53 protein-coding genes, 2 tRNA genes, 1 pseudogene and 1 other annotated feature (1 of these 57 running past the window's edge) are annotated in these 57,671 nt (G+C 41.0%); of the genes and pseudogenes, 10 read left to right on the forward strand and 46 right to left on the reverse strand.

The genetic code is table 11. From position 1 onward, the window contains the following. Positions 1-104 precede the first annotated feature (104 nt). From T356_RS0107670 to T356_RS0107705, 8 genes are all read right to left on the reverse strand, one after another. Positions 105-1,124, reverse strand: coding sequence for a hypothetical protein (locus tag T356_RS0107670; protein WP_026514000.1), 1,020 nt, complete (start codon positions 1,122-1,124; stop codon positions 105-107). An 18-nt stretch (positions 1,125-1,142) separates the two neighbouring features. Then, positions 1,143-2,102 carry a 4Fe-4S binding protein gene (locus tag T356_RS18760; protein ID WP_242846575.1) on the reverse strand — a complete coding sequence of 320 codons (960 nt, stop codon included), beginning with the start codon at positions 2,100-2,102 and terminating at the stop codon, positions 1,143-1,145. Between the two features lie 22 nt (positions 2,103-2,124). Further along, positions 2,125-2,778, reverse strand: a complete 654-nt coding sequence (locus T356_RS18765) for a TlpA family protein disulfide reductase (RefSeq protein ID WP_051563260.1) — start codon at positions 2,776-2,778, stop codon at positions 2,125-2,127. A gap of 19 nt (positions 2,779-2,797) precedes the next feature. Next, positions 2,798-3,748 (reverse strand): hypothetical protein, encoded by a 951-nt coding sequence (locus tag T356_RS0107685; protein WP_026514001.1) that lies wholly within the window; start codon positions 3,746-3,748, stop codon positions 2,798-2,800. 45 nt (positions 3,749-3,793) lie between these two features. Next, positions 3,794-4,810 carry a lysozyme inhibitor LprI family protein gene (locus tag T356_RS0107690; RefSeq protein WP_026514002.1) on the reverse strand — a complete coding sequence of 339 codons (1,017 nt, stop codon included), beginning with the start codon at positions 4,808-4,810 and terminating at the stop codon, positions 3,794-3,796. Positions 4,811-4,954: 144 nt separating this feature from the next. Then, the gene (locus tag T356_RS0107695) at positions 4,955-5,773 is read right to left on the reverse strand and encodes a helix-turn-helix domain-containing protein (protein ID WP_026514003.1); all 819 of its coding nucleotides are present in this window, start codon (positions 5,771-5,773) and stop codon (positions 4,955-4,957) included. A 141-nt stretch (positions 5,774-5,914) separates the two neighbouring features. Next, the gene (locus T356_RS0107700) at positions 5,915-6,601 is read right to left on the reverse strand and encodes an SdpI family protein (protein WP_026514004.1); all 687 of its coding nucleotides are present in this window, start codon (positions 6,599-6,601) and stop codon (positions 5,915-5,917) included. Beyond that, entirely contained in the window at positions 6,598-6,867 is a 270-nt protein-coding gene (locus T356_RS0107705) for an autorepressor SdpR family transcription factor (protein ID WP_026514005.1), read from the reverse strand. The genes T356_RS0107700 and T356_RS0107705 overlap by 4 nt, the downstream gene beginning before the upstream one ends. Before the next feature lie 273 nt (positions 6,868-7,140). On the opposite strand from T356_RS0107705, the gene T356_RS20285 reads away from it, so the two are divergent. Next, complete coding sequence (locus T356_RS20285) at positions 7,141-8,028, forward strand: helix-turn-helix domain-containing protein (RefSeq protein ID WP_051563262.1); 888 nt, start codon at positions 7,141-7,143, stop codon at positions 8,026-8,028. Here the strand turns inward: T356_RS20285 and T356_RS0107715 are convergent. The 5 genes from T356_RS0107715 to T356_RS0107735 all read right to left on the reverse strand — a co-directional run bounded on the left by T356_RS0107715 (position 8,025) and on the right by T356_RS0107735 (position 11,048). Beyond that, entirely contained in the window at positions 8,025-8,471 is a 447-nt protein-coding gene (locus T356_RS0107715; RefSeq protein ID WP_026514006.1) for a hypothetical protein, read from the reverse strand. The genes T356_RS20285 and T356_RS0107715 overlap by 4 nt on opposite strands. Further along, entirely contained in the window at positions 8,449-8,673 is a 225-nt protein-coding gene (locus T356_RS0107720) for a helix-turn-helix transcriptional regulator (protein WP_026514007.1), read from the reverse strand. The genes T356_RS0107715 and T356_RS0107720 overlap by 23 nt, the downstream gene beginning before the upstream one ends. Positions 8,674-9,027: 354 nt before the next feature. Continuing rightward, the gene (locus T356_RS0107725) at positions 9,028-9,975 is read right to left on the reverse strand and encodes a hypothetical protein (RefSeq protein ID WP_026514008.1); all 948 of its coding nucleotides are present in this window, start codon (positions 9,973-9,975) and stop codon (positions 9,028-9,030) included. Continuing rightward, positions 9,968-10,810, reverse strand: coding sequence for a DNA damage-inducible protein D (gene dinD, locus T356_RS0107730; protein ID WP_026514009.1), 843 nt, complete (start codon positions 10,808-10,810; stop codon positions 9,968-9,970). Before dinD ends, T356_RS0107725 begins: the two co-directional genes overlap by 8 nt. After that, positions 10,782-11,048 (reverse strand): hypothetical protein, encoded by a 267-nt coding sequence (locus T356_RS0107735; RefSeq protein ID WP_155838995.1) that lies wholly within the window; start codon positions 11,046-11,048, stop codon positions 10,782-10,784. Before T356_RS0107735 ends, dinD begins: the two co-directional genes overlap by 29 nt. A gap of 113 nt (positions 11,049-11,161) precedes the next feature. Here T356_RS0107735 and T356_RS0107740 point away from each other — a divergent pair, with 113 nt between their 5' ends. Next, positions 11,162-11,518, forward strand: coding sequence for a helix-turn-helix domain-containing protein (locus tag T356_RS0107740; protein WP_035780716.1), 357 nt, complete (start codon positions 11,162-11,164; stop codon positions 11,516-11,518). A gap of 462 nt (positions 11,519-11,980) precedes the next feature. Here the strand turns inward: T356_RS0107740 and T356_RS0107750 are convergent, their stop codons facing one another. From T356_RS0107750 to T356_RS0107780, 7 genes are all read right to left on the reverse strand, one after another. Beyond that, positions 11,981-12,415 (reverse strand): helix-turn-helix domain-containing protein, encoded by a 435-nt coding sequence (locus T356_RS0107750; RefSeq protein WP_026514012.1) that lies wholly within the window; start codon positions 12,413-12,415, stop codon positions 11,981-11,983. Beyond that, entirely contained in the window at positions 12,412-13,488 is a 1,077-nt protein-coding gene (locus tag T356_RS0107755) for an acyltransferase family protein (RefSeq protein ID WP_026514013.1), read from the reverse strand. The genes T356_RS0107750 and T356_RS0107755 overlap by 4 nt, the downstream gene beginning before the upstream one ends. A 102-nt stretch (positions 13,489-13,590) precedes the next feature. Further along, on the reverse strand, positions 13,591-15,093 hold the full coding sequence (gene rlmD, locus T356_RS18775) for a 23S rRNA (uracil(1939)-C(5))-methyltransferase RlmD (protein WP_051563264.1): 1,503 nt from the start codon (positions 15,091-15,093) through the stop codon (positions 13,591-13,593). A gap of 15 nt (positions 15,094-15,108) precedes the next feature. Next, positions 15,109-15,600 carry a tRNA (cytidine(34)-2'-O)-methyltransferase gene (locus T356_RS0107765; protein WP_026514014.1) on the reverse strand — a complete coding sequence of 164 codons (492 nt, stop codon included), beginning with the start codon at positions 15,598-15,600 and terminating at the stop codon, positions 15,109-15,111. A gap of 9 nt (positions 15,601-15,609) precedes the next feature. Continuing rightward, positions 15,610-17,046 carry a HAMP domain-containing sensor histidine kinase gene (locus T356_RS0107770; RefSeq protein WP_026514015.1) on the reverse strand — a complete coding sequence of 479 codons (1,437 nt, stop codon included), beginning with the start codon at positions 17,044-17,046 and terminating at the stop codon, positions 15,610-15,612. Beyond that, positions 17,047-17,748, reverse strand: a complete 702-nt coding sequence (locus tag T356_RS0107775; RefSeq protein WP_026514016.1) for a response regulator transcription factor — start codon at positions 17,746-17,748, stop codon at positions 17,047-17,049. A 15-nt stretch (positions 17,749-17,763) separates the two neighbouring features. Next, complete coding sequence (locus tag T356_RS0107780) at positions 17,764-20,157, reverse strand: endonuclease MutS2 (protein ID WP_026514017.1); 2,394 nt, start codon at positions 20,155-20,157, stop codon at positions 17,764-17,766. A 139-nt stretch (positions 20,158-20,296) separates the two neighbouring features. Here T356_RS0107780 and T356_RS18780 point away from each other — a divergent pair, with 139 nt between their 5' ends. Next, a complete protein-coding gene (locus T356_RS18780; RefSeq protein WP_051563266.1) occupies positions 20,297-21,655 on the forward strand; it encodes a S1C family serine protease in 1,359 nt (452 codons plus the stop codon). A 24-nt stretch (positions 21,656-21,679) separates the two neighbouring features. After that, positions 21,680-22,627, forward strand: coding sequence for a 3'-5' exoribonuclease YhaM family protein (locus T356_RS0107790; RefSeq protein WP_026514018.1), 948 nt, complete (start codon positions 21,680-21,682; stop codon positions 22,625-22,627). A 48-nt stretch (positions 22,628-22,675) separates the two neighbouring features. Here the strand turns inward: T356_RS0107790 and T356_RS0107795 are convergent, their stop codons facing one another. The 4 genes from T356_RS0107795 to T356_RS18785 form a co-directional block, all read right to left on the reverse strand. Then, entirely contained in the window at positions 22,676-23,833 is a 1,158-nt protein-coding gene (locus tag T356_RS0107795) for a pyridoxal phosphate-dependent aminotransferase (protein ID WP_026514019.1), read from the reverse strand. Continuing rightward, a complete protein-coding gene (locus T356_RS0107800) occupies positions 23,830-24,312 on the reverse strand; it encodes an Lrp/AsnC family transcriptional regulator (RefSeq protein WP_026514020.1) in 483 nt (160 codons plus the stop codon). The genes T356_RS0107795 and T356_RS0107800 overlap by 4 nt, the downstream gene beginning before the upstream one ends. A 65-nt stretch (positions 24,313-24,377) precedes the next feature. Next, on the reverse strand, positions 24,378-25,358 hold the full coding sequence (locus T356_RS0107805; RefSeq protein ID WP_026514021.1) for an AIR synthase-related protein: 981 nt from the start codon (positions 25,356-25,358) through the stop codon (positions 24,378-24,380). A 25-nt stretch (positions 25,359-25,383) separates the two neighbouring features. Further along, a complete protein-coding gene (locus T356_RS18785) occupies positions 25,384-27,276 on the reverse strand; it encodes a VanW family protein (protein ID WP_051563267.1) in 1,893 nt (630 codons plus the stop codon). Between the two features lie 101 nt (positions 27,277-27,377). On the opposite strand from T356_RS18785, the gene T356_RS0107815 reads away from it, so the two are divergent. Further along, positions 27,378-28,031: a hypothetical protein gene (locus T356_RS0107815; RefSeq protein WP_026514022.1), complete on the forward strand. Its 654-nt coding sequence runs from the start codon at positions 27,378-27,380 to the stop codon at positions 28,029-28,031. A gap of 259 nt (positions 28,032-28,290) precedes the next feature. Here T356_RS0107815 and T356_RS0107820 read toward each other — a convergent pair whose 3' ends face one another. The 11 genes and pseudogenes from T356_RS0107820 to T356_RS0107865 form a co-directional block, all read right to left on the reverse strand. Then, positions 28,291-29,439, reverse strand: a complete 1,149-nt coding sequence (locus tag T356_RS0107820; protein ID WP_026514023.1) for a toxic anion resistance protein — start codon at positions 29,437-29,439, stop codon at positions 28,291-28,293. Between the two features lie 23 nt (positions 29,440-29,462). Continuing rightward, positions 29,463-30,668: a 5-bromo-4-chloroindolyl phosphate hydrolysis family protein gene (locus tag T356_RS20290; protein WP_051563269.1), complete on the reverse strand. Its 1,206-nt coding sequence runs from the start codon at positions 30,666-30,668 to the stop codon at positions 29,463-29,465. Positions 30,669-30,817: 149 nt separating this feature from the next. Next, positions 30,818-33,298, reverse strand: a complete 2,481-nt coding sequence (locus T356_RS0107830; RefSeq protein WP_026514024.1) for a glycogen/starch/alpha-glucan phosphorylase — start codon at positions 33,296-33,298, stop codon at positions 30,818-30,820. A 152-nt stretch (positions 33,299-33,450) separates the two neighbouring features. Further along, entirely contained in the window at positions 33,451-35,037 is a 1,587-nt protein-coding gene (locus T356_RS20805) for a flagellinolysin (protein ID WP_242846578.1), read from the reverse strand. Next, positions 35,014-35,337, reverse strand: a pseudogene (locus T356_RS21840) (flagellin N-terminal helical domain-containing protein); the annotation flags it as partial. The gene T356_RS20805 and the pseudogene T356_RS21840, both read right to left, overlap by 24 nt. 50 nt (positions 35,338-35,387) lie before the next feature. Continuing rightward, entirely contained in the window at positions 35,388-36,770 is a 1,383-nt protein-coding gene (locus T356_RS21680; RefSeq protein WP_026514025.1) for a flagellin N-terminal helical domain-containing protein, read from the reverse strand. Further along, positions 36,764-36,916, reverse strand: coding sequence for a hypothetical protein (locus T356_RS21085; protein ID WP_155838997.1), 153 nt, complete (start codon positions 36,914-36,916; stop codon positions 36,764-36,766). Before T356_RS21085 ends, T356_RS21680 begins: the two co-directional genes overlap by 7 nt. Before the next feature lie 68 nt (positions 36,917-36,984). Next, entirely contained in the window at positions 36,985-40,176 is a 3,192-nt protein-coding gene (gene ileS, locus T356_RS0107850) for an isoleucine--tRNA ligase (protein WP_026514026.1), read from the reverse strand. A 43-nt stretch (positions 40,177-40,219) separates the two neighbouring features. Next, positions 40,220-40,470, reverse strand: a binding site (T-box leader). A gap of 77 nt (positions 40,471-40,547) precedes the next feature. Continuing rightward, a complete protein-coding gene (locus T356_RS0107855; RefSeq protein WP_026514027.1) occupies positions 40,548-41,618 on the reverse strand; it encodes a threonine aldolase family protein in 1,071 nt (356 codons plus the stop codon). A gap of 18 nt (positions 41,619-41,636) precedes the next feature. Then, positions 41,637-42,107, reverse strand: a complete 471-nt coding sequence (locus tag T356_RS0107860; RefSeq protein WP_026514028.1) for a GAF domain-containing protein — start codon at positions 42,105-42,107, stop codon at positions 41,637-41,639. Between the two features lie 369 nt (positions 42,108-42,476). Beyond that, positions 42,477-42,549: transfer RNA gene (locus T356_RS0107865), tRNA-Gly, on the reverse strand. A gap of 153 nt (positions 42,550-42,702) precedes the next feature. Here T356_RS0107865 and T356_RS0107870 point away from each other — a divergent pair. Then, the gene (locus tag T356_RS0107870) at positions 42,703-43,956 is read left to right on the forward strand and encodes a class I SAM-dependent rRNA methyltransferase (protein WP_026514029.1); all 1,254 of its coding nucleotides are present in this window, start codon (positions 42,703-42,705) and stop codon (positions 43,954-43,956) included. A 73-nt stretch (positions 43,957-44,029) separates the two neighbouring features. Here the strand turns inward: T356_RS0107870 and T356_RS0107875 are convergent, their stop codons facing one another. Continuing rightward, positions 44,030-44,701: a DUF5680 domain-containing protein gene (locus T356_RS0107875; RefSeq protein ID WP_026514030.1), complete on the reverse strand. Its 672-nt coding sequence runs from the start codon at positions 44,699-44,701 to the stop codon at positions 44,030-44,032. 242 nt (positions 44,702-44,943) lie between these two features. On the opposite strand from T356_RS0107875, the gene T356_RS0107880 reads away from it, so the two are divergent. Beyond that, positions 44,944-45,016, forward strand: a tRNA-Gly gene (locus T356_RS0107880). Between the two features lie 66 nt (positions 45,017-45,082). On the opposite strand, the gene T356_RS0107885 is transcribed toward T356_RS0107880, so the two are convergent. Continuing rightward, positions 45,083-45,295 (reverse strand): hypothetical protein, encoded by a 213-nt coding sequence (locus T356_RS0107885; protein WP_026514031.1) that lies wholly within the window; start codon positions 45,293-45,295, stop codon positions 45,083-45,085. Further along, entirely contained in the window at positions 45,285-46,535 is a 1,251-nt protein-coding gene (locus tag T356_RS0107890; protein ID WP_026514032.1) for a MerR family transcriptional regulator, read from the reverse strand. The genes T356_RS0107885 and T356_RS0107890 overlap by 11 nt, the downstream gene beginning before the upstream one ends. 127 nt (positions 46,536-46,662) lie before the next feature. On the opposite strand from T356_RS0107890, the gene T356_RS0107895 reads away from it, so the two are divergent. Both T356_RS0107895 and T356_RS0107900 read left to right on the forward strand, forming a co-directional pair. Further along, on the forward strand, positions 46,663-47,301 hold the full coding sequence (locus tag T356_RS0107895) for an HD domain-containing protein (protein ID WP_026514033.1): 639 nt from the start codon (positions 46,663-46,665) through the stop codon (positions 47,299-47,301). A 79-nt stretch (positions 47,302-47,380) separates the two neighbouring features. After that, positions 47,381-47,923, forward strand: coding sequence for an NUDIX hydrolase (locus T356_RS0107900; protein WP_026514034.1), 543 nt, complete (start codon positions 47,381-47,383; stop codon positions 47,921-47,923). 199 nt (positions 47,924-48,122) lie between these two features. Here the strand turns inward: T356_RS0107900 and T356_RS0107905 are convergent, their stop codons facing one another. Beyond that, complete coding sequence (locus T356_RS0107905; protein WP_026514035.1) at positions 48,123-49,076, reverse strand: Abi family protein; 954 nt, start codon at positions 49,074-49,076, stop codon at positions 48,123-48,125. A gap of 435 nt (positions 49,077-49,511) precedes the next feature. On the opposite strand from T356_RS0107905, the gene T356_RS0107910 reads away from it, so the two are divergent. After that, positions 49,512-51,200: a hypothetical protein gene (locus T356_RS0107910; RefSeq protein WP_026514036.1), complete on the forward strand. Its 1,689-nt coding sequence runs from the start codon at positions 49,512-49,514 to the stop codon at positions 51,198-51,200. Positions 51,201-51,249: 49 nt separating this feature from the next. On the opposite strand, the gene T356_RS0107915 is transcribed toward T356_RS0107910, so the two are convergent. From T356_RS0107915 to T356_RS0107945, 7 genes are all read right to left on the reverse strand, one after another. Next, positions 51,250-52,395, reverse strand: coding sequence for an ABC transporter permease subunit (locus T356_RS0107915; protein ID WP_026514037.1), 1,146 nt, complete (start codon positions 52,393-52,395; stop codon positions 51,250-51,252). Between the two features lie 15 nt (positions 52,396-52,410). Continuing rightward, entirely contained in the window at positions 52,411-53,103 is a 693-nt protein-coding gene (locus tag T356_RS0107920) for an ABC transporter ATP-binding protein (RefSeq protein WP_026514038.1), read from the reverse strand. Then, on the reverse strand, positions 53,094-53,828 hold the full coding sequence (locus T356_RS0107925) for a hypothetical protein (protein WP_026514039.1): 735 nt from the start codon (positions 53,826-53,828) through the stop codon (positions 53,094-53,096). The genes T356_RS0107920 and T356_RS0107925 overlap by 10 nt, the downstream gene beginning before the upstream one ends. Further along, positions 53,785-54,279: an RNA polymerase sigma factor gene (locus T356_RS18805; protein ID WP_035780719.1), complete on the reverse strand. Its 495-nt coding sequence runs from the start codon at positions 54,277-54,279 to the stop codon at positions 53,785-53,787. The genes T356_RS0107925 and T356_RS18805 overlap by 44 nt, the downstream gene beginning before the upstream one ends. A gap of 105 nt (positions 54,280-54,384) precedes the next feature. Further along, the gene (locus tag T356_RS0107935) at positions 54,385-56,667 is read right to left on the reverse strand and encodes a transglutaminase-like domain-containing protein (protein WP_026514040.1); all 2,283 of its coding nucleotides are present in this window, start codon (positions 56,665-56,667) and stop codon (positions 54,385-54,387) included. Then, entirely contained in the window at positions 56,594-57,664 is a 1,071-nt protein-coding gene (locus tag T356_RS0107940; RefSeq protein ID WP_026514041.1) for a DUF58 domain-containing protein, read from the reverse strand. Before T356_RS0107940 ends, T356_RS0107935 begins: the two co-directional genes overlap by 74 nt. Continuing rightward, positions 57,661-57,671 carry the 3' portion of an AAA family ATPase gene (locus tag T356_RS0107945; RefSeq protein ID WP_026514042.1) on the reverse strand. The gene runs 913 nt beyond the window's last position, so the window shows 11 of its 924 coding nt (coding positions 914-924); its start codon lies beyond the right edge, outside the window — the gene reads right to left on this strand; its stop codon occupies positions 57,661-57,663. The genes T356_RS0107940 and T356_RS0107945 overlap by 4 nt, the downstream gene beginning before the upstream one ends.

The following is a 57,671-nucleotide window of genomic DNA, read 5'->3' on the forward strand; positions in this document are numbered from 1 at the left end:
AAAACGCTCCGCTATGGATGCGACCGATGCGCAGATGAATTATGCAAGCTAAAGCTTGCGCGCATCGGCGCGCAAAGAGTTGCAAAGCAACTCTTTGTTCTTTATTATTTTATTTTTACTTCAGTGTATTCCGGTATTTCTCCGTTCTTTATCTGCTCGGTTACACCAATTTTCTCGAGTTTCTCTTCTTCCTTTTGCATTAATTCATCCATTGTAATAAACTTTATGTCCTTAAATGAATCCGCTATAGTCTTATAAGGGCTGTCCGTGTAAAGGCCCGGAACATTCATCTCCTCAAATGTTTCGGAATCATATACAGCATAAGAATAATACTCTTCATTTGTAGAATTTTCATCATAGGGTTCCATTCTCAATGTATAGAAACACAGATGGCCTTTGTATTCGGGCGTTTCATTTCCTTCACGTGTAAAGCTCATCTCAAACTGTTCGATATCTGATTCTTCTTCCTCGTAATATCCATAATCACATCTTCCGTCAGCATTTATATATTGAACATAATATCCGTGGTTTGTGGCTCCATTGCTATCTCTGCCGGTAATATATCCATACTCGTTGATATCCGGCGAACTGCGTGACCACCCAGCGTAAGCATAAACAACCTGAAGCTGCGAATTCATTTCTTTAATCACAAATGTCATTGAACTGCCCGGTTCAACAAACGGACCTTGGATCCTAAGAGCCATCTCTTTTTCTCCGTCTGCGCCACAATCAATGTATGCATACTCAAACGTTCCAACGCCGTCTCCATAGTATTTGTTAAGAGAATCCTTCATATCGCGAAGAGTATACTCTTTTCCCGAAAAACAATTCTTTACCGTTTCATCTTCATAAAATAATAATTCTTGTTCAACAAAAATATTGTTCATGTAATAATCAAAGCTCAAAGTACCGCTGCCTGCAAGGAAAGCCTCAAACAATTCGCTTCCTTCAGAGTCTTTTTCGCCATTCTGATCAGCTGAATTATCAGCACTCTCTGCGACTTCCTGATCATCCTGCGCAGCTTCAGAAGACTCGAGCATCCCCTTCGCCTCCTCGACGGATGTGCATCCCATCATTGCGACCGACAATACTCCGGCCATAATAAGCAAATTAACCTTTTTCATTTTTTACTCCTTAAAACTTTATCCTATCCCCATACATTCATAGCACAAGCGAATCGCTTTGCTCATAACATCATGAAATCCTTTGTTTTTTATTCCGACGACAATAAGGATCAGAGCTGCCATCAACACCACTGACCATATTAATTTCTTTTTCTTATCTGTCTTCCTGACACCAATATTTATCGCATCTACAGGGCAATGCTGTATACACTCTCCGCACTGTATGCATTCTCTGTCGCAGACTTTTTTCACATCCATCTTGCAATTTCTGATACAAGCGTCGCAATGAATACATTTTGTCTCATCAACCTGCACTCCAAAGAATGAAACGGGTTGAAAAAAAGAATATATAGCCCCAAGCGGACACAAAAACCTGCAAAAACCGCGATATGCAAATACACAGATTGTCACTGTAACAATGAGCATCGCAACTTTCCAGGAAAACAACGCCCCAATGAGAGGACGCAACTTCTCCTGCATTATCGTAAGCGGTATTCCCGCCTCAAGCGTTCCGGCCGGACAGATATATTTACAAAAGCCCGGTGCGCCGATAAATACCGGTATCATAACCGCAAATATGACAAGCAAAACATATTTTATAAGTGTCAGCCCTCTTGTAAACTTACTTTTTTCCAGCTTTGGTGTAGGTATCTTGTGTAAAAGTTCCTGAATCAATCCAAAAGGACACAGAAAGCCGCAGATAAAACGCCCAAGAAACAAGCCCATAAGTAAAAGCGTTCCGAGGACATAATACGGGAACTTGTACTTTGAAGAGACAAGCGCTGACTGCAGACTTCCCAAAGGGCAGGAAATAACTGCCCCCGGACACGAATAACAGTTAAGTCCGGGAGCACACATTCCTTTGCTGTTTCCCTTCCAGATCTTGCCGCTTGCAAAACCTTTTACATTACAGTTATACAGAACTGCGGATATTAGCTGCACATAACGTCTTGAAAACTTTTTAAAATGCTCTCTCACTTTCATGTGCCTCCGTTCGTCATCACTTCATGCAAGCATCGATGGCATCTTTGTACTCCTTGTACTGGGTTTCGGCATCCGCTGCTCCGACATATATTTTCTCGATCACGCCGTTTTTGATCACAAGTGTGTAAGGAATACCATCGGTAGGATAGTATGCTTCAATCGCACCATCTTCATCATAAGCAATAGGGAAAGTAAATCCTTCGTCCTTAACAAGCGCATCGACAGTTTCTTTATCTTCCATGCAGTTTACGCACAATATCGCAAGGTTAGAAATATTGTCATCCTTGAGCATCTGGAAGGCAGGCATCTCACCCATGCACGGACCACACCATGACGCAAAGAAATTAAGGAGCACAACATCATCTTTGTGTTCTGACATTTTGAACTCGGTTCCGTCAACAAGTTTAGCTGTAAAGCTCGGAGCCTCATCGCCTTCTTTGAGGTCTTTTATTGCAACATTCGCTTCGGCAACTTCGACGCCCGCATCTTCATCAGAATCATCCACTAAAGCCTCAGTGTCGACGCTATCAGTGTTTGAAGCATCCTCAGCATTCTCCTGAGCTTCTCCATTCTGACTGTCGGCATCGCATCCATCCGCACATGCCGTAAATGCCGACAAACATAAACTCATGCCTAAAATAACGGCCAGTAATTTTTTACATCTGCTCATAGTTCAATCCTCCTTCAGATCATCCAACATACAGATTGTTTACAAACAAATCGTCCTCGCACACTCCGTCAATGTACTGCTTATAATCCGTTTCATTGTAATCACATATGAGATATCCCAAAAACTCTCCGCTTTCCGAATTAAATCCAACACAGTTCTGGTATATATCACAAGGATATATCTTCTCACCGGCCTTGGCTGTTTTGGGTTCTTCGCCGGAATCATCGGTAAATGTCACATCTTTTTTCAATTCCAGACCGGCATCTGCGCCCTCAATAAGCGGCTCTATAGGATGATGTTTCCAATCAAGGGTATCAAATCCATTGTCTCCGTAGGTAAACTCTTTCTTGCACTTCCAGCTTCCCAAAATATCAAACCTTGTTTCTATAATAACTTCTTTAGCAGTTATGGCATAGGTCTTTGTACCATTCTTATCATCGAACTGCAGTCTGGACGGTCCTTCATTAATTTTATCCACAAACTCCAACGAACCGTCATTCCACTTATACAGTTCTACTCTTCCATAGTCTGATTCTCCGCCTTCAGTTTCATGTAAAAAATAATCTCCGTCAGATCTGTGAACAAAAATAACGCTTGAATCTCCATACAGCGCACCGCCTTCTACAGGAATTTTAAACTCAACAGCCTTATCATTCACCTTAAACTGGCCTTCCCCATCTTCATTAATTTCCAAAAGAAGCGTGTCCATCTTACCGTCATTTCCAATATCTGCTTCTTTCTTCTCATTCTTTTCCAATACCTCAAAAAAGAATTCACCATCTTCGACAGCATTGTCCGCCTCTGCAGAATCACCCTCAGATGCAGCTTCTGACGTCTCCTCAGAAGCCTCAGCTGTGCTGTCAGCCTGCTGCTCTCCGGCTCCCAGCTTGCTAATGTCAATCGGGGTACATGCCACAAAAAGCATTGAAACCACCGGAAGAGCCATACATACCAATTTCTTCATTTTCATAACTATCCTCTCTTTCTCCCTAAAGAAGCTCGTTCCCACCTCTGCTTACATTGCAGTCGGGAAGTTAATTGTTGTCCCTACAGGCAAATCCTTATCTCCGGACTCAGTTATGGTCAGCGTAGCACCGTCCCAACCATATGTGATTTTTCCTGCAATAGGTTTATCTCCATCATTTGTATTGATCTTCTCTCCGCCATCTGTAAATGTAGTCTCAAAAACAATGGTATTGTCATTGATAAGCGGATCATAACAAAGAAGCTCTGATTCTGTCTTTCTGTTCACTACTGTTATCGCTATAGATCCGCCTTCCATTCCTTCAGATATATCCAGCATACCATCATCGCCTACATAAGTGTTTTCCATAAAAAATCTTTTTGGCAATTCATAATTTTCGCCTCTGATATCAGAAAGCGTCTTCGCCAGGATATAGCATCGATTCCTAAGAAATCTTGCGTTTAATACACTGTTCTGCATATCCGCCCATGAACCTTCATCATACTCAAGGACCTTGAAGCAACGGTCAAAATAAGCTTTCCAAGCATCCTGTTCAGATTGAATACTCTCCTTCTTTGACGCATCTGCCTCTTCAAGCGCTCTTTTCAAAAGACTATCCATTTCAGTTTCCCAAGCGTAAGGCTCAAATGCGCTTGCATTATTCATATCCTGTTGCTTTAAATCTTCATTTCGATATCCATTCAAACTATTTACAATATTTTCTATACCTTCAATTTCCTCAGCAATTGATTTGCTGTTTTTTATCACTTCATCAACTTTGGACTTAACAGCACTCTCATCATACTGCATTGCATCGTAGTCTGCTTTAGCCTCTTCTCCACCCATGATTTCTGTCCAGTGTTCTTCCCACTCATCAATAGGCATTAAAGATGACTCTTCCGATGCCACAGGTGTCGAATATTCCGCAGCCGCTTCCTCAGAAACCATTTCCGCTTCCGTCGTTTCAGCCGGACTTGCGTTCACCGCATCCGACGCAGCCGCTCCACATCCTGTCGCCCCAAAACAAATGCACAATAACAATGTTGCCGATAATACTTTTTTCTTCATAAAACTACTCCTGTTAAAACTATGTGTACTAGTTCTGTTAGTACAGTATAATTCTAAAATGTATTTTTGTCAAAATTTTTCGCATGAAAAAGGAGCCAAGCGTGAAATTTAAGGCATTTTCGCGTTTGGCTCCTTTATGTATTTTTATTTTAAATAGCCATTTTTCTTAGCATAATCTCCGAAGAAAAATGCTGCCGCTACTATCAGCAGGACAAAACCTGACATAACGTCAAATACATCAATTGCCGGTTCACCTACCATCTTGGACAATGTTATATTCACTACAAGAGTGAACGGAATCGCCAGTAAAACGGCAAGTCCCGCGGATAACATCTTCCTTCCTACAAAACGTTTGAACAGAATATAGACACCCCACAAAAAGGCTAGTGCAATTATTGCCATCACCGCGCCGATACTGAATACTTCACGCACTTTTATAAGCGCTCCAAGTATATAGAGAAATGGAAAAACAAAAATGCTGCAAACGATAAGCGCTATCAGAACACCTTTTTTCCCAAGTAATATCACCGGAAAAGATATTATCCATGCAAACATTATCGAATTTAAAGTTATAAGCGACCACGTCAATGTCCCTGTGATAGCGACATCGCATATAAAGCAGACCATTATTCCAATCGCCATAGTTATCGTATAGATAATTGATATCACTACATTTTTGTTTATATTGTTCTCATCTTTCTTCTTAAGCTCAATGAGATTTTCACTGGCTTTCTCTTCGTAGTTATTCACTTCTATCCTCTCTCCGCTCAATAATTCGTTGACTGTTACACCCAGGATATTGCAAAGCTCAAGCATTATAGAAGAATCAGGCATACTCTTTCCGGTCTCCCATTTAGAAACTGCTCTGTCAGTTATATTTAGCTTTTCTGCTAATTGAGCCTGTGTCATACCCTTTTCTTTTCTGCAAGCTGCGATAAATTTCCCGGTCTCTATCTGATTCATCAAATTGTCTCCTTTCATACCGGACTTTACATTTTCTGTAAGCGGATGTACACGAATTATAGGTTGAATTAGGCAACTCAACCGGTGGTTGAGTATCTTTTCATTGCAAGAAGGCAAAGGGCCGGTTCATCCAAGCTCTTTTCATTTTACTTCAGCTTTGTAAACTTTATACGCATAAGCAAAAGTTACAATTGATGCCACGCATATATATCCTATCGAAAGCATTAACGAACCAAACGAACTTTTCATTATAAATGCAGTGATAATCGTAAGAACTCCGGCGATAACAAATGCAACACCTCCGAAGCGATTGCTCTTTTTCCAAGTTGTGTCATTATACATGCTCCAGCTTATCTTTACCCCAACCGTCGTATTCATTCGTGTTTTGGGCATGATATTCCCAAGCCATATATATAGTCCTCCCATCATAATTACTGATATTTTCCCAATATCAACAACTTCCTTTGTCGCTCCCGAAATAGCCCCTTTATATTCTCCCAATAATATAAATCCCTGCATTACAGTGTACATTAATGCCATTCCCACACCCACATAGCCAATCACTTTGGCATTTGATCTAGCGCCGGCACTCTCCTTTTCATCATTGGATTTCAAAGCCTTTTTCTCATAATAAGCCATGCAACATGTCCAGACGAGTGCCACAACCAAAGTCATAATCGGAAAAATCAGATTTTCATTTTTAGAGCCCCACCGTGTAACATTTCCTGCCGCATCATAATGCATAGGAACACTCTCCGGTAAAAATTGAATCGCGATAATTGTTCCTATCAACATAATAAAAGAGATGCTCCACATTATCTTTTTCATTTTCTCCCTCCTCCAAACTGTCCAATCCACAAAATCAGCTCCTCAAATACTGTTGTGTTGATCTCATAATAGATAAAGTTTTTCTGCTTATACTCCATGATGAGGTCTGCACCTTTAAGAAGCTTTAGATGATAAGACAGAGCCGCCGGGGTTATTTCAAGCTTTTCCGCAATCTCTCCGGCATTCATCCTGCCATCCTTAAGCATTACAAGAATATCGCGCCGCTGTTTATCGGCAAGCACCTTGAATATATTTGTTTCGCCCATACGATACACTCTTTTCCGAAACTATTTAAAAAATATTTTAAATACCATAATCATCATATGGCTACATACCTTTCTTCGTCAAGAGGCATATAAAATTTGTTATGTCATGCTGTTCATAATCTTAAAAAGACGGTTCTGCTACCATGCTTCCATTCATGTCAAAAATGACAGACATGACAGCTGAACCGTCCCTTTGACTTGTTCTCGTTACAATAGATTGATAACAGGCATTCCTACTGATACACTTAAAGTGCAAAAAAGGAGGCTGAGCACATGGATAAAATGAAAACCGGCGCTCTGATTAAAGAAGCAAGAATTAAAAAGAACTATACGCAAAGTGAACTGGGCGCTTTACTTGGTGTTAGTAATAAAGCTGTTTCCAGATGGGAAAAAGGAGAAAGTTTCCCTGACGTTGGATTGTTGGAGAATCTGGCAACAACTCTAGATCTACACATACAAGACATTGTTACCGGAAACAAATGCAGCTTCGATGAAACTGCATTGATTGAGATTGTCAGAGCTGCAAAGCTTCAACAACGTGAGAATAAAAGAAAAATTATCAGGCACTGTTTACAAATTTTGCCCATTATTTGTTGCATAATATCTGGATTTTCAGCGCTTGGAAATAACAGTTTTATCTTTGACAGCAAGCCTGTTTGGGTTTATTTGATGTTGATGATAATTACATTTGGCATGACAGCACTCGTCTGCTCCTCAAATAAACAATTAAATACAAATTCAAATAAGTTTTCCACAATTTCAAAGCTAATTTCAACACTTACACTCATAGGAAGCACTTTATCAACGTGGATTATCATGTTAAAGACCGCAAATGGCTCAATCCCTTTCGGAATGGAGCCATCATCAATAGGACCATTTATGAATAACATCTTGATATTTGCCTTCACTGTGAACCTGATATTACTTATCATCCAAATGTATAAATACGAAAAACATGACGAAGCCATCCATTGGGGATGGTTCATTTCCATCGCCTCAATTTATATAGCTACGTTATACGGAGATTGTATGCATAACATGAACTCTTTTCAGGGCATGACAAAAGATCTCATCATTAGAACCGCGATTGTAGCTATTGTTGCAGGGATTTCTGTGATAGCTACAACAATATGCAGCACTAGTGTCTTGCCAAGACACTAGCAATACTTTTTTCTCAACTGATTAAATACAACGCATCCCAACACAACCTGTGCAACAAGAAGCGCAAACAGATACATTACAATAATCTTGTACTCTTTTATTACCCCCATTGCTCCTAGAATAGAAAAAGCCGGCATAGAAAGGCAAAGTATCCAAAAATTAATTTTATAAACTATCCTACATGATTGATCACGTAGTTTTATATTTAATTCATCGTGAACCGCAATATCTTTTTGTTCTTCAATTTTACGATACTTTTCTGCATTTTGAGGCGACAGCCAACGGAAATACTTGATGATTATCGCAATTCCAACGCCCAAAGCCCCTCCGGCAAATCCTGAAAAAATTCCGTCTAATACGCTCTCTGTTAAAAAGGCTGCCAACATTAGAACAACGCCTACTGCAACAAATATAATGCCTTCAGTCAGTTTTTTCTTTTCCATCCTCGGTACCCCCCTTATGAATAAAGATTTCTTCAATAGTTTTGCCAAAAAAATCCGCTATCGTAAATGCCAGCTCAAGCGAAGGATTATACTTTCCTCTTTCGATAGAGCTGACCGTCTGCCTGGAAACACGGATTGCTTCCGCAAACTCATCTTGATTTAAGCCGCGCTCTTTACGCAGTTTCTCTACAAGGTTTTCCACTTCATTACCTCCATGTCATTATGACAAGGTTCCTTTACATTTTTAATATAACAGTCATTTTTATTTTTGACAAGTTCCCTTTACATCTTTGATCAAAAAAATTCCGATACGTAATATACACACGCATCGGATTATCTATGTCTTTTCACAATTTTAATACAGCAATAAGCTCTTCGCCGTCCTTTTCTAAGGAAGTTCTGCTCTCGCACTTCGCGCTCGCCAGAACAACTCGTATTCTCTAGATTCAGTCTGCGCTACCGCTTGCCTTCGTCAAGAGAACTACGGTTTCGACTGTTGTTTACTTGAGCGACCAAATATCATAATGACATAGAGTGGCTACCTCAACAACATTCTTTATTCTATAAAAGACTCTTTTGTAATTGTTTTTGAATAAGCAAAATCCATGTCACCATCTATAAGTACTATATCTCTGTACATATTAGTGTTAAGGAGTTTTATCACTTCAGCCTGTGAGATATAAAAACTAATCCCCGGCGCATTGCAACTCATAAGATTTACACCCGCGTCTTCAACATCTTTATGTGTAATTAAATACAAAATATTCTCCAGACAGCTATACTCTCTGTAGTCTCTCAAACCCGGATCATGACCATAATTCTTATTTGGATCATCCTCCTCATAATCATATGTTGGTACAATAAGGTCCTTGTTCTCAATTCTCAATTCGTCAAACGCATAGCCATCATCATATACAGAAAAAAATATGCCCCGTCCAACAATAAAACTCTCAAGATAAGGAGTACCATTATTGATGTGGATATACTGTTGAATTTGAAGATTATTCTTGTCAAGGACATCAGCGTCAATCAATTCGGAAGGCTTAACTCTGCTTAAACTTATACTCTCTATCAAATCCCTCCTTGAAATCAGTTTTTCTTTTTCGTTATTGATTTCCTTAACATAGTCAACCTCTTCCATATACTCGTTAACATTCTGATAACCGGCCATCATAGCTTCACTCTCAAACATTTTTCCAGCTACCATAAACTTGAGCGGATAGATACTCTTTATCGCTTCTGTGTTATTTCGCAAAGTCTCAACGCGCGTAATCTCTATATGTTTAAGCTTTTTCATCGCTTCTATGTCGGACGTTAAGATAGTATTAAAATCGCTTTCCAAAACCAAGGCTGGTAAATCTTTAATATGTTTAACTATTTCAGGATATTCACCTTGTAACTGTTCTATGCTTTTGCATCCAAGTGCTTTCCTAACATCCTTTGCTAATAAGTATACCTTGTCGTCAATCACTATTCTGGTTCTAAACAGGCTGATTCTATTCATGAAGTTTCCCCGATTTCTTAGCAAGTTGCTTATCTTCCTTTTGTACTCTTCTTTCCAGTTTTCTAATATCCTCAGAAGGAGGAAGATTCTCCGGTTTGATTCCCCTTTGCCCCAGCATCTCTCTTACTGAACTGTTGTTGTCAACATGTTCAACCGTTATCGCAGACTCCCCTTGTAAATCCTTTTCTTCAACATTGTAATTTGTCATCTCTGTTGCAAGATTCTTGGCTGCTATTGTAAGTGTCGGCAAAAAATCCGCCAACGGCCTTGAGTCCTTGACACCAAGACGTTCTTTCATTTCTTTGGTGGTATATCCTCCAAATAAAGCCTCATCACCTTTTGAGCGTATTCTTGCAAACCCGGCATCGTCAACACCACGCTCATAGATATTCTGAGATAGTCGCTTTTCCGACTCCCTAAGCTTACCACGCGCTTCTGTTCTTTCCATATATGCAATTCGTTCTTCAATAAGTTCCTGCTTTCTTGTTTGCACCGCAAAATAACTCTGCGCGAATGCGATCTGTTCCTTACGGGGATCTCCATTCTCAGCAATGAGATAGCAGGCATACCGAGTGAGCATATAATCATCAACTTCTCGATTACCGCCTTTACCGATTTTTATCATTTTGCTGACATCAGCAAAATGATCCGTTACAGTTATCCCATTGTTTTCACAAGAAGTCTTTGCCTTTTCTATGGTCTTCTCAAAATTTCTCCATTGAGCATATTCAAGCAGTTCCATCAACTCTCTTGCATACCAGAATTCAATGCCATTCTCTTCATGCCTGATATCATCAAATCTCTTCTTATACTGTATTATTGCTTTTTTCTCCAAATCTTTCCCCTCCTGCTACCTCCAACTTTTCCAAAATGCGAACCCGCATAAGCGGTTCGGTTCCACCGTGGTATGGTTCGGAAGCTCTCACATCATAAAGACTCTTATCAATATTGTCAGAAATATTATATTGAATATGCCTGAGAACACGCCAAATATCAATGAGGTCCCGGCAGGTGTCGCTTTTATAGGAGTCATGAAACATTACGTTCAGCGCCATTCTCAGCTTCTCCGTCATTTCATCTCTATCTTTAATCCGTCACCTTCCTTGACATTCAAAGTCTGGATTTATACAATATTGCCAATGGTAATATTGTAGTGTTGCCATTGGTAATTGTCAAGGAGGTTATTATGAACCATACGAATAATACTCTTATTCCTGAACGCCTCAAATCTGCAAGAGAAAGGCTTAACCTTTCTAAAGCTGAAGCTGCACGGCGGATTGGATTAACGGCTGCATCCTACGTTAGATATGAAGCAGGTGACCGCAGGCCTTCTCCACAGGTCATACTATCGATAGCGGAGAAAATGAATACATCAGTTGCCTATTTATCAGGAGAAACAGATGATATTTCCCCTGATGTAATAAACATCCATAAAAATAGTGATCCTATCTTATTTGAACTGATAAAGAACACTCAAAGCGCAGATGACACAACTTTGCAACGCTTGCTTAGTTATTACCATCAGCTGACCAAATACGATTAGTTTGTATTATCGTTTTTCTTTATCTGCCTCTGCGTCCTTAATCCGATAATAGTCTTCCATATCAAGCGTAAACGTGACATGATTCTTTGCCACCCCGATATCCTTCAATGCCGGCAGTTCTCCTGAAAAGGAAGTTCCCTTGTGACCTGTCTGTTTCCTTCCATCCGAACCTGTCGGATTTTCCGACAGGTTGAATTATCATCTAATTCACCCTCTTCGTAAATATTCTTAATGTGATCAACTACGTTTGTTCTGGCTTTGTTTTCTTATTACAGAACTTCATATACGCTTTATAAGATTCATATATATATCTTTTGTCTGGGATTTATTCCTGTATTTTCATGCAAAAAGAAAAAGCTCCGGCACTTTCACCGAAGCTTAAACGTACATTATTCTAAAATTTATCGCTCAATCCCCAATATGTAGCAACTCTTATTTCCATCATCTTTCACCTACATTCTTTTAGTCAGTTATACTTTCTTTCGCACTGTTGATAAGACCTAGAAGGCCCGTCTCCTTAATAAGAGCTATACCCTGGAATTCATCTCCGAGGACAATCAGATTGTCGCCTGTTTTAATATCGAAGATCTTTCTTGCTTTGGCAGGAATGACGATCTGACCCTTATCTCCCACTTTGACCATTCCAAAGATATGTTTTCCTTTCGGCGGTATAGCATATCCCAGGTTGTCCGAATCATTCTTTTCATATGAGATAAGGTCGTCCATGGATACACCAAAGAGGTCAGCCAGCATCTTACATCTCTTTATGTCCGGTAGCGACTCTCCGGTCTCATACTTTGAAATCGTCTGCCTGGATACGCCTATCTTCTCTGCAATTTCCTCCTGTGACAGGTTATTAAGCTTTCTTAATTCCATAAGATTGTCTGCAAAACTCATTCTTTCTTCTCCTTTTTTATTCCCAGAACACACCACCTTATGAAAGGTATGCGGCTCATGATTTCATACAGAAGGTAGGAGCCTGCGAATGCTGCTATTGCAACCAACAGGTATACGATGACAGGGGCAAGGAACGGACATAATGTATGCAGATACCATCCGCTGACCGCTATCATCAGATAATGGAATACGTAGAGGCCCCATGATTTTCGGCACATCCACTTTGAGAAAGCATTCGTGAAATTTCCCCATTTTTTCATGAATGCAAGTATACCGAGAGTTCCAAACCATGCGTATACATTGCACATGATTGTGTCCAGAACTACGTGATCCGGATAAGGCTGACCTTTATATAAAATCACAAAGGCTATGCAGGATGCGAAGGCAAGGATGCTTAATAACAGCCAGTTTTTACCAAGTCGATCCATCACTTCGTCATGGGACAATACAAAGTAGCCAATCATAAAGCCCAATCCGTAGATACCGAATCTGTATACCACAATTATCGGTGTATTAAGTATCTGCGCCGCTCCATATACGGGTATAACAAGAAGTATAAGTGTCAAAAGATTTGCTTTACCACAGATATTATAGAATCTGTCTTTTTCAATCCTTCTGATCAGTACCGGTATCAGGCTGAAGAGCCAAAGCATCTGAATGTACCACAGAGGGCCTGAGCCGCTGACTGCCATTATCAGGAAAAGGATTGGCCCCGGTACGTTGTTCATGGAATTAAATGCACCAGACATCAGCATGTTGTAATAGCCAAGAATCCAGCCGAAAACCAGAAGACCGATTGTTGATGGTACAAGATACTTTCTCGTCCTTACGCTGATAAATTCCTTTTCTGTTCGTTTACTTAGTTCATAGCGGGCTGACATGCCGGATACCACAAACAGAAGTAACATGAACCAAGGATATACAATGTACTGATATGTATCCTGGGGCTGATGTTTACTGAAAGGTCCGATGATGCCACGTTGTGTTACACCGTTGAATATGTAGATTACATGATAGATGACAACCAGCACTACTGTTATCCAGCGAATATTATCCAAGTACACCTTCCTCATATTTCTACCACCTTTGCCAAATATTTTAACATTTTTCTCAATCATAAAAAAGTAAGCTCCACCTGTCTACCAAGCGAAGCTTACATATTTTGCTATTTTTTGTTAAATTTGGTTGCGAGCGCATAGTTTTATATGATCATCCGGTTTTTGTTGGGACAGAAGAACTACAGTCTCTACATGCACAGTCCAAGGGAACATATCGCATGGCCTTATCGCCTTGAGCGAATAACCTCCGTCTGCAAGAATGCGAAGGTCTCTTGCGAGTGTTGCGGAGTCACAACTTACGTACACGATCCTCTCAGGCTGCATCTTAAGCATTGTTTCAAGGCAGACCAAGTCGCAGCCTTTTCTGGGAGGATCGACTACGATCACGTCAGGGTGAAGGCTGGAGCCGTCGTCTCCGCCGGATACAGTCTTTCTCTTTTTTTCATAGAACTCGGGAAGGACTTCTTCTGCTTTGCCGCAGTAGAACTCCGCGTTAGTTATTCCGTTTCGCCCGGCGTTCCTTTTGGCATCCTCTATTGCTTCAGGAATTACCTCGATACCGTAGACTCTGCCTGCAGTCTTTGCCATAGACAAGGTAATCGTGCCTATTCCGCAGTAGAGATCCCACACAGTCTCTTTTCCCGAAAGCGCAGCGTATTCGATTGCCTGCTCGTACAGTTTCTTGGTCTGCACAGGATTCACCTGATAGAACGAAAGCGGCGAAATTTCAAACTTAAGTCCGCACAAAGTATCACTTATTGTATCTTTTCCCCAGACAGTATGCACTTCAAGGCCCATGATCACGTTGGTCTTCTCGGTATTGATACTTACTGAGATACTGCTCATACCTTTAACTTTAGAAAGCTTTTCAACAAGCCCTTTCTGCGCAGCAATATATTCAACAGACGCGCCACCGTCTCCCGCTCTGTAATTGATAACAAGGCATACCATTATCTCGCCGCTCGTAAATCCCTTTCGGATCAGAACATGGCGCACAAGGCCTTTTCCGGAAACTTCATCATACGGGCGCACACGATTATCGACCATGTGAGATCTGATAATCTCCATGATCTCTTCATTCTCTTTAACTCCGATACAGCAGGACGTCATTGGAATGATATTGTGCGATCTTCCCGCATAAAAGCCCGTAACAACCTTGCCCTCTTTGTCACAGCCGACAGGGAACTGTGCTTTATTTCTATACTCCCACGGTTCATCCATTCTGATGATCGGATTCATCACACTATCAACAAATTCCGCATCAAATCCGCCGAGCCTTACGATATTGTTTCTTACTTTATTCTGCTTGAATTCAAGCTGCCTCTCATAGGACATGCTCTGTATCTGACATCCGCCGCACTGTCTTGCAACAGGGCACTTTGGCGCTATACGATGCTTAGAAGGCTCAATAACTTCTTCAAGATGCGCATAAGCATAGTTCTTCTTCGCCTTCATTATCTTCACTTTGACTTTATCGCCGATAACTGCGTCCTTAATAAAAAGGGTATAGCCATTTATTTTGCCTATGCCCTCTCCATCATTTCCAATATCGGTTATATCGACTGTCAGGACGTCATCCTTTTTGTAGCCTGCAGTCGCAATATCTTTTTTACCACTCATATATCCCACCTGATATTACTTCCAGTGAAGCCTGTGAAGTTCGCCTTCTTTCTCAAGCCCCTCAAAATCATTCTGTCTCAGCGCCTCGTACAAAACAATCGCCACAGAATTGGACAGATTCAAAGATCTGATATCATTTCCCATAGGAATTCTGATACAGTTCTCCTCGTTTTCCACAAGAATCTCCTCGGGAATCCCGGCGCTCTCTTTTCCAAACATGATGAAATCATCCATGCCAAAAGAAACTTCGGTATAGGAACGCTTTGCCTTCGTGGTAGCCATCCAGATCTTTGCCCCGGGGTGCTTTTCCTTGAAATCATTAAAGTCCATGTACCTTGTAACGTCGAGCCTTTCCCAGTAGTCCATTCCCGCGCGCTTTAGCTCTTTTTCATTGAGCCTGAATCCAAGCGGCTCTATAAGATGCAGCGAAGTTCCCGTAGCAACACATGTCCTTCCGATATTTCCTGTATTCTGCGGTATCTCCGGCTGATGTAAAACTATATGCATATCTTTCTATTACTCCTCATCATCCGCATCCATGGATTTTGCCTTCGGAAGGGAAAAGATAAATTCCGTTCCGACACCCTCTGTGCTGATGACATTTATATTTTCTTCGTGTGCTTTAATTATCTCTTTTACAATGGCAAGGCCAAGACCTGTACCCTTCTTATCCTTACCTCTGGAAAGATCCGACTTGTAGAATCTGTCAAAAATAAGCTTCTGATCGTCCTTCGGTATTCCTATTCCGCTGTCTTTTACCGAAACAAAAACCTTGTTGTGCTTCTCTGTAGTCTCAATCTTGATGGCGGAATTCTTGTTGCTGAACTTGATAGCGTTATCCACAAGATTGTAAAGAACCTGCTGTATCTTGCTCATGTCCGCACTTACAAACATCTTGTCATCGGTAAGGACCAGATTGATCGCGATATTCTTGTTAAGGCACGTTCCCTCAAAAGATTCCGCAACCGTCCTGATAATACTGTTTATATCAAAGTCGCTCTTATCAAGGAGCATTCCCTTTGTATTCAGATTGTTGAGCGTAAGCATCTCATTTGTGAGCTTTGTAAGCCTGTCGGTCTCATTAATTACAATTCCCAAATACCTGTCATGCATCTCAGGCGGAATAGTCCCGTCCTGCATGGCAACCAGATATCCTTTTATGGATGTAAGCGGCGATCTGAAATCATGCGAAACATTTGCGATAAATTTCCTCTGATCGTCCTCCTGCCTTGCTATCTCACCCGCCATATACGCAAGCGAAGCAGCAAGATATCCCATCTCATCCTCAGATTCAACCGAGAACTCGTAGCTCATGTTTCCCACAGCATACTGCTCTGTCGCGGTCGTGATCTTTCTAAGCGGCATATACACGAGCTCAGTGAAGAAGATAAGGATTATCAGGGACAAAAGAAATAACACAAGCAACATCAGATATGATATATCCAAAAAAGTATTTGCAGACGCTTTTATCGCTGATATAGGCTCATGAATTATCACATATGCCTGCACCTTGTAATTGGCTGTTATCGGAGCAAAAACACTCAGATTCTCCTCACTTAACTGTCCCCAGAAATCACCCGTCGTGTAGTAGGAAGTACCGATAACCGTAGGATCGAAGTCCTTTATCACAATTTCTTCCCCCTGCTTGAAAACTCTTGAAGAATCAAGAACAAGTCTTCCCGAAGGGTTAACTATCCAAATCACGGAATTATCCATGTACATGGACAACGAAACCAGCTGCTGGTGAACCGTTTCAAGCGAAGTCTCACTGTTGTAAAGATCTGCGGCGTATGTATTTGCTATCTGCGTTGCAACCCTGTACATGTTATCGGCCTTATCACGCCTAAGGCGCTCATAAGTCATCCCATACACGAAGGTCGCCACAACAATAAACCCGAAAATTCCAAACAGCAGATACGCCAAAAGAAATTTTAGGTAAAGTGTACGTTTCATTTACTGTTGCACCTCGAATTTGTATCCGATTCCCCAGATTGTTGCTATTCTCCAGTTATCATGGTCATTTATCTTCTCACGAAGCCTCTTTATATGCACATCGACAGTTCTGGTATCACCAACGTACTCATATCCCCAGATCTGATCAAGAAGCTGCTCTCTTGTAAAAACATGGTTCGGAGAAGCTGCAAGGAAGTAAAGAAGCTCCATCTCCTTGGGCGGCATATCAACCCTGTCTCCCATGTATGTAACCGAATAATTTGTCATATTGATCTCAAGATCCGGATATCTTACAACCTTATCGTCAGACTCCGCAGGCTCCTGCGTCTGCGGCTTGTATCTTCGAAGAACCGCCTTTACTCTGGCAACAAGCTCTTTTGAATCAAAGGGCTTTTCCATGTAATCATCAGCCCCCATCTCAAGTCCCAGAACCTTATCAAAGACCTCTCCTTTGGCGGAAAGCATGATTATCGGCACCTGAGATACCGTTCTTAATTCTCTGCACACCTGATATCCGTCTATTCCCGGAAGCATCAGGTCAAGAAGCACCAGATTAGGCTTAAAACTGTCAAATGTATTTATTGCCGACTCACCATCGTTACATATCCTGGTCTCAAAACACTCTTTTACAAGATACAAAGAGATGAGTTCCGCAATATTATTGTCATCATCTACTATCAGTATTTTCTGTTTACTCACCATATCTTATCTTTATCCTCACTTTATAAACGTCACTATAGTAACTCCGGCATCTCCCTCGCCAAATTCGCCCAGCTTAAAAGACTTAACATAGGGCACTGACTTAAGATGCGCATGAACTGCCTGTCTCAATATACCCGCACCTTTTCCATGCACAACCCGCACGTTATTAAGATGTGCCATATAAGCATCATCCAGGTATTTATCAAGCGCAGCGATCGCATCATCACTATTCTTGCCGATCAGGTTTACTTCTGTTCTTATGTTGGCAGCTCTTGAAAGATCCATCTTATTACTTCCCGACGACCTTCCGTAAAACTTCTTCATAGCTGCTTTGCCATCCTCGTCCTTTATAAGTACAAGGTCGCGGATATTTGCTTTGGTTCGCATTATTCCGCACTGAATATAAAGATTTCCATCCTTATCGGGCTTCGAACTGATCGTTCCCTTAAGCCCCATGGAAACTATCTTTACGGATTCTCCAAGCTTAAGCTGCGATTCCTTCAGGATAGGATGTGTCTCTTTTGTCTTCTCCTTCTTTGCAGAAATAGCCTTATTCTTGTCGGAGATTTTCTGTCCCACTCCGGTTCTGGCTCTCTCAAGATCCTGCATTGATGCTCCGGGACCGGCTTTTCTAAATGCCCTTATGGTCTCATCCGCAACATTTTTGGCCTCCTGAAGTATATCTCTGGCCTGCTCGTTAGCCTCCCTCAGAATATCCTCCCGCTGTTTATCAAGCTTGTCGGATTTTTCCTCAAGGCGCTTCTTAAGATCCTCAACTTCTTTTTTGTACTCGGCGATCTCAAGCCTCTCGCTCTCGATTGTCTTTCTGCTCACCTCAAGATCCGCAAGAAGATCCTCAAACTTCTTATCCTCCGTGCTTATCTGCTCTTTGGCCGCATTAATGATATCCTCAGAAAGACCAAGCTTTGAAGAAATTGCAAAAGCATTACTCTTTCCGGGAATTCCGATAAGAAGCCTGTACGTAGGCCTTAATGACTCCACATCAAACTCACAGCTTGCATTCTGCACACCCTCAGTATTGAGCGCATAAACCTTGAGCTCGCTGTAGTGCGTTGTCGCAAGCGTCCTGATATTTCTCTTATGAAGATCGTTAAGTATTGAAATAGCAAGAGCCGCTCCCTCTGTAGGATCGGTTCCCGCACCGAGCTCATCAAAAAGACACAGCGAATTCTCGTCTGCATTCTTAAGAATCGACACCGTATTTGTCATATGCGACGAAAATGTTGAAAGCGACTGCTCAATACTCTGCTCGTCTCCGATATCCGCATAGACTTCATCAAATACCGAAAGTTCCGACCTGTCACCTGCAGGTATCGCAAGGCCCGCCTGTCCCATTATGGTCAAAAGACCTACTGTCTTAAGCGTTACAGTCTTACCACCGGTATTTGGTCCCGTGATTATCAGCATTCCAAAATCTTTTCCCGCATAAACATCTATCGGGACAACCTTATTCTTGTCAATTAAGGGATGTCTGCCCTTTCTGATATCAAAATAATGGCGGTCGTTAAACACAGGCGGAATCGCATTTATCTCAAGTGCGTAAGAAGCCTTCGCAAAAACAAAATCAAGATCCGTCATTATCTCTGCGTTATACTTTATCTCATTTACATGCTCGGAAACCTTCATGCTAAGCTCTGCAAGAATCTTCTCAATCTCAGCGCTCTCCTGAAGCATGAGCTCTTTCAGCTTGTTATTTAACTCAACAACAGCCGCAGGCTCAATGAAAAGAGTCGATCCCGACGAAGACTGGTCATGCACTAGTCCGTTTATCTGTGACTTGTATTCAGCTTTTACAGGAATACAGTATCTGTCGCCCCTCATCGTAACAACCGCATCCTGAAGGTATGTCCTCATGGATCCGTTTATCATTCGCATGAGCTGATCGTGTATACGGTCGTTTGTAAGCATCATGTCTCGTCTGATATGCTTAAGCGCAGGGCTTGCATCAGAACTGATCTCGTCTTCCGAAACGATGCACCTTCTGATTTCCTGAGACACAAAAGTTAAAGGCTCCAAAAGCTCAAAGCTCTCAGACAACGAATCCCTTGATTCATCCTCTCTCTGCGGTCTTCCGTACGACTTAACCCTGTTTACATTTTCCAAAAAAGCCGCCAGTCTCAAGAAGTTCGCAGCATCCAAAGAGCTGCCTATTTTGAGCGCCTTAAGAACACCGGAAAAATCTCTGTTGTCGCCAAAAGAAATAGAACCTTTCTTAAATATCCTGTCGATTCCGTCTTTTGTCTTCTGCTGATTTTTTCTGATCTCTTTTATGTCAGAAGATGGAACAAGCTCTCTGCAGAGTTTCTTTCCCGGCTCTGAACTTGCATGTTCCGTAAGTTTTTCTGTTATCTTATCGTACTCAAGTACGTGAAGTGCTTTCTGATTCATTTTTTAAATCCTTAATGCCACCTTTTCACACAATTATCCAAAGTACAGTTTATCATTTATAACCCCCTGTGGCTAGTGTTATGACTGGTATTCATCTTTAAAAGCGGCTATAATTGGATAGTAAAACGGAGGAAAAAATATGCCTTTTAACGATCAGGATGAAAACAAGAAAGATACCTCGTTTATAAGTGAAAAGATAAAGCAGCGCCCCATAAACAGAAAAAAGCTTTTGCGCAGAACGATAATAACCGCCTCAATGGCTGTAGTATTCGGACTGGTGGCCTGCCTTACATTCCTTTTGCTCCAGCCGCTTTTAAGCGACAAGCTCTATCCCGAAAGTCAGCCTGAAAAAGTTTCTTTTCCGGAAGAATCGGCAAGCGATGAGTTGACTCCCGAGGAAATGTTCGCTGATGATAATGAGATTGCCGAAAGCGAAGCTATGAATGAGGAAAGCCAAAAGAATCAGATAGATGAGGCTATTGCTTCTTACGCATACAATGAATCAGACTATGCCAGAATAGTGGCTTCACTTAAAGATGTTGCAGACGAAGCATCAAGGAGCATTGTAAGAGTTACAGGTATTACCAACAGCACCAACTGGTTTAGTGATTCCTTTGAAAACGGCGGTGCTTCCGGCGTTATCGTAGCAGACAACGGAACCGCTCTATTTATCCTTGTACCGTCATCTGCGGTAAAAAACGCCAAAAGTATCAAGGTGAAATTTTGTGACAATTCGTCGGCTGATGCCGAAATGTGTCTTGCCGATACAGTGACCAGCCTTTGTGTTATCAGCGTAAAACTCTCAAATCTTCAGGAAAGCACCAGAACCAGTATAAAACTGGCAGATTTTGCCAATACAAACTTTTCGAATTTGACCGGAGTTCCGGTGATTGCAGTCGGAAGTCCCATCGGTATACAGAACTCAATATCCATCGGGATGATCACATCTGATAAATCTCCGCTTAATCTTGCCGACTCAAATTACAAGTATATTACGACAGATATGCTCGGAAACAGCGACAGCACAGGAGCAATCGTCGGATTAAACGGCAAGCTTCTCGGAATAATTGACATGAACTGCACTTCCAAAGATAAGGACAAAAAAAGTCGCGAAGGTATTCCAAATCATATCTCAGCAATTGCTATCACTGAACTAAAAGACCTTATCACAGACCTTTCAAACAAAGAGACTCGTGTTTTATTCGGAATCCGCGGCACAACTGTACCTGTGGATATCCAAAATGAAATGAACATGCCCGCCGGCGCATACGTAATTTCTACGGTTCAGTCCTCTCCCGCTATGAACGCAGGGATTCAGAGCGGCGACATTATAACGAAAATCGATGATGACGAGATAATCTCTTTTGACCAATTTATAAAAAAACTTGCTGATTATTCTCCGGATGATATAATATCAGTTACTGTAATGAGACAGTCCAATAAAGACTATACACAGCTTAAAACCAAGGTTACGCTTGAAAGCGCAACACATGACTAATATATTTTTAGAAAGAGGATCTTGATGAAATTTTTAAAAGACTTAAAACCTGGCGACAGGATCGCCGACATCTACATGTGCAAACACAAACTCAGTGCAACAACAAAGAACGGTAAAGAGTACTTCTCCGTTACACTTCAGGATAAAACGGGAACTGTTGATGCCAAGATCTGGGAACCCAACAGCGAAGGAATCGATGACTTCGACGACGCAGATTATCTTGATATCTTCGGTGAAGTGACAAGCTTTAACGGTGCAATACAGATCAATGTGAAGCGTGCAAGAAAGTGCCACGAAGGCGAATATGACCCTTCGCTCTATCTTCCCGTCTCATCAAAAGATAACAACGAAATGTACAAAGAGCTTCTTGGAATAATCGGAAGCATCGAGAATCCTTACCTCAAGAAGCTTCTTGAAGAATTCTTTGTTCAGGACGAAGATTTTATAAGCAAATTCCGCAAATCAAGCGCAGCCAAGACTGTGCATCACGGTTTTATCGGCGGATTGTTGGAACACACATTGAGTGTAACAAAGCTTTGCGATTATTACTGTAAATCATATCCGGTTCTCAAAAGAGATCTTCTCCTTGCTGCGGCAATGTTCCACGACATCGGAAAAACCAGGGAGCTTAGCCTCTTCCCAACAAACGATTACACCGATGAAGGACAGTTCCTCGGACATATCGTTATTGGAGCCGAAATGGTCAGCGATAAAGCCAAAAACATCGAAGGTTTCCCGACATTGTTAAAACAGGAGCTCATTCACTGCATTCTCGCTCACCATGGCGAATACGAATACGGTTCTCCCAAAAAGCCTTCAATTGTCGAGGCTGTAGCCCTTAACCTCGCAGACAACACAGATGCCAAAATGGAGACTTTCACAGAGATCATAAACAATATCACTGAGCCCGGATGGCAGGGATTTAACAGATTATTCGAAACAAATCTTTTTGATTCAAAATTAGATTTTTAATCTTGTGAAACAGAAAGCCCCGAAGGATTCTTCCTTCGGGGTACTTTTTTACAATCTTGATATAAAGTTCTCAAGTCTCTCCATAGCAGCTTTCAGATTTTCAAGTGAATATGCATAAGATATTCTGATATATCCTTCTCCGCAATCACCAAAAGCTGTTCCGGGAACAACAGCAAGCTTCTCTTCTTTCAAAAGCCTTGTACAGAAATCATCACTTGCCATTCCGAATTTCTTTATGCAAGGGAACACATAAAATGCTCCATAAGGCTCAAAACAAGGAAGTCCGATACGCTTAAACTCATTCAGAAGATATCTTCTTCTGTGGTTGTACTGCTCACGCATCATCTTGACATCATCATCACCGTTCTTAAGTGCCTCTACAGCAGCATACTGACTGGTAGTAGGTGCGCACATGATAGCAAACTGATGAATCTTGACCATCTGCTCCATAATCGCTTTCGGTCCGCATGCATACCCCAGTCTCCATCCTGTCATGGCATAAGCTTTAGAGAATCCATTGATCAAAATAGTTCTCTCTTTCATTCCGGGAAGTGAAACAATAGAGACATGCTTTCCCTTGTATGTGAGCTCTCCGTAAATCTCGTCGGAGATAATGTAAAGATCTTTTTCTCTGACAACTGCTGCGATCTTCTCGAGATCTTCTTTCTCCATAACGGCTCCTGTCGGATTGTTAGGGAAAGGAAGTACCAATATCTTTGTCTTATCGGTTACCTTCTCGAGAACTTCTTCAGCAGTAAGTCTGAATTCATTTTCTTCCTTAAGTTCGATTATAACCGGCTTAGCATCAGCAAGTATTGCACATGGCTCATATGATACATAACTGGGCTGAGGAATAAGTACTTCATCCCCGGGATCTACCATAGCTCTGAGTGCCAGATCGATTGCCTCAGATCCGCCGACTGTTATAAATATCTCTTTTACAGGGTCATACTCTACCCCCTGAGTTCTCTTGATATACTCTGAAACTTCTGTCCTGAGCTCTTTTAGTCCGGAGTTGGAAGTATAGAATGTTCTTCCTTTCTCCAGTGAGTATATGCCTTCATCTCTTATGTGCCAAGGTGTGTCAAAATCAGGTTCTCCCACACCCAATGATATTGCCCCCTCTGTCTCCTGAACAATGTCAAAAAACTTTCTTATACCCGAGGGCTTTATATCAACAATCTTCTTTCCTATCGGATTTCTCATGGTGTTATCTTCTCCCTTGTGTCTTCGTACTTTCTGGTCAGTATTGTTCCGTGATCTTTATACTTCTTGAGAATAAAGTGTGTCGCGGTACTGAGCACAGTGTCAAGTGTAGCAAGCTTGTTGTTTACAAATCCCGCTACTTCCTGCAAAGTTTTGCCCTCAAGGATTACCATGAGATCAAAACCTCCACTCATAAGATAGACACTTTTTACTTCAGGGTATTTGTATATTCTCTCAGCAATGCTGTCAAAACCAATTCCTCTCTGAGGTGTTACTTTCACTTCAATAAGGGCATTCACTTTATCAATAGTTGTCTTGGACCAATCGACCATTGTATGATAACCGCAGATTACACCCTCGTCCTCAAGAGCTTTAAGTTCGTTCGCAACTGTTATCTCTTCAGATCCGATAAGAACACTAAGTTCATGTACATCTATACGGCTGTTTTTCTCAATAATAGTTAATATTTCTTCTCTGATGCTCATTTGTATCTCCATCCTCCTGTTATTCATCCCGATATATATAATACTACAATTCCGGATACTTATCCCAGTATTTTATGAATTTGGTCACATCCCGGCATATCCAGATACCTTGTTTCATCAGCATTTGTAATGATCTTATCATTTCCGCTCTTAAGATATCCGACAACCTTTGCAGGAATTCCCTCTTTTTCAAGTTCCGCAACAAGCCTGTCTCCGTCCTCACATGCAAAAAGAAGTGATCCTCCCGACAAAAGCTGATAAGGATTAATTTCATAAAACTCGCAGATTTCAACAGTTTCCTGTCTTATCGGAATGCTCTTTAAATCCACTTCTAGTCCGGTTCTCGCTTTTTCTGCCATATCCCAAAGAGAAGCAAATACTCCTCCATTCGAAATATCGGTTACAGCGACCGCCCCGGACTTCATGGCGACTGCGGCCTCTTTTTCCACATTCATGTAATTCTTAAAATCAATCGCATCCCGAATAAACGGAACAGGATACTTGGAACTTAACGCTTCTTTTCCTTTCTCTGCTATCATTGCCGTCCCCTCAAGACCGATCCACTTTGTAATAACAAGAGCCTGTCCGGCTTTCAGATTATCATTCTTACCAATATCGAAGCCACCATTCTTCGCGGTTCCTACGCAATTCGCAGTTATAACAGGTCTCGTAACAGCGCTTGTCACTTCCGTATGCCCGCCGGCATAATCAACTCCATATTCCTTACACGCTGAAATGGAATCTTTTACAATTTCCTTTAGCTGTTTCTCTTCAGTTTCTTCCGGAAGAAGAACAGATACCGTGACATGTGTAGGCGTTATTCCATGAATCACAAGATTTCCGATTGCCTTCATGACCGCATAATATCCGCCATCTTTGATATCTACCGTAACAGGACATACTGCGGAAAACACTTTTTCATATTGAGAAAAAGCGCAGTCTGCCCCTGCAACTGCGCTCTCATTGTTTTTATATTCTGTTTTTATCAACTTCAAAACGGATCTCTTAAGAATGTTCTCTGAAATTTTACCTGTTTTCATTTCTTCTCCGGGTCTTGATCAGTTTTTAGCCTTCACTTAATTCTTGCTTCCTGCCATTCCTACCGGATTCTTTCTCCTTATCCGAAGAATGGTCGTCATTTCTGGCCTCTGCACTCTCATCAGAATCTGACTTTCTCTCTGAATTAGCTGTAGATGTTGATTCTGTTTTTGGCTCATCATTGGTTGTAACAGTAGTTTCTGTCGTCTTCTCTGTAACTACTGTACCGCCGGAAGTTGTCTTCTTCTCAGTTGTAATTGTTGTAGTAGAAGTTGACTTCTTATCAGCAGACTCTGTCTTATCAGAACTCTTAGCAGCAGACTCTGTCTTCTTCTCACCTGTAGTTACCGGTGAAGAAGGACCTGATTTCTTCGGGGCATCTGTAGAAGCTGCCTTAGAATCAGACTCTGAATCTGTTGTAGTAGCTGACTTCTTAAGACCAAGCTGTGATGCAACCGATCTGATTGTACTGATATCCTTTGATTCCATAGCTGTCTTAAGCTCAGCCATAGCCTTCTCATCAGCACCCTTTGTTCCAACTGTGATAATTCTGGGAACCATGTTATATGTGCTGGTATTGATTATCTTTGTAGCGGCCTCAACACCGTCTTCCTCAACAACTTTGCAGAGCTGAGACTTGTATCCAAGGTGTGCAGACTGCATTCCTACATAACCGAGAGCCTGTGACGGATCTGTCATATACTTATCTTCTGAAGCAGGAGTCTTGTCAAGAATAATGCTCTTGTAAGTAACCTTTCTTCCTGCAGGTCTCTTGTCATGTCCGTAAATTGTAAATGTAATATGCTTATCAGGTGTGCAGATACCCTCGATGTAGATCGGAGAATCTGTGTTATTTCTGAACTTGAAGTCCTTACCGCCTGATTGTGCAATAGCTGCATCGGCAGAAGGCTCAACATAAGACACGATCATTGAATGATTATGTCTCTCAGTAACGTCAAGCTCAGCTAAAAGAACTGCGTTATAAAGAGTTGATGATACCTGGCAGATACCACCACCGATACTCTCAACAACAAGACCGTTCAGGTATGAACCGGCCGGATAATATCCATTCTCCTCAGTAAAAGGAGTGATTGTATCAAGAATTGAAAGCTCTTCGCCGGGATCAAGCGTAATTCCGTTAAGGTGAGCGCATCCGTTCTCAACGTTTGCACATCTTGCAGCACCGGATGTCTTATAACTTGTAGTATATGTTCCAAGAACATCACTCATCTTCTGCAATGCCTCTTCGTTCTTGAAGGCATCAACAGTCCTTACTGCAATCTCAACCTCAGTGTTATCTTCAGCCCATGAATTCTCGATGAAATCTTTAAGGATTTCCTTCGACTCATCTATGTTTACAAGATAACCTTTTATTCCCGTTGCCTGCTCAGATTCGCCCTCTTTCAGAGCTTTCTCTCTGTTTGCTTTTTTGCCTTTTTTATCTTTTTCTTTTTCTTCTGCAAGGTTAATGGTTTCTAAGTCCTTATTGAACTCCGTACTACATTTGCGGATTACAGTTGAAAGCGCCTCATCGTCAATATTGTACTCAATATTGAACTCGCGACTGCTCTGCTCAACGTCCTTGCCTTCCTTGTATCTCTGAACTACATTTCCTTCATGTCCGACGGCATAAGCCTCTTTGACAACATCAGGATTACTCCATGACAACCCCAAATCTGTTCCATGAACTGTTACTTTTTTTCCATTACCGCCTGTAAGAACTATCTCACCTGTAACAACATTTTCAACTTTGTTTTTTACAGCCTCCTTAGCCTCTGCGACCGTCATTCCAGACGCATCAATGTCCCCGATTTTTACGCCCTTTACGATTGTGTTGTTAGCTGCCGCCGATACCCTAATTGAAGGCGCAGCTGTCAAAGCAAGTACCGAAAGAGCGAGTCCGCAAAAAAATCTCTTCATAATACTTCCACTTCCTACTTTCCTTTTGTCCTATACGCGTTATTTTGTGCTAAAATTGTACGTGAAAAACCATCATGTGTGTTTATGGAAGGTAATTATAGATGAAATTTCCTATTTTAGCAAGTACAATTATTGTCGGCTTTTTTTTTAATATCTCAATGCGTCGGGTTAGCAGAAAAGAAGAGGCTCGCGAAGCAAGCTTCTGGGAAAAAGAGCGAAAATCCAATAACGTCAGAAAAAAAAGTCTTGAAAACCTCGATTATATCTGCATTCCTGTAAACGTTCTTCCGTTTGGAACTTCCAACGGGGACAAAGAATTGGAAAATTCTGAACAAGAAGTCCTCGCTTTGAAGGATGAGAAGATAGTTAATCTAACCGGAATATCCAATACCGATCTAAAACTGGAGTACGGCACAGCCAACATTACACCACTTTCAATCTATGACCAGAACTATACATCCCTTGTCCGCGGACTGCAGAGATGGGGCAAAGCCCTGTATGACGCGGGCCGATACGAGGACTCGGCAAAGGTTCTTGAATTTGCAGTAAAGACCAGGACAGATATCACTGCTACATACAGACTCCTGATTGACCTGTACAAAACCAAACTGTCACTCAGTGAAAGCGAGATTGAAAAGAAGCTTAATTCATTAATCCCTATTGCGAATAATCTTAACTCGCTAAGCAGGCTAACAATACTTAAACTTCTTGGCTACGAAAAACCTGTTCCAAAAGAACAAGTCCATCAGCACTAAATATATGCAGATTGACCATTTATTTTTTGACTCGTTTTACATCCTATATTAATAGGAAGAAACTCATTCAGTTTTTTATAAAAATGCTTTATTTTAGTTCTAAAAATTTAATTTTAGCTCAATAAAACTTAATATCCTCCTATTAATATAGGAAGATTCTCACGTCAAAAAAGCACCATTTCAGATTTATACAGTCAAACCTGAAATGATGCTTTTCTATATGGTGTTTTTCTCGAAATAACGTTAATCTATATTTCGATTAATTTTTAGCTGCCTGAAGCAGTTTATCTTTTAACTGATTTTCGATCTGAGCAAGTTCAACTTCTGCTTCTCGACGTTTTGCTTTTCCTTCTGTCTGAATTTTTAATACCTCATCGAGTGTCGAAATAAGAGATTCATTTGTATGTTTTAATGTTTCAATATCAACGATTCCTCGTTCAGCTTCCTTCGCACTTTCGATTGTAGCTACCTTAAGAGCATCTGCATTCTTTTTGAGAAGTTTATTCGTCATATCGTTAACTTCTCTCTCAGCCTTCGCAGCCTGCGTAGAATGCTCTATTCCTATCGCGATTACCATCTGGTTCTTCCAAAGAGGAATAGTATTTACAATAGTTGACTGAATCTTCTCAGCCATAACAGTATCTGAACTCTGTACCATCCTGATCTGAGGGCCTGTCTGCATTGCTATTGTTTTAGTAAGCTCAAGATCATAGATTTTTTTCTCGAATCTGTCACATAAACTTGCAAAATCCTTTGCCTTCTCAGCATCTTCGGGAAGTCCTGATTCTGCTGCTTTCTTCTGAAGATCGACAAGAGTTGTGCTTCTCTCTTCTTCAAGTCTCTTTTTTCCGGCAAGGATGTACATAGAAAGCTCTTTATAATAATTGAGATTGAGCTCGTACATTCTGTCGAGAATCTCAACATCCTTCATAAGGGTAACCTGATGTTTCTCAAGTTCATTGCTGATAGTCTGTACGTTTGTCTCGACTTTGCTATACTTAGCTTTCATCGCTTCGATCTTATTGGCGCCTCTTTTAAATAATGCTTTAAGTCCCTTCTCATCCTCAGCAATTTCAAAGTCTTTGAGCTGTGTAACAAGGTCGGTGATCATATTTCCGACTTCACCCATATCCTTGGTCTTTACATTATCAAGTGCCTTCTCAGAAAAATCTGCCAGTTTCTTCTGTGTTCCGACACCGTAATTCATAATTCCCGATGAATTAGAAATATCTATCTGCTTACTGAATTCTTCAACCTGCTTAAGTTCTTCTGCAGAAAGCTGTGCCTCCATAGCAATGTTACCGTTATCCTTGGTCTCTGCCTTAGGTGCTTCCTGAACCGCCTCTTCCACCCCAAATGACAATGTTGGTGCAGCAGGTGCTGCATCGAAATTAAATTCCTCGCTCATAAATCCTCCTTAAATACCTTATCTTACTCTTTCATCTGCATGGCAACACCGCTCTCAGTAAGGCCGTCCTGTGCCATCATTGTTTTCATAACAGAAATATCCGAAGATATATCCCAGGCCATTTCCTGGAACATACTGTCAAGAAGCTTCTCGAACGCCATATTTATGGTATCCATAGCCTGACTTATTTCCGCTTTGGTCTGAACTATATTTTCTCCCGCCTCGGGCTGCTTTTCAAGTTCTACATACGCAGCCAGCAGCTTCCTTGTAGTGGGAAGGTAATAGTTCATAAGTTTGTGTAACTCTCCCGCGCTCTGATTGTCTTTTTTAACCTGTGAAAAGATCTTATTCATAATCTCTTCCAAGCGATAAAGCTTATTAGACATCTCTTCCGTATCCGGAATAGCATCATTTATTTTCCTTACAAACTTAATATAATCGTCGCCTTCGGTAAGAATACTCTGAACCTCTGAAGATACGCCCTGAAGTTCTGCCTTCTTCTCCGCATCTTTTTGAAGTTCTCTTTTTTCTCTTTCAAGCTTATCCTTCTCGGCGCCGATATAGAGACTATACGCATTATCCGTGATCATAAGAGTTTTCTCGTCAGAATCAAATCTTGCTCTGGGAAGATACTCTGCTTTGATCATTTCCTTGAGATCTTTCAAAACCTGCTTATCAGATTTAAAGCATCTTGAAGCCAGCTTACTCACTTCAACATACTCGGCATTTCCAACCATTTGACCGTACTCATAAAAAGCCTTGGTAAGATTGAGCTTTTTGACACCTCTGAAAATCTGATAAGCGCAGAAAGCAAATGCCAATAAAGGAATCACAGCTCCCACAAACGATCCCGAAGCAAGAAGCGCAACCAATGCCGACGGCATCAGGATAACTGATCCCAGACTTCCAAAAATTATCGCTCCTGCGCCGTTATGCCTTGGAACCTTTCTCATAAAAAAAGGATAAGGCCTGTATGGTCTGGCATTTGATCCGGGCGTATATACCGGTCTCTGATTGTAGTTGTAAGTATTCTGCGGCCTGTTAGGCGTATTCTGCCTTCCGCTTGAATATGTTGTCTTTCGCTCTATCGATGTAACTGTGGCTGCTTTAACTTTTTGGGAAATATCTGAAGCAAGCTTGCTGTAATCATTCTTTTCAATCGCTATCGAGACTTCGCGCAAAATTTCTTTGCCCATGTCCGCCAGCTCATCGGGTAAATTCTTTGCCATCTGATCCTCCATACGCTCTATATTCAACCACAAGCGTACATATAATTTTACAGTATTATATCACAAAAGACAATTGATCATAAAATCGTAAAAACGGACCCCCGAAACTTATCGAGAGTCCGCATTTAAACTATTTTGACTATTATCCGTCATTTAACGGGAAGTTCCACCTTATCAAGCTTCCAAACTTCGTCAACATATTCCTGAATTGTTCTGTCTGAAGAGAATTTACCACAACATGCCGTATTTAAAAGAGCCATCTTTGCCCAGCGTTTCTTATCCGCATAAGCCTCTGATATTCTCCTCTGTGCCTCAAGATATGCCTCAAAGTCTTTCAAGATAAAGTACTGGTCTGCCTTAGAAGAATTATTGGTATTAAGTAGACAGTTATATAGCGGTCTAAAGAGCTCTTTATCCTTTGAAAAAGTTCCGTCAACCAGCATATCAAGGACTTTCTTGACGTTAGGATTGTTATGATAAATATCCATGGGATTGTATCCGCCGTTTTTCTCGAAATCCATGACTTCCTGCGAAGAAAGTCCGAAAATAAAGGCGTTTTCTTCACCAACTTCATTTACAATCTCAACGTTAGCGCCATCCATAGTTCCAAGCGTAACTGCACCGTTAAGCATCATCTTCATATTTCCGGTTCCCGAAGCTTCTTTACTTGCAGTAGAAATCTGCTCAGAAACATCCGCTGCCGCAAAAATAAGTTCAGCATTCGATACCTTATAATCCTCGATAAATACTACTTTAATCTTGCCGCCTATTGAAGCATCATTGTTGATTACATTAGCCACCGAGTTGATTAACTTAATTGTCAGCTTTGCAGTTAAATAACCTGCCGCAGCCTTCGCTCCGAAGATATATGTCTTGGGATAAAAGTCCTTATTCGGATGACTCTTGATGTCATGATATTTGTACATTACCTGCAAGATATTAAGGAGCTGTCTCTTATATTCATGAAGTCTTTTTACCTGGACATCAAATATTGAATTGGGATCAACTTCTATGTTGTTATGTTCAAGAATGTATGCCGCAAGACGCTCTTTATTCTTGTGCTTTATCTCCATAAACTCGGCCTGAGCCTTCTTGTCATCCGCATAGCTCTTGAGTTTATCCATCTGCGAAAGATCCGTTATCCAGCCATCCCCGATTTTCTTCGTGATCCAATCAGCCAAAAGAGGATTTGCATGAAGGAGGAATCTTCTCTGCGTTATCCCATTGGTCTTATTGTTGAATTTCTCAGGCATCATCTCATAGAAATCTTTAAGTTCTCTCTTTTTAAGGATTTCTGTATGAAGCTGAGCAACACCGTTTACCGAATGTCCTCCGACAATTGCAAGATGCGCCATCTTAACCTGATTATCATAGAGGATTGCCATGCTTCTGATCTTGGACTGCACGTCAATTCCGGCAGAATTGGTATACTGTCTCATGATCTGATCCACAAATCTTCTGTTTATCTCATCAACAATCTGATATATTCTGGGCAAAAGTCTCTGGAACAAGTCAACCGGCCATTTTTCCAGAGCTTCCGACATTATTGTATGGTTTGTGTAACAGCAGGTCTTAGTAGTTACTTCCCACGCCTCATCCCAGTTAAGATAATACTCATCCATAAGAAGTCTCATAAGCTCAGCAACCGCAACCGTCGGATGTGTATCGTTAAGCTGGAATACAGCCTTCGTATAGAACTTCTTTATGTTGTCATGGTCCTTCAAATATCTCTTAAGCGCAGTCTGTACAGATGCAGAGATAAAGAAATACTGCTGTTTTAATCTAAGCTCTTTTCCCGCAATATGATTGTCATTTGGATAAAGAACTTCACAAAGCTGACTTGCAAGATTCTCCTGCTCTACAGCCTTCTGATAATCTCCCTTATCAAATGAATCAAGCTGGAAGCACTGTATAGGCTCAGCATCCCAAATTCTCAGCGTGTTGACCATTCCGTTTCCATAGCCGAGAATAGGCAGATCATATGGAATCGCCCTGACAACCTGATATCCTTCCTGTTTAAACACCGTCCTGCCACTGTCATCCGTATACATATTTACATAGCCGCCAAACTTTACTTCCTTGGCATATTCATTTCTTCTAAGTTCAAAAGGATTGCCGTTTTCAAGCCATGCATCCGGCACTTCAACCTGATAACCATCCTTGATTGTCTGCTTGAACATTCCGTACTTATAGCGTATTCCACAACCATAGGCCATGTATCCAAGTGTTGCCAACGAATCAAGAAAACATGCCGCAAGTCTTCCAAGACCACCGTTTCCAAGCGCCGGATCGGGTTCCTGATCCTCTATGACATTTACATCTATTCCAAGCTCGTCCAGAGCCTCTTTTACAGCCTTATACGCCTGAAGATTTATGAGGTTGTTTCCAAATGCCCTTCCCATAAGGAATTCCATGGACATATAATAAACAATCTTAGGGTCCTGCTCTGCTGCAGCCTTCTGTGTAGTCATCCAATGATCTACAATAGCATCTTTTATAGCATATGCCGAAGCCTGATATATCTCCTGCGGAGTAGCTTCTTCCATTGTTTTTCTGTAAAGCGTCTTAACATTGTACAGCACACTGCGTGTAAATAACTCTTTATCGAATGGGAGCTGTTTCTTCTTCATAATGACCCTCCTCATAAAGAAAACTTTGCCATAAGAACAAAGTATTGAATAGAATTTTCTATTCAATAAAAAAGTGTACTCTTTGATTTTACCGCAAAAGAGTACACTTTTCTATAATATTTAGTAAAATTATCCGTTATACAGCCCTTCTGTTACTGTAATAATGACAAAACTCCCTGATTGGTCTGATTTGCCTGAGCAAGCATAGCCTGTCCCGCCTGTGCGAGTATATTGTTATTTGAATATCTGACCATTTCTTCAGCCATATCCGTATCACGAATCTGTGATTCCGATGCTGTTGTGTTCTCAACCACATTGTCCAGATTCCTGATCGTATGCTCCAGTCTGTTCTGCATTGCACCATAATAGGAACGCATTGCGCTTACACTTGACAACGCCCCTTTGAACTGAGAGATTGCTTCAAGAGAATCCTGAGCGGTTCGTGTATTCGTCTCCTCTATTCCAAGTGCAGATGCAGACAGGGCAAATCGCTTTATACCTATCCTGTTATCATCAGTTGCATCTGCTCCAACCTGAAGATAGAGAATAGTTTTATCTATTTCCTCACTTTCATCAGAAGCCGTGGCATCAATATTTTTAACATACATAGCCTGCTTTGAAGTAACCGTCGTTCCCATAACACTCGATGAACTTAAGCTTGAGGCAATTAATGATCCTGCACCAAACAATTCTCCGCTTCCGGGGTTACACGCATTTGCAAGTTTAAGCACAAACCCCGCCGCATCAACTCCGCCGGTGTTAACTTCGCTTATAACATCGCTCAACTGCTTTCCGCTTCCCTGTATCACAGAATTTATCACGCCTTCAAACGATTTAACATTTGCAGATCCATTCTTATAATTCTGCTCATTTGCCATCAGAGCGTTAAATATCTTATCTGCTCCGTTTATGAGGCTTCCCTGACTTACATCAGTCTGACCACTTGCCAACTGACAAAGATATGCACACGCAAGATATCCGTGTCCATATGGTCTGTCTTCCACAGTCATACCTTTCTGTGGGGTAAGCTGCATTCTGCCATTAACATGAAAAGTTCCGTTCTTGAGATAACTTCTCACCGCAGCAAGTTTATCGGCATCTTCTGAAGAGCTTTTTACAATATCAGCAATATAGTTATTCCAACCTGTTGTAAATCCGCCACCGACAAGTTGTGCCGTGCCTTCTTTGAACCACTTTGGCAAATTTCCTTTATTATCATCTGAAGGATCGCCGGAAGTATACATTCCCTCGGGAAGCAGTATATCCATAACACCATGCATAAGTTCATGTGCAATTGTAGACTCAAGCTCCTGTTGCTGCTTCGCAGTAAGATTTACGGAACTAAAGTCGGCCGCATCAACTTTCATCAACAATTGTCCCGCTACATATTCATCGTATCCGGGATTGTTAGAATAGAAAGACGACTGCATGTATGCAAGAGTATTTGAAGGACCGTCTATATTTGAAATATCAAGCTTCATGCCATAGGCATCCTCTACAGTCGAATTTGCCGCAAGCTCGCTGAGCTTCCCTCCAAGAGAACCGGACAATTTACTTACAATCTGACTGACTGCTGTCGGAATGTACTCGTTTGCTATCTTAGCTGCGAGCGTTTTCTGCGCAGCACTCATTTCTGTCGCGGAAGATCCGTTTGACGGAAAAATCTGTATCTCATTAAAGGTTGTCTTTCCCGCTACTGCATTAATCTCTTCTTTGAGCTTGGTAATCTCAGCATTTATATATTCACGGTCGGTGTCTGTGAGGGTTCCGTTTGCAGCCTTCACCGCAAGCTGGCTTCCTCTTTGCAGCATTTCATGAACTTCATTAAGCGCACCGTCAGCTATCTGGACAAAAGATATTCCATCCTGTGCATTAGCAGACGCCTGAGTAAGGCCGCGGATCTGACGTCTCATCTTTTCAGATATCGCAAGACCTGCCGCGTCATCCGCCGCTCTGTTTATCCTATATCCCGAAGACAGCTTCTCTGAAGACTTTGCCTGAACATTGGTTGTTAATCCAAGCTGTCTGTTCGAGTTCATTGCTGTTATATTATGCTGTACTACCACGCTCTTTTACGTCCCTTCCATTTTCACTGTAATAGCGCCATTACTCCCTGATTGGTCTGATTAGCCTGCGCAAGCATTGACTGTCCTGCCTGTGCAAGTATATTATTATTTGAGAATCTGACCATTTCTTCAGCCATATCTGTATCTCTGATAAGAGATTCCGCTGCCTGAGTGTTTTCCTCTGTGTTCATATTGTTTCTATATGTATGCTCAAGCCTGTTTTGCTGCGCTCCGAGAGATGATCTCTCCTCGCTTATTGTGCCTATTGCCTCTTTTACTTTTTCTATGCCAAGTCTAGCTGTCACAGGAGATGATACATCCAGTTTTTTTAATCCGATTATTTCACTGTTCACTCTGTTGACTGTGATGAACAATCCATCATCGCCTTCAGGGCCGCTTTGGATCCAAAGGTCTCTTACATCATTTATACTTGTGTCAAAAGATGAACAATCAACCTGTCCCATTCCCGAAGAAAAATTATGGTTTTTCGCTTGATCTGCAGTAGCATATCCGCTACCTACATTTCCCCACAGAACAAATTTGGCATCTCCCGTTCTTTCTATAGTATTGGAATGACTTACCGCAATTGAATTCGGAGTATTTATACCCTCTGTTGTTCCCGTCAAAGGTGTATTATAAGCAAAGTTAAACATCTTATTTACTATATCCACTCCTGAACTACAGTCTTTAATTCCGATTATATAGTTATGTGTTCCGCTTCCCCGCGTCGTTGATCCATCTATTTTGCACTCTGTAGTAGATGTATCAAAAGAAAATTTAAATACCTCATCACAAGCTTGTGCACAGGTAAAAGAAAATTCCTTGCCGTTCAAAGCGCTTATTACCGACGAGTCAACTGCACTGAAATCCAGCGTAGCAGCAGGATAATATCTTCCGTTTTTGTTATACGCTTCTTTCAAGCTTCCGGTTTCTGCCGCGGATGATTTTATTACATCTGAAAGTTTTTTGAAAGGTAACCCGTTTGGATAAAGATCGTCAAACAGCAATCTCTCGTTAAAAGCTGCCGTTGCGCCTATATGATCGATTTCTTTTTTGATCTGGTCTACTTCCTTCTGAATATAGCTCCTGTCTGATGATTGAAGAGTCTCATTAGACGCCTTGACCGCCAATTCATTGAGCCTCTGAAGCATATCATGGACCTCTACCAACGCACCATCCGCTACCTGAAGCAGCGATATTCCGTCCTGAACATTCTCAGAGCCCATCGAAAGTCCTCTTATCTGCCTTCTCATCTTTTCGCTGATTGCCAGACCCGCTGCATCATCTGCAGCCCTATTTATCCTATATCCTGACGACAACTTTTCCGACGACTTTGCCATAACGGTAGTCGTTATTCCAAGTTGTCTATTAGAATTCATTCCCGCTAAGTTATGCTGTACTACCATGCTGCATCCTTCTTATTCCAAAAAACGATGTCACCAACAACATTTTTGCATCCATGCAAAGTAGTCGCATCCTTGCGATCAATAAATATATCGTCAACTTTTCCACTGATAATTAGTATAAATATGCAAAAAAGTCCGAGAAGCATTTCTACCTCTCGGACTTTTCAAAATCAATTTTAACTCAAATATTCAAGATTCCTGTCTGCTTAATAATTCAGACTTTTTCTACGCCGATAGTAACCTTTTCGCCGTTGATATCCCATTCTTTTGCATTGGCAACATCTGTTCCGAATACGATCTCATTTGCAAGAACCTTGGTTGCGATGCTGTCGTTGTTATCCTTAACGATCGCTGCAAGCTTATCGTTTCCGTTAAGTGATACTTTGATGTGATCCATTACTTCAAAGCCGGAATCCTTACGCATTGTCTGGATCTTACTGATAACTTCAAGTACGAATCCCTCTTTGATGAGTTCTTCTGAGAGATTTGTATCAAGAACAACAGTAATTCCCCAGTTCTCCTGCGAAATGAATCCTTCCTTCTGAGCGATCTCGATAAGAAGATCGTCCTTAACAAGCTCTACATCAACGTCATTTACATTGAACTTGATGCTGCCGTTTGTATTAAGCTCGTCCATTGTGGCATTTCCGTCAAGTTTCTCAAGGTAAGCCTTGATAGCTCCGATATTCTTGCCGTACTTAGGTCCGAGTGTCTTAAGCTGAGGCTTGAAGCTGTAGCTTGTGAAATCTCTTACGTCATCCGTGAAGGAAACTTCCTTAACATTGAGCTCTTCTCTGATTATCTCTTTGTAGAACTCGCCAACAGTCTCTTCTGCCTTAACATACATTGTTCCAATAGGCTGACGGTTCTTGATGTTTGCTGCATTTCTTGCTGCACGGCCGAGTACTACGATATCAAGAACTTCTTCCATATCCTTCTCAAGCTTCTGGTCGATGAATGCCTCATCTACAGCAGGGAAGTCACAGAGGTGGATACTCTCGGGAGCATCGGCGAAGCTGTTTCTTACAAGGTTCTGATAGATTTCCTCAGTCATGAAAGGAACCATCGGTGCTGCAGCCTTGCAGATTGTTACAAGTGCTGTGTAAAGAGTCATATAAGCAGAAATCTTATCCTGCTCCATTCCCTTTGCCCAGAATCTCTCTCTGCTACGACGAACGTACCAGTTGGACATCTCGTCAACAAAGTTATCAAGAGCTTTGCCTGCCTCGGGAATTCTGTAATTTCCAAGGTTCTCATCAACTGCTTTCACACAGCTGTTGAGCTTACTAAGAAGCCATTTATCCATTACAGTGAGCTTCTCGGGCTCAAGTTTATAATTAGCGGCATCAAATCCGTCAATGTTAGCATAAAGCACAAAGAATGCATATGTATTCCAAAGTGTTCCAAGGAACTTACGCTGTCCTTCCTGAACGGCATCACCTGAGAAACGGCTTGGAAGCCAAGGTGCACTGTTTACATAGAAGTACCATCTGATAGCATCTGCGCCGTATTTAGCAAGTGCATCGAAAGGATCTACCGCATTACCCTTGGACTTACTCATCTTCTGTCCATTCTCATCCTGTACAAGTCCGAGAACGATAACGTTCTTAAATGCAGGCTTGTTGAAGAGAAGTGTTGCCTCAGCATGAAGTGAGTAGAACCATCCTCTTGTCTGGTCTACAGCTTCAGAAATGAACTGAGCAGGGAACTGCTTCTCGAAGAGCTCCTTATTCTCAAATGGATAGTGAAGCTGTGCGAAAGGCATTGCACCCGAATCAAACCAACAGTCGATAACTTCTTTTACGCGGTGCATCTTCTTACCGCACTTAGGGCAAGTGATCTCAAATTTATCGATATAAGGTCTGTGAAGTTCTGTTGTCTCTGCTGAAGGATCTCCCGAAAGCTCAGCAAGCTCTTTTCTTGAACCAACTGAAAGCTGGTGTCCACAGTCATCGCACTCCCAGATATTAAGAGGTGTTCCCCAATATCTGTCACGTGAGATTCCCCAGTCCTGAATATTCTCAAGCCAGTCACCGAAACGTCCCTTACCGATTGACTCAGGGATCCAGTTGATCTCTTTGTTGTTGCGGATAAGGTCATCCTTAACTTCTGTAACCTTGATAAACCATGATGAACGAGCATAGTAAAGAAGCGGTGTTCCACATCTCCAGCAGTGAGGATAATCGTGCTCCATCTTAGGTGCAGCGAACAAAAGTCCTCTCTTATCAAGGTCTTTTAATACCTCGGGATCCGCACTTACAGCGCCCTCATCCATTTCTTTCTGTGTAGGCTTACATCTCATTCCTCCAAATGGAGTCTCAGGCTTTAATTTACCTTCTGAATCTACCATCTGTACAAGAGGAGCGTCATACTTACGTCCTACACGGGCATCATCTTCACCGAATGCAGGAGCGATGTGTACGATACCTGTACCGTCTGACATAGTTACATATGTATCGCAATAGATAAAGAATGCCTTCTTGTGCTGTTTCTCAGCCTCATCTGCTGCGCACTGATACAAAGGCTCATACTCTTTGTACTCAAGATCTGTTCCTACGTAAGTCTCAAGAACTTCGTAAGCCTTCTGTCCTTCTTCTTTTGCAAGAGAACCAAGTACCTTATCGGTAAGAGCCTCTGCAAGATAATATACGTTTCCGTCTACAGCTTTAACCTTGATATATTTCTCATCAGGGTTTACGCAAAGACCGATGTTTGAAGGAAGTGTCCAAGGTGTTGTTGTCCATGCAAGGAAATATGCATCCTCATCCTTAACCTTGAAGCGAACTACCGCTGTACGCTCTTTCAAAAGCTTATAACCCTGAGCAACCTCGTGTGATGAAAGAGGTGTTCCGCAACGAGGGCAGTAAGGAACTACTTTGAATCCCTTGTAAAGAAGACCTTTTTTCCAGATCTCGTTAAGAGCCCACCACTCAGACTCAATAAAGTTGTCATCATATGTAATGTAGGGATGCTCCATATCAGCCCAGAATCCTACTGTGCCGGAGAAATCTTCCCACATTCCCTTATATTTCCATACGGATTCCTTACATTTCTGGATGAAAGGCTCCATTCCGTACTCTTCAATCTGCTCTTTACCGTCAAGACCAAGGAGTTTCTCAACTTCAAGCTCAACAGGAAGACCATGAGTGTCCCATCCTGCTTTACGAGGAACTGTATATCCCTTCATAGTGCGGTATCTGGGAATCATATCCTTGATAGCACGTGTGAGAACGTGTCCGATATGAGGCTTACCGTTAGCTGTCGGAGGGCCGTCATAGAACATATACATCTCACCCTTACTTCTGGTATCTACACTCTTCTTGAAAATGTCTTCTTTTTTCCAGAATTCCTCAATCTTCTTTTCTCTGCCGACAAAGTTCATGTCAGTTTCGACTTTGTTATACATCTGAAAACTCCTTTCAAAAAAATAAGACCTCGTCCTTCTTTGTAAAAAGGACGAGGCCATTAATGTACTCTCGTTATACCACCTGTTTACACATACGCGCCAAGATCTGTCAAACAACATCCCGGTTGAATACGCTCCCCGTTAACGCCGGGATACACGTCAAAATCTACTGTCATTTCGATTTCGCAGCTCAGAAGTGATTTTCTGTCAGTTTCTACTCGCACCGATTCGCACCAACCATCGGCTCTCTGTAAGCTTTCAAATACCACGTACTGTCTTCGTCATAGCTTTTTTCTTCTTATATATTGCAATATGTTACTACTAATCTCCTAAATACGCAAGTCTGATTTTTAGCCTGCTGATATAACAGATTATAAATAGCTTAAAAGTTTCTCCACATCGGCTGTTTCGGTTGCCCAATCAGTTGCAAAGCGGATCACGGTGTTATTTTCGTCATATTTTTCCCAAAATCCGTATCTGACATTCTTGGAGAGTTCCTCAAGCTTGTCATTTGAAACCACAACAAATTGTTGATTTGTGGGAGAATCAAGGAATATCTTGTATCCCTTGCTCTTAAGTCCCTCTTTTAAAAGCTCTGCTGCTTCGATAGCTTTTTTACTGATCTCAAAATAAAGATCGTCGGTAAACAAAGTGTCAAACTGAAGTCCAAGAAGCCATCCCTTGGCAAGAAGTGCGCCGTGCTGCTTGATCACAGGAATCGGGTGCTTTGTTGTAACTCCCTTGGTGAATACAACCGCTTCGCCAAAGAGTGCGCCGACCTTTGTTCCGCCAACATAGAATACATCTGCATATTTAGCAATATCTTTTATTGTCACATCGGTTCTTTTACTCATAAGCCCGTATCCGAGTCTAGCACCGTCAATAAACAGCGGAATATTGAACTTCTTGCAGACATTTGAAATATTCTCAAGCTCTTTTTTGGTATAAAGAGTTCCGTACTCTGTAGGATGTGAGATATACACCGCTCCCGGAAATACCATGTGCTCATGATTTGCATCATCATAGAAGTTCGAAATAAGCTTCTCTACATCTGTTGCAGATAATTTACCGATATCCGATCCGTATTTCTCGGTATCTTTCTCTTCTCCGCGTCCGGGAACAGTAAGAACCTTGTGTCCCGCATGCTCTATCGCGCCTGCCTCATGCGCCGCGATATGTCCCGTCTCAGCTGCAACTATTCCTTCATAAGGCTGAAGAAGCATATCGATTATTGTCTGATTGGTCTGCGTTCCGCCGACAAGGAAAAAGACCTCTCCCTCCGGACATTCACACGCTTTCTTTATCTTCTCGGCAGCGCTCTTACAATACTCATCCGTACCGTATCCGTCTATCTGCTCAAAATTTGTCTCCGTAAGGCGCTTTAAGATCTGCGGATGCGCACCCTTTGTATAATCACTTGAAAATGAAATCCTATTATCCATATATATCCTCGCTATCTGTCAGTTAAATGAAACTGCGGTAAAATCTATTACTTCTTCAAGAGTCTTTGCAAACAGTTCAAGTCCTGCCTTATCATCTTCATCAAATCTGTTGAGACTGGGGCTGTCTATATCAAGTACTCCTATAACCTTGCCATCTTTGTGAAGTGGTACAACAACTTCTGAATTGGACGCACTGTCGCATGCGATGTGTCCGGCGAACTCGTGAACATTCGCAACAAGCTGCGTCTCATCATTTCCTGCAGCCGTTCCGCAAACGCCCTTTCCGAGCGGAATTCTGATGCATGCTACTTTCCCCTGGAATGGCCCGAGCAAAAGAGATCCCTTATCCATCAGGTAAAATCCCGCCCAATTAAGGTTCTCCATATTCTCATATAAAAGAGCCGATGCATTGGACAAAACCGGAATGAAATTGGGCTCATCCTCTGCAAGGACCTTTATCTGCGCCGCAAGTAACTTGTAATCTGTCATAAATAGTACTCCTTAATACAAAAAAATTCGCTGTTCAACGAAAAAGTGGATATGAACTTTCATCCATATCCACGATTCTAACATCATTTTATCTTGTGCACAATCTATTTTCATGTGGATCTCTCATACGTGAAATTTACACGGTTCCCCCTTATTCTCACGTAAAATTCTGCCGATAACCGCTCTCATTTACGTGATAATTCCTTTTTTTCTTCTTCTCTCACGTAATTTCTCCCCCAAAATTGTCATTTTTTACGTGATATTTCCCGCTTTTCTCTCTTCGCTCACGTAATTTTATACGCCACCGCTTCCTATAGAAATTTTATATACAGAAAAAAACCTCAGATGAAATCATCTGAGGTTCTTAAGAGCGATAGACGGGGCTCGAACCCGCGGTCTCGACCTTGGCAAGGTCGCGCGTTACCAACTACGCCACTATCGCATTTATGTAGTCATCACAACTGTGACAACGAATTGATTTTAGAATAAATTTACTACATTGTCAACATGTATTTGCAAAAATGTGGTATATTATCTTGCGTTGATAGAATTTTAATCATGCAAATACAGAGAGGATATAGATTTGGATATAAAGATTTCTGATGCCAAGGTATTTCTTAAAAAAGGACAAGGACGTGAGCTTAAGGCTGGCGGTCTTTGGGTTTACGATAATGAAATAGCTAAAGTGGAGGGCTCTTTTGATAACGGAGATATTATAGAACTTCACGACTTTGACGGTTATTTTATGGGATATGGTTTCATCAATACCACATCCAAGATCAGAGTCAGAATGATGTCCAGAAAGCAGGATCACCCTGTGACAAAAGAGCTTCTTAAAACGCGTATTCAAAACGCCTGGGACTATAGAAAAAATGTTATGGCAGGCTACATTCGCGATTATCTTGGTAATCTGTCTGAAAGTGAAGCTCTTACAAAGCTTTCATGCAGACTTATATTTGGGGAAGCTGATTTTATCCCGGGTATCACGATAGATAAATTCTCTGACGTGCTTGTTATTGAGTCTCTTGCTCTCGGCACAGACAGGATGAAAGACTTGATAATCGACCTTTGCAAAGAGGTTCTTGAAAGCGACGGTGTAACTATCAACGGTATCTATGAAAGAAGTGACGCCAAGGTACGTGAACTTGAAGGTCTCGAGCGCACAAAAGGCTTTATCGGAAAAGAATTCGATACCAAAGTTCTCATAGAAGAAAATGGAGTAAAATATTACGTAGATGTGGAAAACGGTCAGAAAACAGGCTTTTTCCTCGACCAGAAGTTTAACAGACAGTCCATCCGCGGGTTATGTAAGGGCAAAAAAGTTCTCGATTGCTTTACTCACACAGGCTCATTTGCTCTCAACGCCGCAGCCGCAGGCGCTACATCAGTTCTTGGTGTCGACGCTTCGGAACTTGGCTGTGAACAAGCGCGTGAAAATGCTGCTCTCAACGGCTTATCCGGTGTAGCTACATTCAAATGCGCCGATGTATTCGAGCTTCTTCCTTCTCTTGAAAGAGAAAAAGAACTCTATGACGTCGTAATACTCGATCCTCCAGCTTTCACCAAATCCAGAGCATCGATCAAAAAGGCTGTCACAGGATACAAAGAAATAAACATGCGTGGTATGAAACTTGTTAAAGACGGTGGATATCTTGCAACATGCTCATGCTCACATTTTATGGACGAGGAACTTTTCCTTAAGACTATTGCCGACGCAGCAAGAGATGCCCACAAACGTCTTAAACAGGTAGAATTCAGGCAGCAATCCATGGATCATCCCATCCTTTGGGGCGGAGCAGCATCTTACTACCTTAAGTTCGTGATCTTCCAGGTTAGCGATGAGCTGTAAGAATAGAGTAGATAAATAATAGCTATAACTTTGCCGGTAAATTTTTTTACCGGCTTTTCTTCTTGTAATAGAATCATTTCACCAATCCACCGTGAAACACGCACTCATATACCTTGTGATCTTCCTTATAAATCTCTTCATATCCCTGAAACCAGGTAAAATCACCTGTCACGTTACATCTGTACGTGTATTCACCTGACCGATATAATTCCGGTCCTCTGTAAGGCATCTTTAAATCTGCGGCTCTTAAAGCTTCTTTCAAGAAGTTTCCACTAAACCCATCGGACAAAACTCTCCCCATATAATTCATGGCATAAATAGTCTGCCCTTCCTTCCAGATAGCTTCTTCTCCGGCAAACGTCTCTCCGCCTACATATGTATCGTGATACATATACTTGCCGTTCTCAAATCTGAAGTCGTGAGATGCAGGTCTGGTAGCATCAACTTCATTTGTACACGCGGCATATGTATTAACATTCGCTTCCAATCTGAAAGCTATCAGTTCATCAAGATCGGTATTTAGCTGTTGTTTGATGTTCAAAGCACAGTCTTGATCCTTAACCAGATAATCGACACTGACGCTCATAAGATCACTTATCTGAATAAGATTTGAAATATCCGGATATATTTGGCCTGATTCCCATTTGGCAACAGCTTGCCTTGAAACACCCAGCTTTTCTGCAAGAGCCTCTTGTGTATATCCTTTGTTTTTTCTTAGAATCTGTAACTTCTCTGCGAAAACCATTATCATTACCTCCGCTATAAGCTTACAAGACAGCGGTTATTGTCTCAATAGATAGGCAGTTGCTTTTTTGCTACTTTCTTTATGCATTTCAAAAGGGAAAAAACTTTTGACAGCAACAACAACAATAATAATAAAATAATTTCAAAAAAAGGTGTGCTATAAAAAATTGTTTTTTCTGTTGACATATTTTTCTGATTGGTATAACATTACTATTGCTGTCGCGCAAGCGACTTCATATATATGCGATAGTGGCGTAGTTGGTAACGCGCGACCTTGCCAAGGTCGAGACCGCGGGTTCGAGCCCCGTCTATCGCTCTAAGGGTTAAATTCCGGAAAGCCTAGTATTCATGGGCCTTTCGGAGTTTTTTATTTGTCCAAAATTCACGATTTTGGTGTGTGTATAGATTCATTTTGTACATCTGGTGCAGCATTTACCTGACATGCTCTGTTAAGGAGATCCTTCAGATCAACAAGTGACTCTGTCTTCATATGAGAATAGAATCTCTCATTAGTTTCAACAGAATGACCAAGAAGGTAAGCTCTCTGAGTGACAGGCAGTCCAAGTGGGATAAATACGTTGCTGTTAAGACTCATACGGAATACCTGACTTTTTTGGATTAATGGCAATAAAGAGCCCGGCATCCTTGGTGATGTGGAATTCGTGACTTACCTTTTTCATAATATAATTCTTAAATTCTGCATATCTGTTCAGAAGATAGTGGTTCTGATTGCCGTGGCATGAAAAAATATAATCGATTAATGGACCAGAGTCAGTAATGATTATTTCATCTTTGTATTTTTTTAGCTCCACTTCTTCAAATACGTCACGCAGGATATCAGCACCATTTTCCAAGCCAAAGATTTTGTATAAGTCATTGCTGGAAAGCATAATTCTATCATCAAATTCTTTTACCAGCTCTCTGATTTCTTTCATATGGTTACTACTATATGTGCTGCAGACTAGTCTTCCGCCAGGCTTTAGCACTCTGCTTATTTCCTTACAGGCAAGATGGACATCTTCACAATAAAAAAGGACGTGGCCTGCAATTACTAAATCAAAGGACTTATCTTCAAATGGTATAGCATTAAGATCAAATGCTTTGTAAGAAAATGTTAAGTCTCGCAGTTCTTTTGAATATGCCTTTGTAGCACTTTCTATATTCTGTCTTGCATCATGCAGTATCCCGGCAGAGATATCTGAAAGAGTTATTTGTATATCCGAATATTTACGTTTGGACAATTCGCCTATATTCTCGGCCCATAATGCTCCATTACCGCAACCAAGCTCAAGAATATTCATCCCGGAAGAGATATCACATTCCTGTAATACCCAGTTAAACCATCTTTGTTTATTCGTTGAATATTTGTTATGAAGTTCTATTCTGGCAGAGATGTTGCTTGCATTTTGATATTGGCTCTTTAAGTTGTTCTCCATTGAAGTCATGTGAATCAGATCCAGCATCTGCTTCCAATCGGGAGTAGCAGTGCTTTCTATAGCTTTTATGGTGGCATTTACACCTTCTTCAACATTTTTCATCTCATCAATTCGTTCTGAAAGCAGCTTTTTCTGCATCTTAAGGGCATTAAGAATGAAATGATTATCAGCCCGACCATTTGGTATTTCTTTTATCTCATCCAGAGAAAATCCCAGGTATTTTAAAAGCAATATCTGCTGCAGAATTGCAAAATCGTAATCCGTGTAAAATCTTGCACCTGACTTTGTTATATAAGATGGCGCAAGTAGCCCCTTCTGATCATAGAATCTTATAGTTCTTACCGATACGTGAGCCATTTTGGCAAATTGTCCGGATGAATAGTAGCCTTTTTTATTCATAAAGTTTTCTCCAATATAGTCAAAAAAGTGCTTGAAGGTTACGTAACGTCATCTTTTATAATCTGATTATAACATGATATAAGTTCAGTGCGTGCCTGAATATAGTCAGGATAAGGAGGTATAACAGGTGTTTCCAAGTATCAAAGAAGCTCTTGAAGAGTTAGAAATAGCAAGAAAACTGAATCCCGGACCATGGGTGGATCACTCAAAGAATGTTGGCTTAGCAGCTCGTAATATTGCAGAAAAGATACCTGATATGGATTCAGAGAAAGCCTATATAGTCGGCCTTTTGCATGATATCGGAAGAAGATGTAAATATGGCTTCGTTGATATTCCTACGCACGTATATGAAGGGTACAAGTACTGCATGGAAAAAGGCTGGGATGAAGTAGCAAGAATATGCATGACACATTCTTATCTTCGCATGCAGGATGAGTTTAGCTGCGAGCCGGAAACAGAGCATGAGAAGGCTATCAAAGATTACATAATGAATTGTGGTAAACCGGATGATTACGACAAACTGATCCAGCTCTGCGATTCTCTTGCCACAGATTATGGATTTGTAATACTGGAAAAACGATTTGTTGATGTTACAAGACGATACGGGATTATGGAAGGCTACATTAAAGGTTGGGAGATTGCCTTCAAAATAAAAGAAGATTTTGAAGAGAGAATGGGATGTTCTATATATGATGTTCTTCCGAATATAGGCATAACTACACTTCTCTGCCCTAAGCCCTGGAAGCCACCGGTAAACAGTAACTGAAGCGGCGAATGTGATAGGTTGAGGATTATTTAAAAAATAGAGAAAATTTTTAGAATGAAGTAAATCGGGAAGGGACAATATGGAAAATATAATTATGCCCAAAAGGCTTGATAGAAAAGTAATATATGAAAGTGATTTTGTATGTTTGTACGCTGATAAGGTAAAACTTCCAAGTGGCTATATCATTGAAAAGTACCATCAGGTGCATTATCCAAAAGAAGCTGTTTGTGTGACGATTTTTAATGAAAAAGATGAGGTACTGTTGATTCGTCACAGAAGATACACTGTTGGAAGACTTGAATGGGAAATCCCCGCCGGTAAAATCGAGGAAGGCGAAAGCCCTGAAGAAGCTGCAAGAAGAGAATGTATTGAAGAAACCGGCTGTTCTTTGAAGGACGTAAGTTTTCTTTGCTCTCAAAATCCTGCAAATGGAATGTCGGACTGTATATGCCACTGTTTTGCGGCCAGAGTAGATATGGAAGGTTCACTATTTGATACTGATGAAGTTGCATACAAGAAATGGCTCTCAAAAGAACAAGTACTTGAGATGCTAAAAAATAATGAAACCAAGGACGGAATCGCGATGTTGGGCTTATTATATGCATTTCAGTTTTATAAATAACTCTTTGTTTTGCGAAATTTAATGTCTGTTGGTTATATCACCCTCATTCGTATGATATAACCAACAGAATACTTGTGATTTTTGACAAAAAAGAACCCGACGCATCAGGTTCTTCCAGGTGTAATCCGAAGATGTCCACCGCAATTCATAACTATAATACTACTATCAGGCACTATGTGCAAAAAGATAACAAGATCGTTTATAGAATAACAATTTGATCATATAATCTTTTCCAATTAACAGGCAAAATACCCATTTTGTAAACATCAATTTTGCTACTGCTAACCAGTTTATTTAGTTCATTGCCAAGGCTTTCACCATCTTTATAGGGCAAAACTTTCTTTAACGCATACAACCTAGAATATAAGTTGGTATTATTGGGTAATAAAACGGCGGAATCTCTTTTATCAAGAATAACTACTGATGAAGTCATTCCAATTACCATTGAGTGATGTGCACAGTAATTTCTGAGGTTTCGTATTGCATCAAGCCAAGTATCCATTTGCTTGGTGAATTCTTTTTTATAATTATTTCCTGTGTAGGCATAATCAAGTACTTCTTTTCTTAGGTCACCGCGTAAATAGGAATACATCATAACTATGGTGCCCAATTCAAAATAAGTAAATGCCGCCCATACAGGAAGAACATTATTCTGTCTTGATCCACCCTTGCGATATTCTTTTAGTTCTGGATGCTTTACTACATCTTTACGTAGTGCTTCCTCCTGATCAACTAACCCTGGGAAAAAACGGGTATTGAAAAACCTGATGTTTTTGTTTCGAGTGTTTTTGTCTTTTTCACTCTTTGTGGGCGTGTAGTATTGCTTATCCAAATAGAATGCAGCATCTCCAGTCTTTATGGAAATGGCATTGCTGAGATTGCTCTTGAAGTATATTTCTGCTTTCATGCAGTATTTAAAAAGCAACTGCCTTAATTGTAGATCAAAATTGTATGTATCAAAATAAAGAGATGTATTAGATTTGCTGCCTAACACCCCAACTTTTGATAATAAATATTTTCCATATCTACTTGCTCTGAAATATCCAGCATAGGATAGAAACTCTCTTATCTTTTTACGTTGACGAAAGTTTACATATCGTTTCATCATGAGTACTTGCTGCTCTAAATCTATCGGAAGCTCAGTATTGGGCATTTTGTATCTCCTTTAGGTAAAAAAAAAGAATGGATATACCATTCTTAATCCCGCTAATGGAATATTTGGATTCGGGCATTACCCTTGCCTTCCTACGGTCTAATTAAAAGATAACACTATTTCATCCAATTTTCAATAAATTTTTTCTAAATGCATTTGTGTGTATAACAAGGTAGACAACTCGGAAACGCACATGTTTCAATCTGAAACATGTGCGCTAATATATTACATTTAAAATATTGGTTATTATTAGTACTCTTTAAAATCCAGACTACTTAATCCACTATAATATACACGTTCTGCCCATATTCCACAAAAATTTCATAGTTTTATCGCCCAAGCCGATTGTCATTCGGTTTGTCGCTTGTTATCATGATAATGATTGATTTTTATTTCTTCTTTTTTATCAAAAAATCTAATATCTTGGAGCCCAAAATGAAAACCATCTCAAAACATAAGTCACTCGTAATATTCATTACAACAGTAATCATATGTGCTTTTAGTATTCTGGGAGGGACTCTGGATTATGCCGGAAATGATGATACTTTCAGGAATCTCATCAGTGCCGGAGCATTTGGAAAAAACTATTCTTTCTATATTCCTAACAGCAATATACTGTATGGAGTACCGGCTTACCTTCTAAATATGATCTTACCTCAGGTTAATTGGTATTACTGGCTTATGGTCAGCCTTAATGTTCTTTCTATATCGGCATTTTGCTCTATATGCCTTGAAAAGTACGGTCTTACAGTATCTGAGTTTGCAACTGTTTTGATAAATATCATGCTCTCCCGAGATTTCTTTATCGCATTACAATATACCAAATCCGCATCATTGTGGATTTCCGCAGGTTTTATTATCATTGTACATTCACTATTCAAAAAGAACAGGCATTGGATATGGGGCGCATTGCTCTTTTTATCCGGAGTTGCCGGACGCTTTAACTGTTTTCTGATGGCACTTCCGTTTATTGCAGTTTTCTCATTCCTTATATATTTAGAAACCCGCAATAGACCTGACTCCTTAAGAATAAAAGACATATTAAAGCCTCTTATCACGGTCGCAGTCGGTATTATTGTTCTTTTAGCTGCAGAGCACTCTTTCAGAGCTATCCATCCCGATTGGAAAGCTTATTGGGAATATGATAAAGCCAGTGTTAATCTTCGAGATTACATGCGCCTTGATTATCAGCACGATCCCGACAAATATAATTCCATCAATACGGATGAAAATGACATAGCTCTTTTCAGCAAATGGTTATTTGGAGATACTGATTTTTACACTACATCATGGCTCAAAAAGGTTTATTCCATTGAAAATCGCTGCAACAATACACACATAAGAATTACTGCCGATACCATTAAGGACACATTTATAAAATTATTTGATGTTCCTACAAGAGTTCCCGCAGGAAGCTTAGGTCCCGTATTCATTACCTGGACCTGTATTATTCTGTTATTATTCAGAAAAAACTATATATCAAAAGCTTTCGCGATCATCAATTTCGGCGGATTGACAGCGATCTATTGGTACTTTGCATGCATTGGCAGATTTATGTGGAGAGCAGAACTTGGAGTATATATATCGGTACTCCTCCTTTCCAGCTATTACCTGTCAAGATCACCAAAGCTCATTACAATCGCATCAGCCAAAAAAATACGCACTATATCTGTCAGTATTGCCTTAATACTAATGGGCATATTTACAATATACATGACATACCAGTGGAGATATGTTAAAGACAAACATCTTGTAGCACATGAGGCTGATATTTCCGGACGTTTGGAAACATTTAAGGAAAACCGGGATTCATTCTACCTTTTGACAGATTTTTATGTGACTAACAATCCAATATCTATCACTCATTCAAAATGGCATAATCTGTACAGTAATTCCTGCTACCTCGGAAACTGGATAACACCATCACCGACAGCACTTTACTACGCACACGAAAACAATATTGAAAATCCGATGACTTCTCTGATAAGTGATAAGACAGTCTTGCTATACAGTGATTCTGATGATACTACTCAGATGATCACCAAACATCTTGAAAAAATTTTGATGCACAGTATTACAACAACAGAAGTCTCTGAAAACACGTGGAAATTTGAAACCAAATAAAATCGGACATAGCAAATGGGTTGTCGCTACATACGACAACCCATTTACCTTAATTATTCTTAATCTCATATCTCGCATAAAACACGTATCCCGCAACAATAAACACAACAGAAAGCATAATATACAACACCGGCGCAACCTGATATTGCGTAAAGTACCTGCCGATCTTTATCAGTCTGTAATCATACAGCACCCTTGACGTAACCTGAATTCCCGGAAACAGGTACAGAAGCTGTGACAAAAATCTTGCTTTTAACGGCACATGCAATCCTGCCATGAACAAACCTATAAACATGCCGATTATAATCGTCATCGTAGCCACAGCATTCCTTGTTACATTTGATATAAAAAGCGTCACAGACGCAATCAATAATGTTCCAAAAACAAGCAATGTAACCAGTATTGCAAGAAGCCCTCCAAGTGTCATATTCATCTGTGCAAGAGGCCTATATGACTGTACCATGCAATCCATCCCTGTAATTCCCCATCTGCACGCGGTATACGCATAGAATGTAATAAGCAAGACTGCGACACATCCGAAAGCATAAGTCATTCCCGCAAGTATCTTGGCCAAGTATAGTTCTTTTTTACCATTTATCGATGCACTCACCATAAGATCGGTTCTTCTCTGGGTTTCCGATGCAAATATCGACGAAAGCCCCGCTGCTATTATGATCGCCATCATGAGCATATAATTTGTTGTTCCTTCAAGTATACCGCTCGATCTGATCGTATCATGATATAAAAAAGGCCTGCTCACCTCTTTTTCTTTACTCTTCCAAAAATCGATTTCTTCGGGAGTAAGGCACATAGCTTCGTAGCCCTCCTGTATATTGCTCTCCCTCTTTGAATATATAGTTTCAATATCAAGATCCTTTATCGGCGCTCTGTAACCGATCACCTCTTCTATCCAATATGCAAGCTGCTGATACCCCTTTCTGTTATCATCCGTAACGTTGCCCGCATCATCGGAAACAGCCTTAAGCTCATCAAGCAAGCCTTCATCAATAGTCCTGCCGTTTATCTCTTCATACTTACTTAACTCCTGCGATGATATGTTCCCTCTGACTTCAAACTCTCCCTGTATAAAAGCATATCCAAACAGGACTAAAAAAGTAATTATAGCCACTTTATTCTTTAATATCTTTAAAAGCTCAAATTCGTATAATGCCCCAAAACAATGCTTCTTTTCCATCTTCATCCTCCGGTCTTATTGCATAAATGTCTTTAGATAGAAATCCTCCAAACTTCCATCCTCTTCTTTCCAAGTTCCCTGCCACACTATCTGTCCGCTGTTCATCATTATGATCCTGTCAGCGATATTCTCAACGTCAGATACTATGTGGGTGGACAAAAGAACTATCGCCTCTTTTCCGATTTTCTCAATAAGCTCTCTGAATCTCACTCTCTCTTTTGGATCAAGTCCCGCTGTGGGTTCATCAAGAACAAGCACTTCCGGGCGATTGATAAGAGCTTGTGCAATACCAAGGCGCTGTTTCATACCGCCTGAATACTTTTTGACCTTTTTTCCAGCAACATCTTCAAGACCTACAAGCTTTAAAAGCTCTGCTGTCCTCGCTTTCGCAGCTTTCCTATCCAGTCCCTTAAGCGCACAAAAATACATCAAAAATTCTTTTCCCGAAAACTCAGGATAATATCCGAAATCCTGAGGCAAATAGCCGAGTACGTTTCTATATTCTTCCGATTTAACAGGAATACCGTCATAATTTATTTCTCCGCTCGTCGGCGACAGCAAGCCAACCATCATACGCATGAGCGTAGTCTTTCCTGCTCCGTTTGCGCCAAGCAGTCCTGTTACACCTTTTTCAAGGCTAAAGCTCATTCTGTCCACCGCAATCTTACTGTCATATTGCTTTGTAAGCCTGTCTATCTTTAATTCCATAAAAGTTCCTCCAACTTAACCGTCTTTTTCACTTCAATTGTCTGAAATACCAGCACCAATGCAAGCAACATCATCACTTTGGAAGCGTCGAGGCTGTCTGTCACGTGCATATCATACAGGACCTCTCGTCCGTAAAATACGACCAATGCCACACAAAACGGAATTGCGATATGGATTCCTTCATTGTCTTTACCACAGCTTCTGATACTTCTTTCCGCTTCCATCGAAAGGATACTTGTGACAATATACGGAATGAGAAGCCTTGCCATAACGATGAGACATCCTTTCTCATGTGCTCCCGGCGTAAAGACTGCAAGTAACACTATTGTAAAAAAATGTGCCATCGCAATTACAGCCATCTTGGCAAAATACGCTCCCTTTGCGGAAAAAAGAGTCGTTCCTTCAAGCTCTGACATCTCATGCATCTTTGCCCTGCATCCCTCGATCATGCCAAAGCACGCAAAAAACGGCATGATCTTGGATATTATTTCTACTTTTTCACTTTCTAAGCCACTAATATTGAATACCGCCCATGCCAAAAGAAGAATTGAGATTATCCACATTCTTTTGCGTATGTAACGGGCTTGCAGTGCAAGCATTTTAACAAAACTAACTTTCTCAAATTGCTGTTTTCGGCCGATACTGCGGATAAACGCATCTTTTTTCATATTATCGGGAGCTTCACAGTAGCCCTTCAGCAAGATCTTTATTTCGGAATCTCTCATCATTTCCCCTTTCCAAGAGCACTTGTAACCTGCTCTTTGCATCTTTTAATCTTCTGTAGACCGCAAATCTTGATATTCCTGTCAGTTTGCATATCTCAGACATAGGCTCATCATTGACATATCTAAGTATCAACAGTTCCCTGTCTTCGTCGGATATTTCATCCAAAGCCTGTTTGACGGACAGTTTATCCACAATAGCATTTTCAAATCCGCTCTGAATCCCCAATTCTTCTTCACAATTGTTGATATCTGTGAGTTCGGGCTTATTCTTGCGATACTCATCTATGCACAGATTCTTTGCGATCGTATACAGATATCTGTCAGGATAGACGCAGTCCGCACCAAGAAATCTTAAGAACGTTTCCTGTGTCAGATCTTCTGCCAAAGTTTTGTTATTTACTTTAAAGTAGCAATATCGATATATCTTGTCATAATACTGTTCTATTTCCATGGAAAACTTCTTACATCCTCCCTTCTATAATGTTAGACGTAGGGCGCACGAGAAATGTGCGCACAAAATTAATTTTTTTTCAATTTTTTTGAAAATAATGGTCCACTAACCCCGTCCCCCTAGCTCATTCAGTTTCTTTCGCATTTCTGAGGCAAGGGCGTTTTCTTCAGGTGTGGGGGCTGTATTGTCTCCGGTTCCGTAAACAACGCGGTAAAAGACATCGAACACTTTGCCAAGGTCTTCCCGCAGCTCTTCCGGAGCGGCTTCCTTAAATTCAGACAGCAGTCCTCTATCCTTTAGATTGTTGCCGGAGCGCTTTATGAGAACTCTCTTTATCTGTTCAACATCGTAGAACAGCTTCCTGCTCGGTGTTCCATATTTATACCGCAGAATCTTTATCAGATAGATTCCCGCAGCCAACACAATTATGAGGATCACTGTAAAAACTATTGTCGGCAAAAAGACTTTAAATGCCAAAAGCTTAGATACCGGCTCCTCTTCTTCCACGCTCCCAGCATATATCGGAATATCCGATGATTCATACGGATTTGTACCACCTGCGTACTGTGCATTATTTTCGGCATTTGCCTTTGCATCAGCCCTGTGCCAGGAATGATCTGACAAAGCATAATAAGCACCTGTCGGCTCAAACGGGATCCAGCCCACGTTCTCTATATAAGCTTCAGGCCATACATGCGCACAGCTCGAGCTGACCTCATACTCATCCGCTTTGGTGAAAGGAAAAGCAAACCTGAATCCACTCGTTGCCCGCGCGGGAATCCCTGACAGACGAAGTAGCATTATCATGGACGATGTGTAATGAACGCAATATCCCTTTCCCGTGTCAAAAAGAAATCTTTGCGCAATATCCGCCATTCCTTCAGCCGTGCTCATATTTGAACCGGAATTATATCCTCCGACCGCATTTGTGCTGTATGTATACTTCCGAAGATACGCTTCAAGCATCCTGCACTTGTCATAATCAGTTTCGGCACCTTCCGTAATCTCCTCCGCAAGGTCTTTTAGCCGTGAATCCGCTCCCGTGACATCAAGGTACTCTTTTCCGACTCCGGACTTAATATTAGAAACAGCCGCCTCATATTCCTCGCGGCTCATGATATCCCCAAACTTTATCCCAAAAAGCCTTATCACATAATCAAAGGCTTCGTCATAGCTAAGTAATGAGCTTGTTTCCCGCTCTTCTCTGAGCATTTCCGTAAATAGCGTGCTTGCATAATCTATATCAAGATATTTTACATTTATCTTATAGCCCTTCCTGTGCAATTTGGAACTGACGCCTTCTTTAATCTGTCCATCCTGCTCCGTTGCCAAAAAAGTAAATGCAGGAGCGATTATATCCTTGGTATTCAGATAAGCATACTCAACTTCAATGTTTGAGATATCTGTAAATTCAAGTACCCTCTCTCTGTCAACGCCATTTTCATACAGGAAATTTATAAACCGCACAAGCTGTTCCCTGTCAGCACCTCTTCCACCTGCAAAATATAGAGTTTTCCTGAGCTTAATTTTTTGGCCCGTCTCTTCATCAATGTATGTATGATACGGCTGATCTTTAGTATGAATGACCAGCTGTGTTTTTTCACCTGCCTCAAGCTTTTCTCCGTTTGAATCAATCGAGCTGTAGCCTGCCGTATAACTTTCTCCGAAAAGAGATGAAAGACGGTAAGAAACATCTGACGTAAACGTCTCTATCCTATATGCTATCTTCTGCCCCAGATTCACAACTTTATTCCAGTTTATCGGATCTTTTTTTATCGGAATGACAAGCGTGATGACCGCGATTATAAGAAAATAATAAATTGGAAAAGGATCTTTGTTCTTTTCGTAAAAATAAGTCTGAACCGCAGAAAATGTCAGCGCAACAAGGCAGATACACAACATTTTTTCCGCTACACCCAGTCTTCCAACTTCGCCACCTACAAAGAAAAACAGCAAGGTAATAACATCAAGCAAAAGCGCAGCATAAAGAAGCTTCTTTTTCCTGTTTGGGATAAAATGAATCGCCAGCCTCAGAGCTATACCAAAGATCATCGAAGGCAAAAGAATCGGGAGTACCGAGATATCTTTTCCCAAAAAGAACAAAAGAAGTGCGGGAAGCAGAGATAAAACAGCTGATACCTTGTCAGAAACAAAAATTCTGAACAGATAATACATTCCCGTAAAAAGCATAAAGAACGTGATGCTCCAAAACGGAAAAGCCACATCTCCCCATGTGACTTCATCTCCCATGAGAACATAACACAGCTCCGAAAAAAGCGCAGAAAAAGAAAAAGCAAACAGTGCGCTTACCGTCTCAGTCGCAAATACTGATAAAATTTTCTCCCTCTCCGGGATTTTCTGTGATAACGATCCATGTTTCTCTGTCATTTTTCATACTCCTGCATGTTTTAACAAGATCAAGTATTTTGGAATATTCCAGGTCCGACGAATATAAAAGACCGTCTGAAACAGTGTTATAGAACTCCATGAAACTCTCACGCGAATCGACAAGCTGCTCTCTGACTGTTCCTGCAGGATAGACTATCGTCACGGGAATACCCTGATTTCCAAAAAGCCACGCCGCCGAGACCACAAATTCAAGGAAATAGTCGCGCTTTATGAGAAAATCAGTATCCTGTTCGCTCTCCGGACGGCTATCCGCGTTCATTAAAATCGACAGGGTTCTCTTTTCCATCTTGTCAGGAACTCTGACCATGAGCTTTGACGCCTTTGCCGAAACCTTCCAGTTTATTGCCGAGAGACTGTCTCCTCTTACATATTGTCTTATGTCATTTCCCGGAGTATCTTCAAAGATTCGTTCGCTCTTGCGCCCACGACTGCTGTACAGGTTCTCGAGATCGAGCGTTTTACCTGCAATTTCTGTTATTCTTGGTTTTACAATGGCACGAAACGAATAGGGAATATTAAAAGACACAGAAAAAATGCGAAACGGATCCGTAAAAGATACATTCTCAAGTCCGACATCATATACTCCCGCAAACAGGCAGTTGATGCCCGAAAGAAGTTCTTTTTTCTCGTGAATATCAAGTGAAAGCTTTGTTTTATCAGGGATTTCATAGAGGTTACAACGGCTCTTGAATGTGCCGATCTCCATATTATGGATAGGGAGAAAACCTGCATTTTCAACTAGTGCGCGATACTTATGCTCCTCACCTTTCGTGAGCTTATGAACTTCAACCTCCTGATAGACTCTCAGGAATGCATAGTTTAAGACAATATATATGATTGATACGGGAATAATCAGAAAAAGCGCAAAAAGAGGCGCATAAGCAACAGGGCCGCCATAAAAGCTCGCAAAGATTATGCCGGCTAAAAGTTCTGCAAGATAGATGATAAGTCCTTTTTTTATAATTGTTATCTTCATGGCACGC

Source organism: Butyrivibrio sp. LB2008 (assembly GCF_000621565.1).
In the GTDB taxonomy this organism is placed as follows: domain Bacteria; phylum Bacillota; class Clostridia; order Lachnospirales; family Lachnospiraceae; genus Butyrivibrio.

Excerpts from the sequence above, each read along its gene's own strand:
- T356_RS0107755 (WP_026514013.1), bottom strand. The coding sequence starts at position 13,488 with ATGAGGAAGGTGTACTTGGATAATATTCGCTGGATAACAGTAGTGCTG.
- T356_RS0107770 (WP_026514015.1), bottom strand. The coding sequence starts at position 17,046 with ATGAAACGTACACTTTACCTAAAATTTCTTTTGGCGTATCTGCTGTTT.
- T356_RS0107705 (WP_026514005.1), bottom strand. The coding sequence starts at position 6,867 with ATGGGCGAAACAAATATATTCAAGGTGCTTGCCGATAAACAGCGGCGC.
- T356_RS0107735 (WP_155838995.1), bottom strand. The coding sequence starts at position 11,048 with ATGACGGAGAAGCTGAGAATGGCGCTGAACGTAATGTTTCATGACTCC.
- T356_RS0107940 (WP_026514041.1), bottom strand. The coding sequence starts at position 57,664 with ATGAAGATAACAATTATAAAAAAAGGACTTATCATCTATCTTGCAGAA.
- T356_RS0107905 (WP_026514035.1), bottom strand. The coding sequence starts at position 49,076 with ATGCCCAATACTGAGCTTCCGATAGATTTAGAGCAGCAAGTACTCATG.
- T356_RS20285 (WP_051563262.1), top strand. The coding sequence starts at position 7,141 with ATGGATAAAATGAAAACCGGCGCTCTGATTAAAGAAGCAAGAATTAAA.
- T356_RS0107740 (WP_035780716.1), top strand. The coding sequence starts at position 11,162 with ATGAACCATACGAATAATACTCTTATTCCTGAACGCCTCAAATCTGCA.
- T356_RS0107790 (WP_026514018.1), top strand. The coding sequence starts at position 21,680 with ATGAAATTTTTAAAAGACTTAAAACCTGGCGACAGGATCGCCGACATC.
- ileS (WP_026514026.1), bottom strand. The coding sequence starts at position 40,176 with ATGTATAACAAAGTCGAAACTGACATGAACTTTGTCGGCAGAGAAAAG.
- T356_RS21680 (WP_026514025.1), bottom strand. The coding sequence starts at position 36,770 with ATGGTAGTACAGCATAACTTAGCGGGAATGAATTCTAATAGACAACTT.
- T356_RS0107765 (WP_026514014.1), bottom strand. The coding sequence starts at position 15,600 with ATGCATATAGTTTTACATCAGCCGGAGATACCGCAGAATACAGGAAAT.
- T356_RS0107935 (WP_026514040.1), bottom strand. The coding sequence starts at position 56,667 with ATGACAGAGAAACATGGATCGTTATCACAGAAAATCCCGGAGAGGGAG.
- T356_RS20290 (WP_051563269.1), bottom strand. The coding sequence starts at position 30,668 with ATGGCAAAGAATTTACCCGATGAGCTGGCGGACATGGGCAAAGAAATT.
- T356_RS21085 (WP_155838997.1), bottom strand. The coding sequence starts at position 36,916 with ATGCTTCTCGGACTTTTTTGCATATTTATACTAATTATCAGTGGAAAA.
- T356_RS0107775 (WP_026514016.1), bottom strand. The coding sequence starts at position 17,748 with ATGGTGAGTAAACAGAAAATACTGATAGTAGATGATGACAATAATATT.
- T356_RS0107875 (WP_026514030.1), bottom strand. The coding sequence starts at position 44,701 with ATGGTTTTCGCAGAGAAGTTACAGATTCTAAGAAAAAACAAAGGATAT.
- T356_RS18765 (WP_051563260.1), bottom strand. The coding sequence starts at position 2,778 with ATGAGCAGATGTAAAAAATTACTGGCCGTTATTTTAGGCATGAGTTTA.
- T356_RS18780 (WP_051563266.1), top strand. The coding sequence starts at position 20,297 with ATGCCTTTTAACGATCAGGATGAAAACAAGAAAGATACCTCGTTTATA.
- T356_RS0107900 (WP_026514034.1), top strand. The coding sequence starts at position 47,381 with ATGGAAAATATAATTATGCCCAAAAGGCTTGATAGAAAAGTAATATAT.
- T356_RS0107925 (WP_026514039.1), bottom strand. The coding sequence starts at position 53,828 with ATGAGAGATTCCGAAATAAAGATCTTGCTGAAGGGCTACTGTGAAGCT.
- T356_RS0107685 (WP_026514001.1), bottom strand. The coding sequence starts at position 3,748 with ATGAAAATGAAGAAATTGGTATGTATGGCTCTTCCGGTGGTTTCAATG.
- T356_RS0107915 (WP_026514037.1), bottom strand. The coding sequence starts at position 52,395 with ATGGAAAAGAAGCATTGTTTTGGGGCATTATACGAATTTGAGCTTTTA.
- T356_RS0107855 (WP_026514027.1), bottom strand. The coding sequence starts at position 41,618 with ATGGATAATAGGATTTCATTTTCAAGTGATTATACAAAGGGTGCGCAT.
- T356_RS0107670 (WP_026514000.1), bottom strand. The coding sequence starts at position 1,124 with ATGAAAAAGGTTAATTTGCTTATTATGGCCGGAGTATTGTCGGTCGCA.
- T356_RS0107750 (WP_026514012.1), bottom strand. The coding sequence starts at position 12,415 with ATGAGTTTTGCAGACAATCTTATGGAATTAAGAAAGCTTAATAACCTG.
- T356_RS0107695 (WP_026514003.1), bottom strand. The coding sequence starts at position 5,773 with ATGAATCAGATAGAGACCGGGAAATTTATCGCAGCTTGCAGAAAAGAA.
- T356_RS18805 (WP_035780719.1), bottom strand. The coding sequence starts at position 54,279 with ATGGAAATAGAACAGTATTATGACAAGATATATCGATATTGCTACTTT.
- T356_RS0107910 (WP_026514036.1), top strand. The coding sequence starts at position 49,512 with ATGAAAACCATCTCAAAACATAAGTCACTCGTAATATTCATTACAACA.
- rlmD (WP_051563264.1), bottom strand. The coding sequence starts at position 15,093 with ATGAGTGGTAAAAAAGATATTGCGACTGCAGGCTACAAAAAGGATGAC.
- T356_RS0107795 (WP_026514019.1), bottom strand. The coding sequence starts at position 23,833 with ATGAGAAATCCGATAGGAAAGAAGATTGTTGATATAAAGCCCTCGGGT.
- T356_RS0107830 (WP_026514024.1), bottom strand. The coding sequence starts at position 33,298 with ATGAAGAAGAAACAGCTCCCATTCGATAAAGAGTTATTTACACGCAGT.
- T356_RS0107715 (WP_026514006.1), bottom strand. The coding sequence starts at position 8,471 with ATGGAAAAGAAAAAACTGACTGAAGGCATTATATTTGTTGCAGTAGGC.
- T356_RS0107725 (WP_026514008.1), bottom strand. The coding sequence starts at position 9,975 with ATGAATAGAATCAGCCTGTTTAGAACCAGAATAGTGATTGACGACAAG.
- T356_RS0107920 (WP_026514038.1), bottom strand. The coding sequence starts at position 53,103 with ATGGAATTAAAGATAGACAGGCTTACAAAGCAATATGACAGTAAGATT.
- T356_RS0107780 (WP_026514017.1), bottom strand. The coding sequence starts at position 20,157 with ATGAATCAGAAAGCACTTCACGTACTTGAGTACGATAAGATAACAGAA.
- T356_RS0107890 (WP_026514032.1), bottom strand. The coding sequence starts at position 46,535 with ATGAATAAAAAAGGCTACTATTCATCCGGACAATTTGCCAAAATGGCT.
- T356_RS0107700 (WP_026514004.1), bottom strand. The coding sequence starts at position 6,601 with ATGAAAAAGATAATGTGGAGCATCTCTTTTATTATGTTGATAGGAACA.
- T356_RS0107805 (WP_026514021.1), bottom strand. The coding sequence starts at position 25,358 with ATGAAAACAGGTAAAATTTCAGAGAACATTCTTAAGAGATCCGTTTTG.
- T356_RS0107820 (WP_026514023.1), bottom strand. The coding sequence starts at position 29,439 with ATGAGCGAGGAATTTAATTTCGATGCAGCACCTGCTGCACCAACATTG.
- T356_RS0107690 (WP_026514002.1), bottom strand. The coding sequence starts at position 4,810 with ATGAAGAAAAAAGTATTATCGGCAACATTGTTATTGTGCATTTGTTTT.
- T356_RS0107860 (WP_026514028.1), bottom strand. The coding sequence starts at position 42,107 with ATGACAGATTACAAGTTACTTGCGGCGCAGATAAAGGTCCTTGCAGAG.
- T356_RS0107815 (WP_026514022.1), top strand. The coding sequence starts at position 27,378 with ATGAAATTTCCTATTTTAGCAAGTACAATTATTGTCGGCTTTTTTTTT.
- T356_RS0107885 (WP_026514031.1), bottom strand. The coding sequence starts at position 45,295 with ATGAGTCTTAACAGCAACGTATTTATCCCACTTGGACTGCCTGTCACT.
- T356_RS18785 (WP_051563267.1), bottom strand. The coding sequence starts at position 27,276 with ATGAAGAGATTTTTTTGCGGACTCGCTCTTTCGGTACTTGCTTTGACA.